The sequence below is a fragment of the Nocardia sp. NPDC050718 genome (assembly GCF_040654235.1).
Taxonomy (GTDB): domain Bacteria; phylum Actinomycetota; class Actinomycetes; order Mycobacteriales; family Mycobacteriaceae; genus Nocardia.
Genome location: NZ_JBFAHQ010000004.1, coordinates 567,843 through 625,513, shown reverse-complemented (window position 1 = coordinate 625,513; position 57,671 = coordinate 567,843). Strand labels below are relative to the sequence as shown.

The following is a 57,671-nucleotide window of genomic DNA, read 5'->3' as shown; positions in this document are numbered from 1 at the left end:
GCCGCCGCGAGCCGCGACCCGAAGATCCACGGCGCCGACACCGCCACGTTCGATCCCACCCGCGCCACCCGCGAGCAGCACCTCGCCTTCGGCCACGGGGCACACCACTGCATCGGCGCCTCGCTGGCCCGCCTGGAAGCGGCCGTCGCGCTGCCCGCGCTGTTCGACCGGTTCCCGCGGATGCGACTGGCCACGAGCCCGGCCGAACTCACACCGGTGCAGAGCTTCATCTCCAACGGGCACACCAGCGTTCCGGTGTACCTGGACGCCGAATAGGGGAGGCCGTGCCGCCTCGGCGCCGCCCGTCGAGTTCGTGAAGTCGCGCTGCGCCGACCAGCCCCGGTGACGTTCGTGTACCGCCTGGTCCGCGCAGGCGCACACCGGGGCTTCGTCGCAAGAAGCTCGCCTTCGAAGTACCATGTCGGTACATATATATGCGCAGTGATGCATGTTGTTTGAGATCGGTCCCCACCGAGAACTTCTCCCGCCGGAACACAGACCTTCTTGGGAGGAGCGGGCCCGCATGGTTGCCTGACCTGCGAAAACGATCGAGTCAATCCCGCTGAACACAATCGAAAACCTCAGTGCGCGCTTGCAAGTCGCAATCTGCGAACCTCGGGTACTATCGCCGTCGGGGGAGCGCGAGATGTCCGATGGTCTGCTTAGTATGTCGCAGGCACCGGCAGCTTCGGCTGCCTCACCAACGCCAGACACGACATCTCCAGGGGATGAAACTTGATCGACACCACACCGAACCCCACCCCCCGGAGCCGCTTCGCGCGGCGCTCCGGCATCACCTCGATCGTCGCGGCCGCCGCTCTCTGCGCCGCGCTCGTGACCGGCTGCACCAAGGACGACGCCACCACCACCGCGGCGCCGCCGACCGGTCAGCTGCCCGACGGCGCGCAGATCGTGAAGGAGTCGGCGAAGACCACGCAGACCCTGCACACCGTGCACCTGAAGATCAACGTGAAGAACCTGCCGAACCTGCCCGTGGAGACGGTCTCGGCCGACGTCACCAACGAGACCCAGGGTTCCGGCGCCGCGATGGGCGAGGCGAAGGTCAAGCTCAAGCCGGAGGCCGACTTCACCGAGTCGAAGTTCCTCGTGGTGGACAAGGTTCTCTACACCCAGGCCGGCGGCCGCTACGTGCCCGCGGGCCCGGCGGAGAAGGTCTACGATCCGGGCGTCATCCTGGACAAGGACAAGGGCATCGCGAACGTGATCGCCAACGTCCAGAACCCGAAGACCGAGGGCCGCGAGGTCATCGACGGCATCAACACCGTCAAGGTCACCGGCACCATCGACGCCGCCGTGATCGACCCGATCGTGCCCCGCGTCGGCGAGAACGCCGGCACCATGCCGATCACCCTGTGGATCCAGGACACCGCGCCGCCCGCCTCGGATTCGACCAAGCCGTCGGACGCCGCGTCCACCGGTGAGGGCCCGAATCTCGTTCGCGCCGTGGTGAAGAAGGACCAGGGCGAGGTCACCGTCGGCCTGTCCAACTGGGCCAAGCCGGTCAACATCGTCAAGCCGGCCGGCTGATCCGAGCCGACCGAACCGGATCACGACACACCGGTCCGGGGATCGCGGAGCCTGGCACGCAGTGCCGTCCGCGGCCCCGGGCCGGTGTGTCGTCTGGGTGTCGCCTGCGGTGACCAGAGCTTCGGGCCATGGACGCGGCACCAATAAGAGAATGTTCAGCGAGATGCAAGGCGCCACAAGGACTATACGTGTCGGGACGCTGGTCGGCAGGCAACACGCATCGAACGCCGATCGACACGGAGGAAGAACAAATGACGATCGATGATCGACCTGATGAAGAGGAGCGCGAGCTCCCGCCACCGCCCGGCCCTGGGGGTCGGCCTCCCGTCAACAACGTGTGGGTCTATAACGGCAGAGCCTACGACCTGAGTGACTGGATCTCCAAGCATCCAGGCGGTGAATTCTTCATCGGCCGGACAAAGAACCGCGACATCACCTCGATCATCGGTTCCTACCACCGTGATCCGGAAAAAATCGCGCGGATGATCGAGCGTTACAGCCTCGGTCGCGATGCCACTCCGGAAGACATCCACCCGAAGAACAACGCGCCCGACTTCCTGTTCAAGGAAGGCTTCAACAGCTGGGACGACACCCCGAAGTACAAGTTCGACAACAAGAACGACCTCCTGCATCAGATCAAGGCCCGGATCAAGGAGCCCGAGCTGGCGGCCCGCCTGAAGCGGATGGACCGGACCTTCGATGTCGTCGTCGCGGTGCTGATCTTCCTGTACTTCGCCGTGCAGGGCCTGCGTCTGTGGGACACCAGCTGGATGCCGTTGCCGGTCTTCGTGATCGCGATGGTGCTGCTGCGCAGCTCCCTGGCCGGGTTCGGTCACTACGCCATCCACCGGGCGCAGAAGGGGCTCAACAAGTACGCGGTGAACGCGTTCGACATGAACTATGTCGCACTGTCTTTCGTCACCGCCGACGGCCACGCCCTGCTGCACCACCCGCACACGCAGAGTGAAGTCGACATCAAGAAGAACGTCTTCACGATGATGATGCAGGTGCCGCGCCTGTACCGGGTGCCAGTACACACCGTGCACAAATTCGGACATCTGTTGACGGGCATGATCATTCGCCTGCTCGATGTCTGCCGGCTCACCCGCAAGGTGGGCATCAAGGACATGTACGGGACCTGGGGCGGTGCGCTGCCGCACTTCATCGGATCGTTCGGTGTGCGCTTCCTGCTGGTGGCCGAGGTCGTGGTCTTCACCCTGGCGGGCGACTTCTGGGCCTGGGCGCTGCAATTCGTGATCACGCTGTGGATCAGCACGTTCATGGTGGTGGCCAGCCACGACTTCGAGGTGCCGACCGAGGAACTGCACACCGAGACCGAGGACTGGGCGGTCAACCAGCTCGAGCAGGCCTACGACCTGACCGTGGTCGGCAACAAGTACGTCGACTGCTTCCTCTCCGCCGGTCTGAGCTCGCACCGGGTGCACCACGTGCTTCCGTTCCAGCGCAGCGGTTTCGCCAATATCGCCACCGAGGACGTGGTGCGTGAGGAGGCCGCGAAGTTCGGCGTGGAGTGGCTGCCCGCGAAGAGTTTCTTCGGAGATCGTTTCCCCAAGCTGTGCCGGACCTACCTGCTCGCGCCCTCGCGTGATGCCGAGGAGAACCGGTGGGGATTCGTGCGCGAACACTGCGCACCGACAGCGCTGAAGACCTGTGTGACCTACACGGTGCAGGGCTTCACCGGCATCGGAACCGTCTGAGCCGACTCCGCTGCCACGTTCATTTCTGTTTCGAAAGGATTTGTGCCCGTGTCTGTTTCCTTTGATGTGCTCCGCACGGCCGACGTCGAGCGCGGGCACGACCTGCTACCGCCCGCCCCGCCGACCACCGTCGGCGTGATCGAAGCGGTCGCCACCGGATCGCCCGGACTCGTGGTCGACCAGACCGTGAACGCGGGCCGGGTCGCGGAGCTGTTCTCCGATCCCGCGCAGCGGCAGCGTATTCCGCGGATCTACCAGAAGACCCGGATCGACACCCGGCACCTGGCGATCGACCCGCTCGACCCGGAGTTCCTCGAGTTCAGCCGTCGCCCCGGCACCATCCGGGAGCGGATGAACCTGTTCTTCGAGCACGCGGCGCCGCTCGCGGTCGATGTGGCCCGTCGCGCCGTCGCGGGTCTGGAGAACCCGGCCGACGACATCGGCCAGCTGATCTTCGTGACCAGCACCGGCTTCATCGCTCCCGGCGTCGACGTCGCGGTAGTGAAGCAGCTGGGGCTGTCGCCGACGGTGGGCCGGATGGTCGTCAACTTCATGGGCTGCGCCGCCGCCATGAACGGCATTCGCGCCGCCACCGACTACGTCCGGGCGCACCCGGACAAGAAGGCGATGGTGCTGTGCATCGAGCTGAGCTCGGTGAACGCGGTGTTCGACGACGACGTCAACGATGTCATCACCCACAGTCTCTTCGGTGACGGGTGCGGCGCGGTGGTGATCGGCGCCAACCAGGTGCACCAGCCGCTGGCCCCGGGCAGCATCGTCATCCGCGACAGCTTCAGCCACCTGTTCGACGACGCGGAGGACGGCATCGTGCTCGGCGTGAAGGACGCGGGCATCACCTGTGAGCTGGCGACCAGCCTGCCCGACTACATCTACCGCGGGGTGGATCCGGTGGTGACCGAGGTGCTCGCGCGCAACGGCCTGGGCAAGGACGACATCGAGCTGTGGGCGATCCACCCCGGTGGTCCCCGCATCATCGAGGAGTCGGCGCGCTCGCTGGGGATCCCGGCCGAGGCGGCGGCGCCGAGCTGGGCGGTGCTCGCCGAGCACGGCAACATGTTGAGTGTCTCGCTGATCTTCGTGCTGGAGCGGATGATCCGCGACGCGCGTTCGGCGGCACCGATTTCCACCGGGGTGGCGTTCTCGTTCGCGCCCGGAGTCACCCTCGAGGGCATCGTGTTCGATGTCATCCGCAGCTGAGAGCGCACGTCATGCATCTACTCCGTTTTCTCGCCGCGCTCTCGCCGGCCAGGATCGCCGCCGTGGTGGCCGCGGGCCTGATCTGCGGTGTGGCCAACACCTATCTGGTGACCCTGATCAACGCGGTCGTCTCGCCGAAGCCGCAGCCTGATCAGCTGCTGCTGCGGTTCGGGCTGACCGGTCTGGTGATCCTGGTCAGTGGGGTGGCGTCGCAGGTACTGCTGATCCGGTTGTCGCAGGACGCGATCTTCCGGTTGCGCAGCGACCTGAGCTCGGGCATCGTCTCCGCGCCGCTGGAGCATCTGGAACGGCTCGGTATGCACCGCCTGATGGCGACGCTCACCGAGGACGTGCGTTCGCTGTCGCAGGCGGTGACCGCCATCCCGTCGATCTGCGTCGACGTGGCGACCATCATCGGCTGCTTCGTGTTCCTGTTCATCGTGTCGGGTCCGATCTTCGCGGTCACCGTGGCGGGCACGCTGGTCGGCATCGCGTGTGTCGAGCTGGTGCTCAAGCGGGTGCGCGGGATCTACCGCGAGGCCAGGGAGAACGAGGACGCGCTGCTGCGTTCGTTCCAGGCCGTAACCCTCGGCATCAAGGAACTCAAGCTGCACCGTGGCCGGCGCCGGGACTTCATGGATCGGCATCTGCTCGGCTCCGCGGGCACGCTGCGCGATCAGAACACCGACGCGGGCTCGAAGTTCTCCTACGCGCAGGGTTTCGGCCAGGCGCTACAGCTGGCGACGATGGCGCTGATCCTGTTCGTCATCGCGGCGGCCCTGGATCTGCCCCGGGACACGATGGTCGGCTACGTGCTGGTCACCACGTTCCTGGCGATGCCGATGCAGAACTTCATGCACCGCATCCCGGACCTGCTGCGCGGCGACGTCGCGCTGGCCAAGATCCGGGCGATGAACCTGTCGATGGAGACCCTGCACAACGAGGAGCTCCTGCCGTACACCGAGCGTCCAGTGGCAGGGGAGGCCAAGCTGGAACTGACGAATGTCAGCTATGTGTACCGCGCCGAGGCTCCGTCGCTCGTGCCGCCGCCGCCCGGCGCGCATCCGGCCGGACCGGGTGGTCCGCCCGAGCGGGGTGGACATCCGCCGCGTCCGGGCAGGCCACCGCGCAACGGCAACGGCAGGCCGGGGCACGGGCCGCATCCCGCGCATCCCGGTGCGCATCCGGCCGGCGCGCAGCCGGATGTCAACGGTAAGAACTGGATCGACCACGGTGGCACCGATGTGCGCCCGCTGGCACCGCCGCCCGGACTCGACGAGTCCGAGGACGCCGGCTTCCGGCTCGGTCCGATCGACCTGGTTTTCGAACCGGGGCAGATCACGTTCATCGTCGGTGGCAACGGCAGCGGGAAGTCGACGCTGGCCAAGCTCATCACCGGTCTGTACGTGCCACGCTCGGGGTCGTTGTCGCTCAACGGGGAGAGGATCGACCACGACAACATCGAGTGGTACCGGCAGAATTCGTCGGCGGTGTTCACCGATTTCCACCTGTTCGAGGACTACCTGGGCTTCGACCGTCCCGGTATCGACGCCGAAGTCCAGCGGTACCTCGAGGAGTTGCAGATCGCGCACAAGGTGAGCGTGCGGGACGGGCGCCTGTCGACCGTGGATCTGTCGCAGGGACAGCGCAAGCGGCTGGCGCTGCTCACCGCGCTGCTCGAGGACCGGCAGATCTACGTCTTCGACGAATGGGCCGCCGATCAGGAGCCGCGCTTCCGCGAGGTCTTCTATCGCGAGATCCTCACCGATCTGAAGCGGCGCGGCAAGACGGTCATCGTGATCACCCACGACGACCGCTACTTCGACTGCGCCGACCAGCTGGTGAAGCTGGACTTCGGCCTGGTCGCGGTGTAATTCGAGGCGGCGGACGCCGGTTCGGTCCCTGGGACCGGGCCGGCGTTCGTCGTGTCAGGCGATCTCGCGCTGGGTCGCGATCAGCTGAGTCATCGGGGGCCGGTCGGCGAGACTGACCTCGGACGGCATTCGCTGCCAACCCGATTCGCCGGGCAGGAACTGCACGAGGCCGATCCCGGAGTCCCGGATACCGAGCCGGTCGAGCAGCGTCGCCACGACCTGCCTGCTCATCACCGCCAGTTCGTGCGTCGGCCGGTTGCGGTGCCGCCGGACGCCGAGGTCGACCTGGGCGATCGCCGACAGACCGTGCCGCTGCCAGCAGTCGATGAGGATCCCGATTTCCGCGCCGTAGCCGCCGGCGACGGAGATGCCGCCGAGAAACGTTCGGGTGGCTGCGTATTCGCCGCCCAGCGGCTGCACGATCTCGGCCAGGGCGGGCGCGAGCGCGGTGAGCAGCGGGCGGGCGACGAGCTGGGTCACCCGCCCGCCGCCGTCGGCGTCCCCGCTCGGCAGCGGCCGCCGGTAGAAGCCCTTCACCAGCGCGAGCCCCGGATCGTCGAGCAGCGGGGCGACCAGCGTCGGGACGAAATCCGGGTCCGGCGCGACCAGATCGCCGTCGAGGAAGACGAGCAGATCGCCGGTGCTCACCGCCAGCGACCGCCACAGCACTTCGCCTTTGCCCGGTCGGGGCGTCACCCCCGGTAGCGCTTCCTCCCGGGTGTACACCGCGGCGCCCGCCGCGCTGGCCCGCGCGATGGTGCGATCGGTCGAGCCCGCGTCGATGACGAGCAGTTCGTCGACCAGCCCGCCGAGCCAGGGCCGGACGGCGGCGATCACCCCGGCGACGGTGTCCTCGTCGTCGAGCGCGGGCACCACCACCGAGACCCGGCGACCCAGCTTGCGGTCGATCAGTGCACGGACGTCCATGGCGACCAGTGAACGACACCGGTCCCCGCGCGCGCCACCGATCCGGGTGAATCCTGTGAACGACGCCAACGGTCCGGGTGGCCCGCTATCGGCACCGACAGTCCGGGCACCCGCTGCGCGGGCTCGCGCGATGCCCGGCCCGCGCGGCCGTGACCCGGGTACCGTGGGCTGATCGCGGGTAGCGACGAGGGCAACGACCGTGGAGGGCGGCGTCATGACGGGAAGCGCGACGGTGGTCGAGGTGGCCAAGGGGTCCAAGACCGATCTGGTCGACGGGCGCTACACGGTGCGCATCGATCTGGACGGTCCGGCCGGCGCGGTCGACGTGTCGGCGGTGCTGGTGACCGCGGTGGGCCGGGTCCGCTCCGACGCCGATTTCGTGTTCTTCAACAATCCGTCGGCGCCCGGTGTGCGGCTGGAATCCGATGCCGTGGTGTCGGTGGATCTCGCGGCCGTCCCGCCCGAGATCGAGCGGGTGGTGATCGCCGCGAGCACCGAGGCCCAGGGCCTGCGGTTCGGGGAGGTCAGTGGGCTGCGGGTGGCGGTCGCCGGAACCGGACAGGCGCTGAATTTCGTTCCGCCGGGACTGGATTCGGAGACGGTGCTGCAAGCGGTGGCGTTGTATCGACGGGGGAGCGGGTGGCGCCTCGACGCGATCGGGCAGGGGTACAGCGCCGGGCTGGCGGCGTTCGCGACGGAGCACGGGATCGTGGTGGACGACGAGGAACCGGCCGAGGCCGTCGCGCCCGCCGTCGCCCCGGCCCAGCTCGCTGGTGCACCGAAGCCCGCTGCGCCGCAACCGCGTCCGGCGCCGCCGAGCCCTCCGGCGATCGACCTTCGCAAGGTCGACGTCGTGCTCACCAAGGACTCGCCCGACCGGCGCGCCAGCATCGATCTGCGCAAGGGCGACCCGGGCTACATCCTCACGGTCGGCCTCGAATGGGACGGCCGCGGTGCGCAGTACGACCCGAGCGGCCGCGTGACGAAGTTCGGCAAAGGCGACCTGGACGTGTACTTCTTCTGCCGCAACGAGATCACCGGCGACTACGTCGTGATCAGCGGCGAGAAGGGCCACCAGGGCGACCTGGCCGTGTGGCCGTTCATCCACCATCAGGGCGACAGCCGCGGTCCCGGCGCGAAGAACCTGCCCGCCACCGAGCAGGTGATCGTGCGGCCCACCGAGAACGGCGACCTGCTGCTCAACGTGTACCAATCCGTCGACAACGGCGCCGGCGCGATCGACACCTTCGGCAAGCCACGCGTGCGCGTCCGCTACGGCCGTGCCGGTCGCGACGGGCTACCCGGCCCCGACGCCGATCAGATCACCGTCGTCATCGGCAACGGCAAGAACTCCTTCTGGGCCACCGTCGCCCACATCGATGTCCGCGACGGCATCCTCACCGTCGACGGCACCACCCGCTACAGCCGCGCGTTCAGCGAACGGATGCCCGTCCTCGACACCAGGGGCACCTGGCTGCGGTCGGCCAAGAACGGCCCGGTCGGGCGCAGCAAGAGCAGCAACGGCCTCGGCCTCACCCACTACGCGGGCCGCTGCCCCGACCCACGCTGAGCACCGAGGAGTTCCGCGCGCCGTTCCTCGACGGTGGCGCGCAGCGCGTCGACGACGGCGGCCACCTCGGGCCGCCGCAGCGTTTCGGAGCGGATGACGAGCCAGTAGGTGAGCTGCACCCGCACCTGCGCTCCGAGCACCCGGACGAGATCGTCGTGCCGGTCGGCCATGAAACACGGCAGCAGGCCGATCCCGGCCGCGGCCCTGGTGGCCTCGACGTGCACGAAAACGTTGGTGGACGAGACGGATCGGCGCATGTCGGGCGCGAAATCGGTGGCCAGGTCGAGATCGTCGACCTGCAGGATCGACTCGATGAAGTACACCAGCGGATAGTGGCGCAGGTCCGCGACGGCTGCCGGGGTGCCGTGTTCGGCGAGGTAGTCGCGCGCGGCGTAGAGACCGAGGCTGTAGTCGCCCAGCCGGATCGCCTCGGCGCGATGGACCTGGGGCTGCCCGACCACCACTTCGATGTCGAGTCCGCTGCGCTGGGTGGACGCGCGCCGGGTGGTGGCGACGATGTCGACCGCCACCCTCGGATGCGTGCGCTGCACCCGCGCGGCGGCGGGGGCGGCGAGATAGGCGCTGAATCCGTCGGTGGCCGAGAGCCGCACCACCCCTTCGAGTTCCCGCTCCCCGTCCGCCGTGCCCAGTGAGCGCACCGCGGTCTCGATGGTCTCCGCGGCGGCCAGCGCCGAGCGCCCGAGCTCGGTCAGCTCCCACCCGCCGGTGACCCGGGTCAGCACCCGGCCGCCGACCGCGCGCTCGAGCGCCGCGATCCGCCGCGAGATCGTCGTATGGTTGATGCCGAGTTCCTCGGCGGCGGTGACATAGCGACCCGATCGGCCGACCGCCAGCAGAACCAGCAGGTCATCGGCGCTCGGACGCCGACCCGGATCAGACGAGGTCGCGCTCATTTCTGCATCTTCGCAGATTACGGGTGCGAACTTGGCCATTGCGACCGGATTCGATCTGCACGAATACTCTTCGCATTGCTAGTGGGCCACATCACATTCCTGGCGTGAGGTGGTCTCGATCACCAAGGAGCAGTGATGAGCGTCCGCAATGCGACCCCGGCGGCCGGTGAGGACCGCGCCCCGAGCGGTCTGCGCCGAGTGGTAGCCGCCTCGATGGCAGGCACCGTCGTCGAATGGTACGAATTCTTCCTCTACGGCACCGCCGCCACCCTCGTCTTCAGCAAGGTGTTCTTCGCCAAGGGCACCAGCGATCTGGACGCGATCCTGGCCGCCTTCGTCACCTACGCGGTCGGCTTCGCCGCGCGCCCGCTCGGCGGCATCGTCTTCGGCTACTTCGGTGACCGCTACGGCCGCAAGCAGCTGCTGCAGCTGAGCCTGGTCCTGGTCGGCGGCGCGACCTTCCTGATGGGCTGTCTGCCCACCTTCACCCAGATCGGCTACTGGGCACCGGCGCTGCTGGTGACCCTGCGCTTCATCCAGGGCTTCGCGATCGGCGGGGAATGGGGTGGCGCGGTCCTGCTGGTGGCCGAACACAGCCCCAGCCGCAGCCGGGCGTTCTGGTCGAGCTGGCCGCAGGCCGGTGTGCCCGCGGGCAATCTGCTCGCCACGGTCGTGCTCCTCGTGCTGACCTCGACGCTGTCCGATGCCGCCTTCCTGAGCTGGGGCTGGCGCGTGGCCTTCTGGCTGTCGGCGGTGGTCGTGCTGGTCGGCTACTACGTGCGCACCAAGGTCACCGACGCCCCGATCTTCGTCGAGGCGCAGCGGCAGATGGAGCACGCCAAGGCCACCTCGTTCAGTGTGTTCGAGGTGCTGCGGCGGTACCCGCGCGGCGTCTTCACGGCCATGGGTCTGCGGTTCGGCGAGAACATCATGTACTACCTGGTCGTCACCTTCTCGATCACCTACCTGAAGGTGCACGTGCACGCCGACACGACGACGATCCTGTGGTGGTTGCTGGCCGCGCACGCCGTGCACATGATGGTGATCCCGCTGGCGGGCCACCTCGGTGACCGGTTCGGCCGTCGGCCCGTGTATCTGGTCGGCGCCCTCGCCGCCGCGACGTGGGGCTTCTTCGCCTTCCCGCTGATGGACTCCGGTCACAGCCTGCTGATCCTGGCCGCGATCATCATCGGACTGGTCTTCCACGGCCTCATGTACGCCGGTCAGCCCGCCATCATGGCGGAGATGTTCCCGACCCGGATGCGCTATTCCGGTGTGTCCCTGGGCTATCAGGTCACCTCGATCGTGGCGGGTTCGCTCGCGCCGATCATCGCGGTCAAGCTGCTCGACTCCTACGGCTCGTCGGTCCCGATCGCGGTGTACCTGGCGGTGGCGGCGGCGATCACGGTGATCGCGGTGCTGTGCGCCAGGGAGACCAAGGGCATCGACCTCGAGTCCCTCGACGTCGCGGATGCCGCCGAGACGGTGACCGCGCCGGCGCCGGTGCCGACCAAGGTCGTCCCCGCATGAGCGACCTGATCGGACGCAAAGCCCTGGTCACCGGCGCGGCGGGCGGGATCGGCGCGGCGTGCGCGCACGAGCTGGCCGCGCGCGGCGCCGAGGTGACCGTCGCCGACATGAACGAGCTGGGCGCCAAGACCGTGGCCGCCGAGATCGGTGGCCACGCCTGGGCCGTCGACCTGCTCGACGTCGACGCGCTCGCGGAACTGTCGCTGTCGGTGGACATCCTGGTCAACAACGCCGGTGTGCAGACCGTCAGCCCGCTCGAGGACTTCCCGCCCGCCCGGTTCCGGCTGATCCAGACACTCATGGTGGAGGCGCCGTTCCTGCTGATCCGGGCCGCGCTGCCGCACATGTACGCCCAGGGTTTCGGCCGCGTGATCAATGTGTCCTCGGTGCACGGCCTGCGGGCCTCGCCGTTCAAGGTGGCCTATGTGACGGCCAAGCACGCGCTGGAAGGACTGTCGAAGGTGACCGCCCTCGAGGGCGGCCCGCACGGCGTCACCAGCAATTGCGTGAACCCCGGCTATGTGCGAACACCGCTGGTGGACAAGCAGATCGCAGAACAGGCCGTGGCGCACGGCATTCCCGAGCAGGAGGTGGTGGAGAAGGTGCTGCTCACCGAGAGCGCGATCAAGCGGCTGATCGAGCCCGAGGAGGTGGCGGCGCTGGTCGGCTGGCTGGCCTCCGACCACGCGGGCATGGTCACCGGCTCGTCGTATGTGATGGACGGCGGGTGGAGCGCGCGATGACGAGTGTGACGGTGGCGCCGCAGTGGGTGCCGGGCGATCCGGATATCGAACGGGCGCGGATCACCGACTTCGCGCGCTTCGTGGCCGCCCGGCACGGGGTCGAGGTCGCGGACTATCGGTCCCTGTGGCAGTGGTCGGTCGACGACCTGGCGGGGTTCTGGGGCGCGATCTGGGACTACTTCGACCTGGGGGAGCGGGCGACGGAGATCCTGGCCGACACCGGAATGCCCGGGGCGCAGTGGTTTCCGGGTACCCGGGTGAACTACGTCGATCAGGTGGTCCGGCAGGCGCGCACGGATCGGCCCGCGATCGTCTCGGTCGACGAGACCGGTGCGGTGACCGAGCTGTCGTGGGCCGAGATGCTCGGCCGGACAGCCGGATTCGCGGCTACTCTACGCGAACTCGGCGTGGGGCCCGGCGATCGAGTAGTCGGCTACCTGCCGAACATCGCCGAGGCGGTGATCGCGTTCCTGGCGACCGCGAGCATCGGCGCCATCTGGAGTGCGTGCGGACAGGACTACACGGCGACGGCGGCCCTGGACCGGCTGGGGCAGCTCGACCCGGCAGTGCTGGTGACCTGCGACGGATACCGCTTCGGCGGCAAGGAACATCGCAAACGCGCGGAGATCTCGGCACTGCGTGCCGCCCTGCCGGGCCTGCGGGCGACCGTGCTGGTGTCCCGGCTCGGTGACACGGTCGACGGTGCGCTCGACTGGGACGTGGTGACCGCGGCGGCGGACAGGGTGCCTGCCACCGAGCAGGTCGCCTTCGACCACCCCCTGTGGGTGCTGTACTCCTCCGGTACCACGGGGCTGCCCAAAGGCATCGTGCACGGCCACGGCGGGGTGCTTCTCGAACATCTCAAAGCGCTGGCGCTGCAGTCCGATCTCGGCCGCGACGACACCTTCTTCTGGTACACCAGCCCGAGCTGGATGATGTGGAACTACCAGGTCGCCGGTCTGCTGGTCGGCGCGACCATCGTCTGCTATCCGGGCAGCCCGACCGCGCCCGCGCCGGATGCGCTGTGGGCCATCGCCGCTCGGGTCCGGGCCACCGTGCTCGGAACCAGTCCCGGGTATGTCCTGGCGTGCGCCAAGGCGGAGTCGGTGCCGCGGCGCGACCACGACCTGTCCGCGTTGCGGCTCGTCGGCGTCACCGGTTCGGCACTGCCCGCGTCGTCGTCGCTCTGGTTGCGGGACAACGTGGGCGACCACGTTCCGGTGTCCTCGATCAGCGGGGGCACCGACATCGTGTCGGCCTTCGCCGGTGGTGCCCGCACGGTGCCGGTGTGGCCGGGTGAGCTGTCCGCCCCCTACCTCGGTGTCGCGCTGGCGGCGTGGGACGGGGCGGGCCGATCCGTGCGCGACGCTGTCGGTGAGCTCGTCGTCACCGCGCCGATGCCGTCGATGCCGATCCGGTTCTGGAACGATCCCGACGGATCCCGGTACCGCGCCGCGTATTTCGACACCTATCCCGGTGTCTGGCGGCACGGTGACTGGATCACCGTCACCGGGCGCGACAGCGTCGTCGTGCACGGCCGCTCGGATTCCACCCTGAACCGGCACGGTATCCGGATGGGCAGTGCCGACGTCTACCAGGCCGTCGAGCGGCTGCCCGAGATCGTCGACTCGCTGGTCATCGGTGCCGAACAACCCGACGGCGGCTACTGGATGCCCCTGTTCGTCGTGCTCCCGCACGGTGCGGTCCTCTCCGAGGCGTTGCGGACCCGCATCGTCGGCATCATCCGGACCGAGGTCTCGCCCCGGCACGTCCCCGACGACATCATCGCCGCCCCGGGCGTCCCGCGCACCAGAACCGGCAAGAAGCTGGAGGTCCCCGTCAAACGCATCCTGCAGGGGGCTGATCCCGCGCAGGTCCTCGACCCGAGCACCGTCGACCACCCGGCCCTCCTCGACTGGTACGCCCAGATCCGCCGCTGAGCCCGGTGGCGGGCTCGCTGCCGATCCGTGCGACGATCGGCGGGAGCCCGGCGCGAAATACCGGCGCGTCGGATCAGGCCTGGTCCGAGGGTGCGCACCGTGGCCTTCCGGGGCACGGTGGCGAGGCGGGACGTAACGTGCGGGTAGCTGGCGCCGACCGCAATGGTGTGGGGTTGGACCAGCGAGGACAGGACGGCAGGCGCGTGACGGTCGGTCGGATGAGACGAACAGTCGTGGTGGCGGGGACCGCGGGAGTCCTCGGCCTGCTCGGATACGGCGGGGTCGCGGGCGCTGAACCGGCCCTCGCCACCCGCGGTGGGATCAGCATCGCGGGGGTTCCCGGCGCGGAGCGTCCCGCGCGAAGCGACGGTGCCTGGCTGGTTGCCGGTCCGGGCGACCACGGCAACGGCGGTGGCAACAAAGGCGGCAACGGGAATTCCAACCCGGGTAGTGGGAACGGTAATCAGGGCAACGGGGGCGGCAACCAGGGCAACAACGGCAATCAGAACCCCGGCAGCGGCAACGGTAATCAGGGCAACGGGAACGGCAACCAAGGCAACAACGGGAACCAGGGCAACAACGGCAATCAGAACCCGGGTAGCGGCAACGGCAACCAGGGCAACGGTGGCGGTAACCAAGGCAACACCCCGAACCCGGGCAACGAACCCGTGCCGGAAGCACCGGCACCCGCCGAGGCGGCTCCCGAAGTGCCACCTGCACCGGTTCCGGCTGCACCGGACGCCTCCAACCCGGGGCCTGCCGAACCGGGAGGCGCGTCGGCACCGGAAAGCCCACCCGGCGGCGGCGGACCACCCGCCGGATCTGCCCCTGGCGCCGAGGCACCCGCCGGATCTGCCCCTGGCGCCGAGGCACCCGCCGGATCTGCCCCCGGCGCGGAGTCACCCGCAGCCCCGGCGCCGAGCGGACCGGGTAGCCCACCCGCCGCACAGGCACCGGGCGGCGGGCCGATTCCCGCGCACGACGTCAAACCAACCAGCGACACCGACACCCTCCCCGAGCCGGACCTGCTCTCCGTGATCGGCGGCCTCATCGCACTGGGCCTGGCCGGCGGCGGATCCGCCGCGGTGAGCTTCCAAGGCGCCGCCCAAGCCCAGGCCCGCATCGACGCCGCCCGCGCCGAGTTCTTCGGCCCCCGCGCGTAATCAGGGGAGTGCTCACCGGCTGACCAGCGGACCGGACTGGTGTCGCGAGCCGAGGCGGCCGGGCTCGACGTGACCGGGGTCGGCGGTCGCACAAGTGTGCTCGTCACGAAGGCGCCGGATTCTTCGGCCCGTGTACGTGATAGGGGGACTGGGTGACCGGCGAACGGCTCACCAGCTGAAGTTCTGGCTCCCATTTCGTGAAGGACCCAGATCGGGATCGCCTGGGGCACTGTTCAGTTGGTCGATCAGCCTTGTTCTGATCTCGGCGTGTTGACGATCTTGTTTTCGCACCTGGACGGCCTGGTGATCAGCGGGGTCCGCGCTGTCGGTTCCACGGTCCGGATCGACGCGGCTACGGCGGACAAGCAGATGGAATGCCCCGGCTGCTCGGCATCATCGAAGCGTGTTCACAGCCGCTACCCGCGGGTTTGACCATGCACTGGAACAGCGGAGCGGTCGAAGGCCACGTCAACCGGATCAAGATGCGGAAACGACAGATGTTCGGCCGAGCGAAGCCCGACTTGCTGAGGAAACGCATCCTGTTTGAGCGATTGAGCAACAGAACGATCGACATTGCGAAATATGGGCCAGAACCAGCTGTGGCTCGGCATTGACACCTTGGGTGCTCGGAGTCAGAGCTGACCCGCGGTCGGTCGGGAAAGGAACAGCCGGCGGTTTTCCTGGTCGATTTGGGTGACGACCACCGTGACCTCGTCCCCGATCTGGACGATATCCTCTGGAGCCGCCGCGGGCGTCGATGTGAGGTCTCGAAGGTGAACCAGCCCTTCGATCCCCTCTGAAACTTGGACGAAAACGCCGAACGGCACCAGCTTGGTGACGTGTCCGTGTAGTTCTTGGCCCACGGCGGTGCACGCGGCGAAGGCCTGGAAGGGGTCGGGCTGCGTTGCGCGCAGGGACAGCCTGGCTTCTGCGTTCCAGTCGTCGAATTGGAGGAACTCACCTGAAACGCGCTGCCCAACCTGAACAATATCGGAAGCCGCGTCGAATCGTCGCCAGGACAGTTCTGGGATCGAAATGAACCCGACGCCCGGGTAGAGAGGATGCTCGGGGCCATCGTCCAAGGCTACGAAGACGCCGAAGCGCTCAATCGCCACGACAATGCCGGAAAGGATCTCGCCGCCCCGCAATGATTCCAGGAACCCCCAGAGTTCTGGGCTCTCGGCCTGCCAGTCCATGCTGTCCAGCCTGTCATGACGCGCTCCGAACTCTCAACTGCCCTGAGGTACTCCACGCCCCGGGCAGTCGAGCAGCACCGAACGTAACTCTTCTGCCGCTGGGCGCTCGTTGGTCGACCGTCCGAAACCTGGCTCGGATTGATTGGGTGGCAAGGATCTTCGCTGAAGCAATGGGGCTCCGGAGAGTACGCGCACGGGGCCGCGGCTCCAGACCTGATCACGAAAAGGGGGCCAGATCCTGAGCGGGAACCCGGGTGCCGACCCCATGCTCCTGGTGCTCGCGAAGCATGGACACGTCGTGTGGCACAGGCGAAGTCGAGTTCGACTGCAACATTTCCGAACTCGGCTACGATGCGATGCTCATGCAGGGGATGACACAGGTCGGTGCGCACCAGCAGGCAGCGGGATTCGGCGAGTTCACCGTGGTCGACGTCGAGACCTCGGGCCTGCAACCGAGCAGGCACCGGGTCCTGTCCGTCGCCGCGCTGACCTTGGACAGCGCCGGACAGGTGACGCGCGAGTTCCACACGCTGCTCGATCCCGAGTGCGACCCCGGTCCGGTGCACGTGCACGGGCTCACCGCCGAAGTCCTGCGTGGCTCACCGCGGTTCGCGCATGTGCGCGAGCAACTGTCGTCGCTGATGGCCGGACGGGTCCTGGTGGCGCACAACGCGCTGTTCGACTTCGGATTCCTGGCGAGTGAGTTCGACCGGGCGGGCGGAGTGCTTCCAGTCCGCCGTCGGTTGTGCACCCTGGCACTCGCGCGCCGCGTCGCGGTCCCGACACCGGACTACAAGTTGGCGACCTTGGCCGGCTATTACGGTGTACCGCAACAGAAAGCGCACGACGCGCTCGACGACACCCGGGTTCTGGTGAACGTTCTGCGAGCCTTGGTCGCCGACGCGGCCCGCCTCGGCATCGCGCCGCCCCTGCTGTCCTGCGAGCCGACCGCAGGTGATCGCGCCGCGACGACCTGGCCGCTCGGGCGGAGCGGCCCGAAGCCGCCGTGTGCCTACGCCTACCCGGGACGGTGGGAGCCCGGCGCGCCGCTGCGGCAGGGCATGAAGGTCGCGTTCACCGGCGACACCTGGATCGACCGGGAAGAACTGGTGACGCGCGCCGAGGCGGCCGGGCTCGACGTGACCGGTGCGGTGAGTGGTCGCACGAGCGTGCTCGTCACCAACGCGCCGGATTCCGGGACGGGCAAGGCGCGCAAAGCGATCCAGCACGCGACCCCGATCATGGACGAGCCGCGCTTCGTCGCGCTGCTGGCGACGATCGAACCCGGGCAACCCAGGACCACCACAGCAGATCAGCCCCCGTCGCGGCGACAAATGTCAAGGCTGCACATACGACAATCAATATCGATCGGATCTTGGGCAAACGGAGGTAGGAAGCCCAAACCTACCCGGCGGCGGCATTCCGTCCCCGAGATCCCGCCTCCGGCTGTAGGTTGCACCGCCATGGGACAACGGAAGAAGCCGCCGCAGTATCTTGTCTCGACCTCCTATCACCTCCACTGGCAAGGAACAGGGGGGATCGCGGTAGAGGGCCGAACCTTCGCGTCGGAGCCTGAGGCCATGGCGCTGGCCAGGGAGAAGATCAAGGAGATGCGTGATGGTGGCGCGGCGACCGCCGTGCGCTCCGTGACGGTCAAGCTCTGGAACACAGAGATTCGAAACCCACCGCTGTTCGAAGCGTCGTACTACGACGACGAGCAAGAGCTGACCACAGCAGAGACATACGCCGCCCGAGTGCATGAGGAGCACTGGATGTTTGACCGAGGAGGCGGCCACGTTCATCTAGGTCGACCGCTGACCTACTCGTACCCCGAGTGGGAGGAAAGTATCGGTCCGAAGGTGGAAGTCTGCCCGCACTGCGGAAGGGGTCTATCCCAAGACCTGCAATGGAAATCAGTAGAGCGCCAGTTGAGGCGTCGAGCGAACTTCTAAACCCGTACAGAACCTGACACCCGCACAACCCACCGATCCGGACCCCAGGGGCAGGGATATACCCCCTGGGGTATGCCAAGCTCCCGCAGCGGACACCCAAGACGACACGCCCATACCCGGTAGAGATCGCACCGCCGGCCGTGATCCGGAAGCTGTTGGAAGCGCTCGAACGATGGGATCCGAGGCGGTAGGTGTCATGAGCAGCGCGATACAGGCAAAGCTTGATGCACTGAACGAACGCGCGGCACAGCGCTCGATGTGCGTCCGTCGGGCGGACCAACCTCTGTACGGATCGCAGCTCGCGAACCCGTTCCGCGTGGTACGCCATGGGTCCCTGGAGAACATCGACGCGTGGCTTACGGCAGCGGAGAACCATGACCGATGATCCTAGGATGGGTTGTTGCATTCGCGGTTCCGGCCGTGGTCCTAGACGGTGCGATTGTCTGGCCCGAATAGGCCGCACCCGAGTGCAATCGACTCACCAGGCCCCCCACGTGTGTGGACGCTATGGACAGCTGAGTCGTTGTCTGGCGACACGGCGTTGCTGTTCGTAGTCCACGATGTCTGGGACCTCGATCACCTGGGCGAGGGGTGTCAGCGCGATGGTCCTCGACCGCCCCCATGGGACGCCCTGTTCGGCCGATAGGCCCTGATCCTGGATACTTCCTGTGTGCGCAACTTCTCAGTCCTGAGCGACCTCGACTTCGAGTCGGTCGTCGCAGACCTGATAGCCGCAGAATCCAGCGCCTACGTCGAGCGATTCGCCCGTGGCGCAGACGGGGGGATCGACCTGAGATGGCATCTGCCTAATGGTGAACGAGCAATAGCGCAGTGCAAGCACTACTTTCGCTCAACGTTCTCTCAATTATTGAAGTCGGCCAAGGACGAAGTTCTGAACGTAAAAGCTCTTGATCCTGCTGAGTATCGATTTTATACAAGCTTCGACCTGTCGGTAACCCAGAAGCAGCAGGTGTATGAAGTATTCTCTACGTGGATGTCTGGGCCTGGACTTGTGTTTGGAGGTCGCGATATAGATGGCGCACTCACTCTAAACTCCAACGTCGAGCGTCGGCATATCAACTTGTGGCTGTCCACGGGAACGGAGTTATTCTGGGCTACAAATTCTGAGATTGCTTCCCGCTCAGGTGTTCTTAGAACACGTATCGAGCGCACCCTGAGCACGTATGTGCGAGGCGAGTCTTACGAAGAAGCGATTAAGATCCTTGACGAGCATCGTGTGTGCCTGATTGCGGGAGTTCCCGGAATAGGGAAGTCTGCCTTGGCTCAAATGTTGGTTGCAAGCTACATCACCCTCGGCTATCAGCCGATCGAGGTCTCCGAAGATATAAAAGAAGCCTTTTCGGTGCTGGACCCCGGGGCTAAGCAAATCTTTTTGTACGATGACTTCTTGGGTCAGATATCGTTCACTGAGCGCATGGGAAAGAATGAGGACTCTCGACTGGTAAACTTCATTGATGCTATTGGGCGGATGTCCAATAAAAAGCTTGTCATGACTACCAGAGAGTATATTCTCAGGGATGCCCGTCTCGACTATCATCGACTGACGGAACTCAGCGAACATCTTCACTTCATTCTGGCGCTCGATAAATATTCGCGTCTCGATCGTGTCCAAATCTTGTACAGCCACTTGTGGCGCGCAAATGTTCCTAAGAGCTGCCTAAATGAGCTGTCTAGTGGTGGATGGAAAGAGATTGTTGATCATACGGGCTACAATCCAAGGTTGATAGAGTATTGCACAGGCCCCAACTTTGATGCCTCATCTGCGGGGTACCTGACTCGATTTTCTGAGATGTTGACTCACCCCGAAGCGCTCTGGCGAAATGCGTATGACCGCCACCTCGCTGAGAATCAAAGAGCGCTTCTGCTGTGCATGGCTTCCATGCCGGTACAAGCGCCGTATGGGAACCTGCTAGACGCTTACCTCTCTTACAATTCGAAGTCGCACATTCATGCGAATGTCGCCTCATTTCGTTCTTCACTTGAAGTATTGGAAGGAACGTTCATCTCCATCGCTAAGAGAGGAGACCATACCGTACTATCTTTTCATAGCCCGTCTGTGGCCGAATTTGTGCTTGATCAGATACGAGAAGATCCCGCCGTGCTTGCATCACTTATATCAAGTGCGGTGTCCTTTGAGCAGCTTACTATTCTGAGAAACGCAAGTGGAGAAGGCTCTTCTTATGTGACTGGCGTTAGCGGTGGTGTTACACGCCGAATGCCAGTGGAGCTGTTTGGTGACAAATACACGGAAGCGCTAATTAGAACGTTTGGAGGGCCGAGTCCGGTTAAGCAGCTGAAATCAGGCACGTTGGCCAGCTACGAAGATCCTGATGGGCTGTTCGAAGACCGCCTGGGAGACGTGCTCGACTTGCCAAGTGACCTTCGACCACCAGACACGTGGATAGAGTCACGACTGACCTACTTGTCGGAACGCTGGAAAAAGGCTATCGGAGGGAAGTCTGAGGCGATCCGGGTGCTGCGTAAAGCCTCAAGGCTTCAGGTGAGCGGAATTATCTCAATTCCTGAAGCAACTCTTGCTGATTGTCGCGTGGCCCTTGAGGGCTGGCTTGGCTCGTCTCTTGCGGAGACAGCCGATTGGCGAGCTTTTGTGGATTTTAACATCATCGATTCCGGCGACGAGATCGATGAGGAAATTAGGGACCAGTTTCTCGATCATGCGTTGAATGAGTTGATGGCATGGGATCCCTCACCCCCAGACCTCGATGCCCTGGTCGACATGGCAGAACTTTTCGGCGTATTTTCAAGTATCGAGGAAGATGTTAACGAGGCGGAAAGGCGTGCATACGAGCAGGATGACATAGATGACGGTTCTCGCGCAATGGCGCATCGTCACACTCCGGGGTTCGAGGATGAAAAGGAAATAGAAAAAATGTTCAACCGCTTCACGAGCTAGGATCCCGCACTAATCCTTCATTCAAATTCGGCACTACGCGGATGCTTGGTGACGTCCTAAGGGAGTGTGCGCCCTCCTTTTTCCCAGAGTTGGTCACTGCCAATTCCCGGAAATCTTGTCTATGCCAGTGTAAGGACGGTGGCTAGCCGCGTGTCCGGGAGGCGACGTGGATCGCCGGGTGCGGAAGGCCACCGACCTCGGGCTGGCCCTGCACGGACCGGAATTGCTCACGCGGACGCCGACGGCGGAATCCGAACCTCCGCCCGAAGTCCCGACAGCACCCGAGCCGACCGTCCTGGCCCGGGGCCAGGTGATCGATCTGCCGATCGAATCGGACTCCTGGACGTTGCGTGCCACCTGGAACCAGCTCGGCACCGCCGCCGTGGACCTGGTGGCCTTTCTCGTGGACGCCGAGGAGAAGGTCGGTAGTTCCGACGATTTCGTGTTCTACAACCAGCCTGTCGCCGAGGGCGCCAGACTCGCGCAGGAAGGCCCGACCGAGCAGTCGATCGCCGTTTCGCTGGACGACCTCGCCGAGCATTGCGTCCGCGTCGTCTTCGCGGCCGCCCTCGACGCACCCGGCGTGACCTTCGGCGATGTCGGCGCCATCGAGATCGAACTCGCCGCAGGCCTCGAAGCGAGCGCGGTGATCCGTTCGACCCTGGACGCGGCCACGGTCGAACGGACCCTGCTGCTCGCCGAACTGTATCTACGGGGCGAGACCTGGCGGTTTCGCGCCGTCGGGCAGGGCTATGAGTCCGACCTCGCCACGGTGGCCCGGGGGTACGGGGTCGAGGTCGGGTAGCTCATCGGTGATCTCGCTCAGCTGCCGAAGCGTTCGGCGACCATGTCCTCGGTGAGGCCGTAGTCGGCGAGGGAGTAGTGGTGGGTGGGTTTGCGGTCGCCGGTGCGGCTCTCGTTGTCGAGGGCGGTGATGGCGGTGCGGGCCTCCTCGGTGAAATCGGTGCCGATCCGGGTGTAGATGCGGTCGACGACGCCGAACGGGTCGGCGCGCAGATCGTCGAAGTCGACGTCGATGAAGGTGGCGTCGGTGTGCCGGGCACGGGCGGCGGTGAACTCGGCGAGGCCGCGCGCCCACAGATCGAGCTGGGTGCGCCCGATGGTCTCCCCGGTGAAGACGGTCGACCAGCCGCGGGTGGCGTGTTCGTTGAGGCTGCACACCGACGGGATGATGGTGGCCGGGTCGCGGTGGGTCTGGATGACGATCGCGTCCGGGTAAACGGCAAGCAGCGCGTCCAGACAGAACAGGTGACTGGGGTTCTTGAGCACCCAGCGCCTGCTGTCGTTCATGCCGATCAGCTGCAGATTACGGCGATGCCGCGCGTAGGCGGGGGTCCAGTCCTGCCCCGCCAGCCACTGCGCGTAGCTCGGCACATAGGCCAGGCACTCGTAGGAATGCGAGGTGCCCGACTGCCGCAGCAGCTGCCAGCATTCCTCCACATCCGAGGCACTCATGTAGTGCAGACCCATGAACTCCGGGTTCTGCACCTGATGCTGACGCAAGCCCGCGTCGATCTGCTGGTAGGCCGGATTCTGCGACCACGTCTCCCGCGGCGGACGCGGCTGCGGGAAGTCGGTCAGCCACATCTCCAGCCCCTGGTTGGCCGGATCGGCCGCCAGCAGCCGGTGCAGCGCGGTGGTGCCGGTGCGGGGCAGGCCGGTGACGAAGATCGGCCGGGTGACCGGAGTGTCGACATAGCCGGGGTTGGCCGCCCAGGCGGCCTCGCTCAGCGCGCGGGCGACCAGGGTGCCGCGCAGGAAGAACCGCGACATCTTGCTGCCGAGTTCGGTGAGCCCGGCCTCGTCACGGTACGAGTCGAGCAGCACCTGCAACGCCTCGGTGTAGTCGTCGGCCCCGAAATCGGTGAGCCCGGTGAGTTTGGTGGCTGAGGCGTGCAGGTCGGCCACGGTGCCGACATCGGTGCGCACGGTCATCGAAGGGAGCTCCTTGCTCAGTTGTGGTATTCGCCGCAGTTGACGTCGAGGGTCTGGCCGGTGATCGCCGAGGACCAGTCGGACGCGAGAAACACCACGGCGCGGGCGATCTCCTCGGGTTCGGGCAGTCGCTTCAGGTCGGACTTCGACGCTGTCTGCTCGTACACCTGCTCGACGGTGATGCCGTACTTCTCGGCGACCTGCCCGAAGTACCACTTCAGCTGGTCGGTCCAGATGTAGCCGGGCAGCACGCTGTTGACCCGCACGCCCTTGCCGCCGAGCTCGGTGGCCAGGGTCTGCGACATGGCCAGCAGCGCCGCCTTGGTCAGCTTGTAGCTGCCGTATCGGGGTTCGGAATGCCGCACGACCATCGAATTGATCATCACCACAGCGCCTTTGGCCTCGGCGAGGGCGGGCGCGAACGCCTGCGTCATCCGCAGGCCGCCCAGCACCGTCATGTCGAGACTGGAGCGGATGTGATCGAAATCGGTGCGGTCCAGCGGTTTCATCGACGGCACCGAGAACGCGTTGTTCACCAGCGCGTCCACCCGGCCGAACGTCTCGACGGTGCGCGCGACCAGGTTCGCGACCGCGGCCTCGTCGGTGATGTCGGTCGGCACGCTGAGCGTGGCGCCGCCCGCGGCCTCGATCTCCGCGGCCACCTCCAGCAGCCGCGATTCGGTGCGCGCCGCCAGCACCACCGTGGCGCCCGCGGCCGCCGCCTCCAGGCAGATCGAGCGTCCGAGTCCGGGGCCGACCCCGGAGACGACGACGACCTTTCCATCCAACAGTGCCCCGCTCATCCGAGCATCCTCTCTGCGAACGCCCGCTGCCGGGCGGCGATCCGGTCGCGCCGGCCCGCGGCGTCGATCGTGTTGTGGTCGAAATGGGGAAGGTGCTCGGCGATCTCGGCGACCGGGACGACGGTGACCGTCGGGCCGTCGGCCTCGGTCATCGGCCGATCGGTGCGCTGCCAGCGGAACTGCAGAATGCCCCTGGTGCGGCCGGTGGTCTCGATCCAGTTGGTGATGCCGGGATCCCGCTTGCTCACCACCATCCGGATCATGCCGTCCGGATCCACCTGGGCCTGGGCGTGATTGAGGCTGGTCTGGTGGTTGACGTAGTCGAGCGAGATGTACCAGAGGCTGCCCAGCTGGAAACCCTGATACGGCGCATCGGATTTCGGCACGGTGATCACCAGCGCCTGATCGTCGGCCAGATCGAAATGGCCGACCGAGGAGTACTGGGTGCTCAGACCGCCCGGGGTGAGCCGGGGCGCGGTGAGCGTGTTCACCGGCAGGTCGAGGTAGAACCACTTCGGGAAGTTGAACCAGGTGTGCACCCGGGTCAGCAGCATCTTGGCCGCGGCGCCGTAGCGCTTGCGCATCCGGGCCAGATCCGGCTCGACGGGCGCGGTGCCGATGGTGTCGACGCGCTCGATCCGGATCGAGCCCTTGCGCTCGGTCCAGTCGCTGTAGACCTCGCGCACCGCCAGCATCGACGCGCCGTCACCGAGCGCGAAGTAGCCCGGTCCGGCGTCCGGCTTGGCGGGGCCGAAGCGGATCGAGAAGCTGCCGTCGTCGGCGATCGGGATCCGGCGGTCGTCGAAGGCGTCCTCGCCGCCGGGCACCTCGGTCGCGGTGTAATCGCCCTTGAGCACTTGGAAACTGAGGTCGACGGTGCTGCCGCGCACACCGCTCACCACATACTCGGCGTCCGGCTCGATGTTCGCGTGGTAGTAGAGGGTGTCCGGATTGTCCAGGCCCATCTTGGCGTAGGGCCCGGTCGAGGACACGAAGTACGGATGGCTGGTGCCGTGCGCCCCGGACAGGCGCAGGCAGGCGGCGACGCTCGCCGCGAGATAGTCGTAGCCCTCGGCCAGATCGGCGTCACTGCGCACGAATTCGGCGCCGGCGATGAGCTTCTCGGCCTGGGCGACCGCGGCGGTGAACGGCGCGGTCAACGGCTCCGGTGGCGCGGTGCTCCCGGCTTCGGTGGCGGTGCTGGAATGGGTCAACGGTCTGCGATTCCTAGCTCTCGGAGGATATGGGCGGCGATCTCGGCGGGGGTGCCGAGATCGGGGGTGATGACGAGATCGGCGTCGGTGGGTCGCTCGTAGGGGGAGCTGATGCCGGTGAAACCGGGCAGCTCACCCGCGCGGGCCTTCGCATAGAGGCCCTTGGGGTCGCGGCGCTCGCATTCCGGCAGCGGGGTGTCGACGAACACCTCGTGGAACGGCAGCTCGCGCTCGTCGTGGGTGGTGCGGGCCCTGGCCCGCTGCGCGGCGAACGGGCTGATCACCGACACGATCGCGATCGCGCCGGAGTCGGCGAACAGTGCGGCGACCTCGGCGACCCGGCGGACGTTCTCGTCCCGGTCGGCCGCGGAGAAGCCGAGGCCCGCGTTGAGTCCGTGCCGCAGATTGTCGCCGTCGAGCAGATAGGCGGCCCGCCCGGCGTCGACCAGCTGACGCTCCACCTCGACGGCGATGGTCGACTTCCCGGAACCGGACAGGCCGGTCAGCCAGACCGTGGCACCGGCGTGCGCGCGATCGTCTCGGCCGACCGCCGAGCGATGCCAGACCACCGTCGCAGGCGCGGCGTGCGCACCGGTGTCGCGTCCGGTGACCATGCCCGCGGCCACCGTCTGATCGGTGACGGGATCGATCAGGATGAAGCTGCCGGTGCGGCGGTTCTCCCGGTACGGATCGAACAGCAGCGGCTGACGGCTGCGCAGTCGCACCCGGGCGATGTCGTTGAGCGACAACGCGTCCACGTCCTCGAGCCGGTGCAAGGTGTTGACATCGAGTTGGTAGTCGATGGCGGTCACCTCGGCGGGGGAGGTCTGCGCGGCGGTGCGCACCAGATACCGGCCACCCGCGCGCAGCTGCGTGGTCTCGGAGAACCAGCACACCATCGCGTCCAGGTCGGCGCCCTGCTGCGGGCGATTGCCCGGTCTGGCCAGGAGATCGCCACGGCCGATGTCGATCTCGTCGTCGAGGGTCAGCGAGATCGCCATGCCGGTGAACGCCTCGTCGACCTTGCTGCCGCCGGGGCCCCAGATCTCGCGTACCCGGGAGGTGTGCCCGGCGGGCAGCACCACGACTTCGTCGCCCGGCTTGAAAATGCCGCCCGCGACGGTGCCCGCGTAGCTGCGGTGATCGAGACCCTGCTGGGCCCGGATGACGTACTGGATCGGCAACCGCGCGTCGATGAGATTGCGGTCCGAGGCGATGTGCACGTCCTCGAGGTGGCGCAGCAGCGGCGGACCCGGGTACCAGTCCATGTGCTCGGAACCGTCGACGACATTGTCCCCGAGCAGCGCCGAGACCGGCACGAAGCTGAGGTCGCCGACCGTCAATTTCGCGGCGAACGCGGCGAATTCGGCCCGGATCTCCTCGAACCGTTCCTGCGACCAGTCGACCAGATCCATCTTGTTCACACACACCACCAGGTGCGGAACCCCGAGCAGGGTGGCCAGGAACGCATGCCTGCGGGTCTGCTCGGACACCCCGGCGCGGGCGTCGACCAGGATCAGCGCCAGATCGGCGGTGGACGCGCCGGTCACCATGTTGCGGGTGTACTGGACGTGGCCGGGGGTGTCGGCGATGACGAACTTGCGCCGCGGCGTCGTCACGTAGCGGTAGGCGACGTCGATGGTGATGCCCTGCTCACGCTCGGCGCGCAGCCCGTCGGTCACCAGGGCGAGATCGGCCGCGTCGCCGCCACGTTCGGTGCTGACCCGTTCGATCGCGGCGAGCTGGTCGTCGAACAGCGACTTGGAGTCGTAGAGCAGCCTGCCGATGAGGGTCGACTTGCCGTCGTCGACGCTGCCCGCGGTCGCCAGGCGTAACAGGTTGCGGCTCATCAGAAGTAGCCCTCTCGCTTGCGGTCTTCCATGCCGGTCTCGGAGATCCGGTCGTCGGCGCGGGTGGCGCCGCGCTCGGTGAGCCGGGTGGCGGCGGTCTCGGCGATCACCTTCGCCGCGGTGTCGGCCTCGCTCTCGACGCAGCCGGTGCAGGTGGCGTCGCCCACGGTCCGGAAGCGGACGGTGGCGTCGAAGGTGCGCTCACCCGGTTGCGGGGTGATGAATCGGCCCGCCGACAGCAGCATTCCGTCGCGCTCGACGACACGGCGCCGGTGCGCGTAATACAGCGTGGGCAGCTCGACCTCCTCGCGATCGATGTACTCCCAGATATCGAGCTCGGTCCAGTTCGACAGTGGGAAGACCCGGATGTGTTCGCCCTGCTGGTGCCGCCCGTTGTAGAGGTTCCACACCTCGGGCCGCTGTGCGCGCGGATCCCATTCCCCGAACCGGTTGCGGAAGCTGAACACTCGCTCCTTGGCCCGCGCCTTCTCCTCGTCGCGGCGCGCCCCGCCGAACACGGCGTCGAAGCGGTGTTCGCCGATCGCCCGCAGCAGGGTGGTGGTCTGGAGCGGATTGCGGGTGCCGCCGGGGCGCTCGACCGCGCGGCCCGCGTCGATGTCGTCCTGGACCGACGCCACCAGCAGGCGCGCCCCGGTGCGCTCGGCGGTCCGGTCGCGGAACTCGATGACCTCGTCGAAATTGTGCCCGGTGTCGACATGCAACAGCGGGAACGGCAGCGGCGCCGGCCAGAAGGCACGACGCGCCAGATGCAACAGCACCGCCGAGTCCTTGCCACCGGAGAACAGCAGCCCCGGTCGCTCGAAGGTCGCCGCCACCTCCCGGAAGATATGCACCGACTCGGCCTCCAAGGCCGCCAGATGCGACAGCTCGTACCCCGTCTGCACTCGTTCACCCACTTCGTTGTGTGCTCCGCCGGGGGAATCTCCCCGCCGGGTTGCGTTGTCGAATACTCGACGCTATTGTTCGATATTGTGACACCGACGATAAGCCGGGCCGAGCGCGCCGGTCAAGAGGTGACCCCGGAATCCGTGCGTGAGGTGGCGGAGCCAGGCGTGGCCTCGCCTCCGACGCAACGCGTCGTGAAGGTGCTCGAGCTGCTGTCCCGGCATCCGGCGGACCGGTTGTCGCTCGCGCGCATCGTCCGGGAGGCCGGGCTGTCCAGGGCCACCGCGCACGCCGTGCTCACCCAGCTCACCGCCGACGGCTGGACCGTCCGCGACGACGACGGGTGCTACGGCATCGGCCTGCGTCTGCTCACCGTCGCCCGGCGCGCCGAAGCGGCGTTTCCCCTACGCCGGACCGCCGCGCCGCACCTGCGCGCGCTGTGCGAACACACCGGCGACCCGGTGTTCCTGGCCGAACGCGACGGCGAGAGCATCGTGGTCACCGAGGTGGTGGGCGAACCGTCCGCCGGGTGGATCCGCGCGGGCCGCAGGCTCCCGCTCGCGCCGCCGGTCTGCCGGGAGTTCGTCGCCTGGGCGCCCGAACCCGTCCGGCGGGCGTGGCTCGCGGCCGCCGACCCGGCCCATCGCGACCGCCTGACGCGCGTGCTCGCCGAGATCCGGCAGCGCGGCTACTCCGTCGAACGCCTCGTCGACGACTCGACGCCGATGCTCGAGGTGCTCGCCGGCCTGCGCGATACGCCGATCACCGCCGCGCTGCGCGCCCAGCTCGGCTCGGTCATCACCGAACTGATCACCATCGACTACCTGCCCGACGAACTCGGCCGGGAGAACGCGGTCGTCACCCTTGCCGCGCCCGTGCGCGACGCGAGCGGCGCGGTGGTGGCGGCGGTGGTCAGCTGTCCCGACGCCCGCCTGTCGGCCGCTGCTGTGAGCGCGCTCGGCGCGGCCACTGTCGCTGCGGCGGAACAGATCAGCGCGCACGCGATCCACCCCGCCTGACCCGCCGTCCGGACCACCGCGGCCGACCGTTCGCCATTAGGCTGGCGGGGAGAACCCGGCCGTACCTGCGGGATGGTCGCGGCAGGTGTGAGAGAGGACTCGACGTGGCGGACGACAGCGATCGCTGGTGGGAAGCACCGGGACTGGGGCAGCCGCCACAGACCGGTCCGGAACCGTACGCGCAGCCCGCGCCACCGCAGCCCTACGGCTACCCGCAACCGCAGCAGGGCGCGTATCCGCCGCCCCAGTACGGCGCGCCGCAGCCGGGGTACGGGCAGGCGCCGTACGGTCAGCAGCCGTACGGCTATGCGCCACAGCCCGCTCCGGGCCCGCCGCGGCGCGGTGGCGGTGGTGGCGCGGGCGTGATCATCGCCGTGGTGGTCGTGGCGGTGCTCATCGTGGCCGTCGGCATCGTGGCCGTCGTGCTCGGCACCCGTTCCTCCGACGACACCACCACCGCGTCCTCGTCGTCGGTCACCTCGGCGCCGGTGCCCACCGGATCGCTGTCGGGCACGACCACCGCCCCGGTGACACCGGGGGCGAAGGGCGTGCTCATCCCCACCTATCGCGTCGCTTACGACGTGCCGTCGGCCTGGGCGGTCGCCCCCTCCTACGACACGATGAGCTTCAGCACGGCGAACGGCTCCATCGACGGTCGTGGCCAGTCGACCGAGGGCGAGAAGTACTGCCCCGGCTCGGCGTATCGCGCCATGGCCGCCGTCACCGCGACCACGGAATCCGATCCGGCCGCCGCCGCCAAGACGGTCGCGAAAATCGCTGCGGCGGGCGGCTATTCGGATCCCAGCGGCGGCAAGCTCACCACGCCGACCTCGCTGACCACCCAGAGTGGAGTCGCGGGCCAGTTCGTGGAGAGCACCGGGCCGTGGAAGCCCCAGCTGTCCGGTTGTACGGCCAACGCCTACTCGGTCTACACCTTCGCCTTCCGCAACGCGGCGGGCACCCTGCTCGTGCTGACCATCCTCGTCGACCGCAATACCAGCGGGGAGATGAGCGCCGAGGAGGCCAAGAAGCTGATCACCAGCCTGCGCCTGGTCTAGCGGCCGGGGCCGCCCCGCCGCGGTGTTCGTAGACTCGACCTATGACGGCAGCGGCATCCGATTCGACTGTGCTACCGGCGAGTCTGGTGGAGATGACGGCGCGGCACGTGCGGGCCGAGGTGCTCAGTGGCGCGCTGGCCCCGGGCGTGCGGGTGGGGGAGGAGGCGCTGTGCGCGCGGCTGGGCATCAGCCGCGCGCCGGTCCGCGAGGCCCTGCGGCGCCTGGCCGAGCAGGGCTTGATCGAGCACCTGCCGCGGCGGGGCTACCGGGTGATGGTGTGGTCGGCGGCCGACATCGTCCAATTGTTCGAGGTGCGACGGGCATTGGAGCGCCACGCGCTGTCCACCGCGCTGCCGCACCCCGATCTGGACCGCGGGCTCGGGGGCGTGCGCTCCGCACTCGACGAGCTGACCGCCGCCGACCGGCGCGGCGACTGGGTCGCCCGCGACGACGCGCATCGCCGCTTCCACGCCGAGATCGTGGCGCTGGCGGGCAATCGGCAGCTCGATCTGGTGTACGGCCAGATCCTGGTGAAACTGCAACTGGCGATGGCGCGCAACCTGCGCGAGGAGACCGAGGTCGCCGCCCGCCGCGACGGTGTGCGCAGACACCGCGAGCTCTTGGCCGCGGTCGCCTCGAACGACCCGGCCGTCGCCGAGGCCGCCCTGCGGCAGCACGGCGAGCAAACATACCTGAAACTCGGTATCTGCTAACACATCCGATACAGACGGCGCCTCCGGCCGTCACACATTTTGTCGACAATCGACAACATGATCGGTTCGGCAGGCCCCACGGTCGCGGAAATCCTCGCCCAGCACCAGGACGGCAACGGTTCGCCGGCCAGAACCGCCGCGCGGGTCGCCGACGCGATCACGGCCCGCGGCGACGACGGCACCTGGATCACCCCGGTGCCGCGGGCCGCGTTGCTCGCCGCCGCGGCGGAGATCGAGCGTAGGCCGGGGGCGCGGGCGCTGCCGTTGTACGGCGTCCCGTTCGGGGTGAAGGACAGCATCGATGTCGCCGGGTACCCGACCACGCTGGCCTGCCCGGACTACGCCTACACCGCGACCAGGACCGCCCCCGCCGTGCAGCGGCTGCTCGACGCGGGCGCGCTGTTCGTCGGCAAGACCAATCTCGACCAATTCGCGACCGGCCTCAACGGCACCAGGACGCCGTATCCGATGCCGCGCAGCGTCTTCGGCGGCGACCTGATCTCCGGCGGCTCGAGCTCCGGGTCGGCGCTCGCGGTCGCGCTCGGGCAGGTGCCGTTCTGTGTCGCCACCGACACCGCGGGCTCGGGCCGGGTGCCCGCCGCCCTCAACGGGATCGTCGGCTGGAAGCCGTCGCGCGGGCTGATCAGCACCGTGGGGCTGGTGCCCGCCTGCAAGTCGCTGGACTGCCTGACCCTGATGGGCACCACGATCGAGGACCTCGACCTGGTCTTCGACATCATCGCCGGGGTCGACCACGACGACCCGTGGACACGGTCCCGTGGACCGCGCTATCGCAGCACGCCGATCCGGGTCGGCCTGCCCGCCGAGACCGACCTCGACTTCTTCGGCGACGACGCCATGCGCGTCGCTCACCTCGCGGCCCGGGATCGCCTGCCGCGCTCCGGTTTCGACTGCGTGGCGACCACGCTCACGCCGTTCCTGGACGCCGGGTCCCTGCTCTACCAGGGCCCCTGGGTCGCCGAACGGCTCGTCGAGTTCGAGAGCTTCCTCGCCGAGCGGCCCGACTCGCTGCTGCCGGTGATCCGCGAGATCCTCACCGGCGGACAGCGCTTCACCGCGGTCGACGTGTTCCGCGCCCAGCAGCGGTTGCAGGAACTGCGCGCCCGGGTCGGCCTGCTGTGGGCGGACTTCGACGTGATGGTCGTGCCCACCATCGGCACCACCTTCACCGTCGACCAGGTCCTGGCCGACCCGATCGCGACCAACACCGTCCTCGGGCACTACACCCACTTCGGCAACCTGCTCGACCTCACCGCGGTCGCCGTGCCCGCGGGCACCACCCGCGACGGCAGGCCCGTCTCGCTCATGGTGTTCGGGCCCGCCCTCGCCGACGACACCGTCCTCGCGGCCGCCGCCCGCCTGCTCGACGAACCGCGCGCCGTCACCCCGTCCCGCTCCACCGTTCTCGAGGACCACCGATGACCGAGATCCCCGCCACCCCGGCACCGTTCCCCTTCGACCCGGCCACGACCGCGCTGCTCGTGATCGATATGCAGCGCGACTTCCTGCTCCCCGGCGGCTTCGGCGAGAGCCTGGGCAACGATGTCTCGCTGTTACGAGCGGTCATCGATCCGCTGGCCGGGCTGATCGCCGCCGCGCGTGCGTCGGGCGTGCCGGTGATCCACACCAGGGAAGGTCATCTGCCGGATCTCTCGGACTGTCCACCCGCGAAACTGCGGCGCGGCGATCCCACCCAGCGCATCGGCGATCCCGGCGCGTTCGGCCGCATCCTGATCCGCGGCGAATACGGGCACGACATCGTCGACGAGCTCGCGCCCCTCGAGGGGGAGGTGGTGATCGACAAGCCGGGCAAGGGCGCGTTCTACGCGACCGAGCTCGGCGCGGTGCTGGAACGGCTCGCGATCACCTCGCTGCTGGTCACCGGGGTCACCACGGAGGTGTGCGTGCACACCACCGTCCGCGAGGCCAACGACCGCGGCTACGAGTGCCTGGTCGTCGCCGACTGTGTCGGCTCCTATTTCCCCGAGTTCCAGCGCGTCGGGCTGGCGATGATCGCCGCCCAGGGCGGGATCTTCGGATGGGTCGCCGACTCGGCCGACGTCGTCGGCGCGCTGACAACCACCACCGCTTCCCCCGTCACGGCCTAGCGAACAGGAACACCCATGTCCGTCGACACGACCACCACCAGCAAAGCTCCCGAACCCCCTGCGCCCCTGGTCCTTCCGTGGTGGACGCGCGGTGACACCAACGCCTTCTTCGGCCTGGCGTTCAACATCCTCGTCAATGTCTTGACCCTCACCACGCTCACCATCGCCGTGGTGCGGATCCCGAGTGGCGACGTGCTCGGCACCGTGTTGCCGGCGCTCGGGGTCGCGCTGGTCCTCGGCAACCTCTACTACATGGTCCTCGCGCGGCGGCTGGCCCGGCGGGAGAATCGCGGCGATGTCACCGCGCTGCCGTACGGGCCGAGCGTGCCGCACATGTTCATCGTCGTGTTCGTGGTGATGCTGCCGATCTATCTGAAGACCGGAGATCCCTTGCAGGCGTGGGCCGCCGGGCTGGCCTGGGCCTTCATGATCGGCGTCATCGTGATGATCGGCGCCTTCGTCGGGCCCTACATCCGCCGCGTCACCCCGCGCGCCGCCATGCTCGGCACGCTGGCCGGTATCTCGATCACCTTCATCGCCATGCGGCCCGCCGCGCAGATGTGGGAGGCGGCCTGGATCGGCCTGCCGGTGCTGGCCATCATCCTGATCGGCTTCTTCACCGATGTGAAGCTGCCGGGCAATATCCCGGTCGGACTGGTGGCGCTGCTGGTGGGTACGGCGATCGGCTGGATCGGCGGCTATCTGTCCGCACCGGACGTGGCGCAGGCGGCGAGCGATATCGCGCTGGGCCTGCCGGATCTGCGCCTGGATCTGCTGTTCGACGGACTCGGCAATCTGGCACCGCTGCTGGCCACCGCCATTCCCCTCGGCATCTACAACTTCACCGAGGCGATGAGCAATGTCGAGAGTGCCGCGGCCGCAGGGGACAACTACAACCTGCGCAGCGTCCTGCTCGCCGACGGGTTCGGCGCGGTCATCGGGGCCGGTTTCGGCTCACCGTTCCCGCCCGCGGTCTACATCGGCCATCCCGGCTGGAAAGACGCCGGTGGGCGCACCGGGTACTCGCTGGCCAGTGGGCTGACCATCGGCGTCATGTGCCTGCTCGGCCTGTTCGGCGTGCTGGCGACGGTGCTGCCGATTCCGGCGATCGTGCCGATCCTGCTCTACATCGGCCTGCTGATCGGCGCCCAAGCGTTCCAGGCCGTCCCACGGTTGCATGCGGTGGCGGTGGTCGCGGCCCTGCTGCCCAACCTCGCGGAGTGGGCGGTGACCCAGATCGACAACGCGCTGTCGGCGGCGGGCACCTCGGCCGACAAGGTCGGGTCGGCGGCGCTGGGCCAGGCCGGCGTGGTGTACGACGGGCTGAAGACGTTCGGCTCCGGCGCGGTGCTGGCCGGTCTCGTCCTCGGCGCGATCGTCACGTTCATCCTCGACAAACGGTTCCGCGCTGCGGGACTCGCCGCGCTCATCGGCGCGGCACTGAGCTGGATCGGGCTCATCCACGCGCACGCGGTCGAGTGGGCGGCCGCGCCGCAGGTGGCTCTCGGGTACGCCTTCTTCGCGATCGTCTGCCTGGCCTATTCGGTACTGCCCTCGACCTCGACGGCGGCGGCCGAGCCGACGGCCGACGAGACCTGATCGACGTGTCTACGGTGCCGGTCTATCCGGGTTCGGGCAGGTCGGCGTAGAACTCGCGCAGGGCGGCCGTCACCCCGACCAGCACCCGGTGGGCGGCCGCCAGATCGCTGTCGGGCAGGTCCGCGAGCGCCGACCGGGTCCGGGCGCTGAGCGGTCCGAAGAAGCCGGCCGCCACGGCCATGCCGTCCTCGGTGTAGCCGAGGTGCACGCGCCGCCGGTCCGTGGCATCGGGCACCCGCTCGAGGTGGCCGGACTCGATCATCCGCTCCACCAGATAGGTGACCGCGGGCGCGGAGACGCCCATCAGCTTGCTCAGCTGACCCGCGGTCACCGGCGCGCCCTCGGCCTCGGCGGTCGCCACATGCATCAGGGCGCGGAAATCATTCGGGCGCAAGTTGTTCGAGCGTGCGAAGACGTGCCCGATCTGCTCGGAGATCGCGGTCAGCGCGCGCAGATCGCGGGCGATCTCGGTCTGGAGCCCCGCCCGGTCGACGGCCGGATCCGTGTTCACGCTGTCCTCGCCCACGCGTTGTCTCCTCTCGCTACCCGGCTGCGAGCTTAGCGCCCGGCCGGCCCACCATTGCCCATTAGTTAAGTTTCTGAAATAGTCTCCCCGTGATGCGAGGGAGCGACGGACAGGGCTGGGACCGGTTCGCCGGGTTGGTGACCGGTCGGCGATCGTGGGCGGTGCTGCTGGCCGTGCTCGTGGCCGCGATAGCGGTGATGGGCTGGGCAGGCGGCAACGACAGCGCGGGGCAGGCGCCGGTGTCGCTGCCCGCGTCGGCGGAATCGGCACGGGCGGCCGAGGCGGCTGCGCAGTTCCCCGACGCGGGCAACGCCGCCGCGATCATGGTGGCGACGCGGGTCGACGACGGAGTGCTGACCCCGCCGGATCTCGCGGCGCTGGAGGCCGCCCTCACCCGGGCGGGCGTGCCCGCGTCCGAGGGACCGCGCGTCGTGCCCGCACCGGACGGCCGGGCCGTCCTCGCGCAGATCCCGGTGTCCGCCGAGCTCAACGGATTCGCGCTCACCGACCGGATCGAGGAGCTGCGCGGCGCGCTCGCCACCGACCTGCCCGAATCGCTGCGCGTTCAGGTGACCGGCGGACCGGCTTTCGGCGCTGACATCGCCGACTCGTTCTCCGGGGCGAACGCGCTGTTGCTGCTCGTCACCGCGCTCGTGGTGATGGTCCTGCTGATCGTCACCTACCGGTCACCGGTTCTCTGGCTGGTCCCGTTGACGGTCGTCGGACTGGCGGATCGGGTCGCCACCAGCGTCGGCACCGCGCTGGCCCAGCTCACCGGACTCACCTTCGACGGGTCGACCTCGGGCATCACCAGCGTGCTGGTCTTCGGCGCGGGCACCAACTACGCCCTGCTGCTGGTGTCGCGCTACCGCGACGAACTGCACCGGCACACCGACCATCGGGTGGCCCTGCGCGCGGCGGTGCGGCACGCCGCGCCCGCCATCGTCGCCAGCAACATCACCGTCGTGCTCGCCCTGCTGACCCTGCTGCTCGCCCTGCTGCCCAACACGCGCAGCCTGGGCGCGTTCGCCGCGGCGGGACTCGTCGTCGCGCTGGTCTTCGTCCTCGCCGCGCTGCCCCCGGCCCTCGCGCTGTGCGGGCGACGGGTGTTCTGGCCGTTCGTGCCGCGCGCGGACGGCCGCGACACGGCCGCGCACGGCGTCTGGTCGGCCGTGGCGAACCGCGTCGTACGCCGGCCCGCGCTGGTGGCCGGTGTCGCGTCGGCGGTTCTGGTGGTGCTCGCCACCGGGCTGGCGACCACGGATATCGGACTCGCGCGCACCGAGCAGTTCCGGGTCGAGGCGGAATCGGTCGACGGGCTCGAGACCCTGGCACGGCATCTCCCGTCCGGCTCCTCGGATCCGGCCGTGGTGATCGCCCGCACCACCGCGGACGCGGACGTGCGACGGGAGATCGAAGGCGTGCACGGTGTTTCGCGTGCCACGGCCACCGGCGTCACCGACGCGGGCAGCACCCGCTGGTCGGTCGTGCTCGATGCCGCGCCCGGCTCGGCAGAGGCCTTCACCACCATCGCCGCGATCCGGTCGGCGGTCGGCGCGGTACCCGGCGCCGAGGCGCTCGTCGGCGGGTCCGATGCCGAGGCGCTCGATATCCGCGACGCCGCCCGCCGGGATCAGGCGCTGGTCATCCCGCTGATCCTCGCGGTCGTCCTACTGGTCCTGCTCGTGCTGTTGCGGGCCGTCCCGGCGGCCCTGCTGCTCGTCGGGGTGACGGTGCTCAGCGCGCTCGCGGCGCTCGGCGCCGGGAGCTGGATCAGCGACACAGTGTTCGGGTTCCCCGCCCTGGACACCAATGTTCCGCTGTTCGGCTTTCTGTTCCTCGTCGCCCTGGGGGTGGACTACACGATCTTCCTGGTGACCAGGGCCCGCGAGGAGGCCGCGGCGCACGGCACCACGCGCGGCATGGTGCGGGCCGTCGCGTCGACGGGGGCGGTCATCACCAGCGCGGGTGTTGTTCTGGCCGCGGTGTTCTGCGTGCTCGGCGTGCTGCCGCTGATCACGCTGACCCAGCTGGGCATCGTCGTCGGTATCGGCATCCTGCTCGACACCTTCGTGGTGCGGACCCTGGTCGTGCCCGCGCTGTTCGCGTTGCTCGGCGACCGCGTGTGGTGGCCGACGTCGCCCACGACAACCGCGGCGGCGCAGGCCGAGCCGATCCACGCGACATGACCCGCGTCGCCGCGATCAGGGCGTGTGCGGCAAGGTGGCCAGGTAGTCGCGGAAGTCGGTGGCCTGGCGACCGGTGAGGGTGGCCACCGCGTCGGAGACCTGGGCGAGATCGCCCTGCGCGATGGCGGTGTAGGTGCTCACCCACCCGTCGACCTCCCACCGCGGCGCGTCGTAGCTGGCTCGCGTGGCATACGCCTCGTCGACGGTCTGATCAACGAAACGGTAAGGGCGACCGAGGATTTCGGTCATCTCGGCGGCGGCCTCCGGCAGCGTGAAGGCGCGCGGACCGGTGAGGTCGAAGGTCTCGCCGGTATAGGCGGTCGTGGTGAGCACGGCGGCGGCGCAGTCGGCCACGTCGGCGCGGGTCACCGCGGCCACGGTGCCGTCACCGGCGGGCCCCGCGATCACGCCGTCGGCGTCGGCGAAGTGCGGGATGATGTCCTGATACTGGTTGTCGCGCAGGAATGTGAAGTCCAGGCCCGACTGCCGGATGGCCTGCTCGGTGAACCAGTGATCGCGGCCGAAGGTGAAGGTGCAGTCCGGCGCGGCACCGACGAACGACAGGTACACGATGCGCCGCACACCCGCGCCGCGGGCGGCGTTGACCACCGTCGACTGCTGCGCGGCCCGATCGGCGCTCTCGGTGGCCGAGACGAAGAAGAAGGTCTGCACGCCCGCCAGCGCGGCGGCCACCGTGTCCGGCTCGGCGTAGTCGATGACCGCCGTACTCGCCCCCGCGATCGACGGCAGGCGGTCGAGACGCCGGCCGAGCAACCGCAAGGGCGCGCTCGAGTCCGCGAGCAGCCGGGCGACCCGCCCGCCGATCTGTCCACTGGCCCCTGAAATCGCAATGGTTTCCGGCATCCGCCCAGGCTATTGCACCCGGGGTGCCCGGAGGGACGCGCCGGTCGCCGTGTCGCGTTCTGCGGTTCGGCCGCGCGGATGGTGGAATCTGCGGGTGCGTGTATCGAGCGGGATCGCCGCTGTCACTGCGGCCGTGATCATGACCCTGCCCGCGCTCGTCGCGGCACCGGCGAGCGGCGCGGTCCGCGACACGGCCTGCGGGTCGACACTGTCGGGCGGGGACATCGCCGAGATCGCGCGGCTCTCGGACACCTCGACGATCTCCGGCGCCGATGCGCTGGCCCGGCTCGAGGACGCCGTCGCCCGCCATCACCGGATCACCGAGATCCTCGTCGAGCACCGAGACCTGCGCGGCCTGTTCGCAATCGGGCTCGACGCTGTCGAATACGCCGCCGTCATGCCGCTGCAGCGCGATCCCGGCGCCTTCGTGAATCGCGAGTACGCGCACGCGATCAGCACCGAACTGCTGCGCCGCTTCCTCGACAATCTGCACGCCGAGTTCACCGGCGGCGTCACCGAGCCGCAGTGGGCGCACTATTTCGCCCTCGCGCAGGACTGCGGCGCCTCCCGCGCGCGCACCGCGATGGCGGGCTACAACGCCCACCTGACCGTGGATCTGACGTATTCGGTGGCGGCCGTGGGCAGCCGACCGGAGAACGCGCAGGACTACTTCGAGATCGTCGCCACCATCGCCGCCGCGGGCGACCTCATCGTCGACCGCACCAAGGCGGCCTACGGCGCCGACCTCGGCCCGCTGTGGCGCTTCTACTTCGTCGGTGAAGGACTCGACCAGCTCTTCGGCGCGGGCGTGGCCACCGAACAGCTGCTCATCGCCGCCGATCTCGGCGCCAACACCGTCATCTTCACCAATGGTCTGGCCCTCCAGGACCCCGCCCTCGCCCCGACGGTCCGCGCGGAGGTCACCGTGCTATGGCAGGCAGCCGACCTCGCCTTCGAAGCCCTCGCCCGGATCAACGCCCTCTGAGTCTCCTGGCACCTGGGCACCGGACGGCATCGAGGTCACGCGATTCGCGGAAGGCCCGAGAACGGGAACGGCCCCGGACAGCGGTGTGAACCGTTGTCCGGGGCCGGATTTCGCGGCGGGGGTCAGCCCGCGGTCTGCTCCTTGCTGCGGATCTCCACGATCGGCAGCACCAGGGCGGCGGGCGCGCCCGCGGGGACGGCGGGCTGCTGCGGAGCGACGGGGGCGATCCGGGTGTAGCCGGCGCTCTGCTCGGGGCGGGTGTCGACCTCGCCCTTGTTCGGCCAGTAGGCGGCGGCGCGCTCGGCCTGGGCGGTGATGGTCAGCGACGGGTTCACGCCCAGGTTGGCCGAGACGGCGGCGCCGTCGACCACGCTGAGGGTGGGGTAGCCGAAGACGCGGTGGTAGGCGTCGATCACGCCGTGCTCGCGGTCGGCGCCGATCGCGGCACCACCCAGGAAGTGCGCGGTGAGCGGGACATTGAACACCTCACCCCAGGTGCCGCCCGCGACACCACCGATCTTCTCCGCGACCCGGCGGGTGACATCGTTGCCCGCCGGAATCCAGGTCGGATTCGGTTCGCCGTGGCCCTGCTTGGAGGTGAGCTTGCGCCCGCCGAACAGGCCACGCTTGGTATAGGTGGTGATCGAGTTGTCCAGGTGCTGCATCACCAGCGAGATGATGGTGCGCTCGCTCCAGTTCTTCACGCTCAGGAAGCGCAGCAGCAACAGCGGATGCAGCAGCGCGATACCGAGGAAGCGCAGCCAGCGCGGGACCTTGCCACCACCGTCGACCATGAGGGTCTGCAGCAGGCCCATCGAGTTCGAGCCCTTGCCGTAGCGGACGGGCTCGACGTGGGTGTCGGGCGTCGGATGGATCGAGGAGGTGATCGCGACGCCCTTGGTGAAGTCCTGGCCGGGCGCGAGGGTCTTGGTCGCGGCGCCGACGATGGACTCGGAGTTGGTGCGGGTCAGCAGGCCCAGCTTGTCCGAGAGGTTCGGCAGCACACCCTGATCGCGCATCGAGTGCAGCAGCTTCTGCGTGCCGAGCGTGCCCGCGGCCAGCACGACCTGTCCGGCCGTGAAAGTCTTGGGGTCCTTGCGCACCCACGCGCCGGTGCGCTCGGTCGCGACGTCCCAGGTGCCGTCGGGCAGCGGGCGCAAGGCGGTGACCGTCGTCATCGGAATGATCTGCGCCCCGGCCTTTTCCGCCAGGTAGAGGTAGTTCTTGACGAGGGTGTTCTTGGCGCCGAACTTGCAGCCGACCATGCAGTCGCCGCACTCCACACAGCCGGTGCGCTCGGGCCCGGCACCACCGAAGTACGGGTCGGCCACGGTCTGGCCCGGCTCACCGAAGAAGACGCCGACCGGGGTCTGCACGAAGGTGTCGCCGACGCCCATGTCCTCGGCGACCGCCTTGAAGATCTCGTCGGCGGGGGTCATGTGCGGGTTGCGCACCACACCGAGCATCTTCTGGGCCCGCTCGTAGTACGGGGTGAGCTCGGAGCGCCAGTCGGTGATGTCGCGCCACTGGGCGTCCTGGAAGAACGGCTCCGGCGGCACGTAGAGGGTGTTGGCGTAGTTCAGCGAACCGCCGCCGACACCGGCGCCACCGAGGATCAGGACATCGCGCAGGGGGTGGATGCGCTGGATGCCGAAGCAGCCGAGCTTGGGCGCCCACAGGAATTTGCGCAGGTCCCAGCTGGTCTTGGGCAGTTCGTCGTCGGCGAACCGGCGACCCGCCTCGAGAATGCCGACCTTGTAGCCCTTCTCGACCAGGCGCAGCGCGGTGACACTGCCACCGAAGCCGGAGCCGACGATCAAGACGTCGAAGTCGGTGGTGCGATCGGACATACGAGGGCTCCTCGATCGGTGTCGACAGTGACGTCGGTAACGCTAACGTCGACAGCCAGAGCTGTCAAAGTCCGGCGCGGGCGGCCCTATGCTGGTCGGGTGCCCCGATACACCCGAGCGGAACTCGCCGACGTCAGCGGCGTCGCGGCGCGCACCATCCGCTACTACCACTCGCTCGGCGTGCTGCCGAAACCCGGCCGCGCGGGCAAGGAGGTCGTCTACTCCGACGCGCACCTGGACCGGCTCCGCGACATCGTCGCCATGCAGGCCCGCGGCCTGCGCCTGGACGCCATCCGCGAGGTGTTCGACGCCGAGCCGTCGCCCGGTGCGGGCGACTGGCGCACGCTGTTCGATCCGCGCGCCGTGCAGGCGGGGGAGCGGACGGTGATCGTCGACGACGCCGAGCTGACCGAACTGCTCGGCGATCGCGGCACCGATGTCCTCGCCGAGCTCATCGCGGCGGGCTACCTCGAGCGTCGTGACGACACCTGGTTCGTGCCCGACCGCCCGATGCTGAAGGGCGCGCTCGTGCTCTACGACGTCGGCACCGACATCACCCTCAGCGGCGTCCTGCGCACCCTGATCCGGGAACGGATCGCCGAGCTGGCCGACGACGTGGTGCGCACGATCCGCGCGGCCGCGGGCACCGGGTACGGCGGCGAGGACGTCGGTGTCGACCTGAGCCGGTTCCACGAGCAGTTCCTGGCCATGGCGTGGGAGGTCGGCGGCGCGACCTTCGCCGCCGAGATCGAACGCGCGGCGGGCGTCGTCGAGCCGGTCGCCGACACAGCCGAGCGGCGGCGGCTGGACCGTGCCGCGGGTGCGCGATGATCGGGAGATGAGTACCGACCGACCGGGGCCGCGGGCACTGGCGCGCGCCCAGACCCTCGCCGACATCAAACGGATCGGCCGCGAGCACCTCGCCTCGCAGGGCGCGGCCGCGTTGTCGCTGCGTGCCGTCGCCCGCGACCTGGGCGTGGTGTCGTCGGCGGTGTACCGGTACGTGCGCAGCCGCGACGAGTTGCTGACCCTGCTCGTGGTGGACGGCTACAACGCTCTCGGCGACGCCGTCGACGCGGCCCTGGCCGATGCGCCCGACGACCCGGCGACGCGCTTCCGTGTGGTCGCCCGGACCGTGCGCACCTGGGCACTGGCCGAGCCGGCCTGGTACGGCCTGCTGTTCGGCACCCCCGTGCCCGGCTACGCCGCCCCCGCCGAGGACACCGAGACGCCCGGAATCCGGGTGATCGCGACCCTGCTCGGCATCATCGACAGTGCCTTCCGGGCGGGACAGCTCAGCGCTCCCGCCGTCGAACCGGTGGTGTCACCGGCGGCGGCGGCCGATTTCACCGCAATTCGCGGGCAATTCGGCATGGCCGCCCCGGACTGGCTGATCGTGGCCGGCCTCACCACCTGGACGACCCTGTTCGGCGCGGTGAACTTCGACGTCTTCGACATGTACGGCCGCGATACCTTCGCCGACCGGGCCGAAGTGTTCGAACTCCAGATCGACCAGATGCTGCGGATGCTCGGGTTCGCGAACGTTGCCGTGAACTAGCTGTTCGGTTCGGTGTGGCGGACCGCCTAGTGTGGACCGGTCGGTACCGTAGCGATCGAGCTGATTCCCACGGTATGTGGAAAGAGAGATGTGTATCCGGCGACGCCCACGGGTGTCGCCAACGAACGGGAGTGCCCGAGTGAATTCACGCGAGGAGATGTTGCGCCGCGTCCGTGACGGGCTGCTGGACCTTCCCGACGACGAGCGTCGGGTGCCCATGCGGCGGTCGTCGCGGAACGGCGAGGACGTCGATCCCGCCGAACGGGCCGCCGTCCTCGCCGAGTTCGCCGCGCGGTTGCGCGAACACGGTTCGCTCGTCCGCTCCGTCGACCTCGCCGGCCTGCCCGCAGCGGTCGCCGATGTCCTCTACGGCATGAGCGTGCGCTCGGTCCTGGCCGCGGTCGAACCGGGCCCCGCCTGGCTCGACCACTGGGCCAGCGCTCCCGGCCACGAGGTCGTGCATCGCGGCTCGGGTGCCTCGGAGTCCGGCGACGCCGTGGTCCGCGACGCGGTGGCCGGCGACGCCTCCACCGGCTCCCTCGCCCTCGATATCGACGGCGGCCCCGACGTCTCCGAAGTGGTCCCACAGGTCTGCGTCGTCCGCGCCGACCGCGTCTTCGGCTCCCTACCCGACGCCCTCGACCGCCTGGACCCCCGGCGCCCCCTGGTCTGGCTGGGCGGCCCGGGCGACGCCGACCTGGCCCGCCAACTGATCGTCCTCCTCGTCGAATAGCCTGGCCGAGCAGTTCTGAACGTCCCCGAGATTCTTCAGGTGAGTGCGTTCAGGATTCCCGACACCACCCGGCCGATCAGCCGCGCGACAGTGGTCGCGCCTTCGATGAGCACCTCGCCGACCACGCCGCCGTCTTCGATGGTGTCGTCCGATCTGTTGCGCCGCTTGGACTTTCGGCGCCTTCTGCTGAACATCCCCATGTCTACTCAGACGAACGAGCGCCCGTCGCGGTTCCCGTGTTCCGCGACGGGATGCCCGGTGGGTTCGACCGGCGGTCACAAGTCGGTGTGGCGGGTTGTGTGGGACCGTAAGTCTCAGTTATTCTCGGATCAACCGGTGTGACGGCGCTTACAGTGCCGCCGACCGGACGCGAACCGAGGAGGCACCGATGACGCTGACCGAATCGAGCCGTGGCGGACTCATCGCCGAGGAGTACCGAGATGCGCTGGCGACCCTTTCGCAGGGGTCCGTCGACCGGCATTTCGATCCCTACCTCGATATCGACTGGGATTCGCCGGAGCTCGCCCTTGACCCGAACGACGTGCGCTGGGTTCTCTCACCCGACGTCGACCCGCTGGGCGCCACGCAGTGGTACCGCGATCAGCCGCTGGACCGGCAGATCGCCATCGGGAAGTGGCGGATCTCGAACACCATCAAGGTCGGCGCGGCCTTCGAGAGCATCCTGATCCGCGGAATGATGCAGTACATCATGAAGCTGCCGAACGGCTCGCCCGAGTTCCGGTACTGCCTGCACGAGATGACCGAAGAGTGCAACCACATCCAGATGTTCCAGGAACTGGTGAACCGCATCGGGGTGGACGTGCCGGGGATGCGGCCCATGTTCAAGGTGCTCTCACCGCTGATCGGGGTCGCGGGCGGCTACGCCCACACGATCCTGTTCATCGGCATCCTCGGTGGCGAGGAACCGATCGACCACTATCAGAAGGCGGTCATCCGCGAGGGCGCGTCCATGCCGCCGATGGTGTTGCGCACCATGGAGATCCACATCGCCGAGGAAGCGCGCCACATCTCCTTCGCCGGCGAGTTCCTGGCCGCGCACGTCGGCCGGATGGGCAAGTTCAATCGCGGCGCGTGTTCGGTCGCGTTCCCGATCGCCATGCGCTGGCTGGCCGGGGAGATCATGGCGCCGCCGCGCTCGTTCGAGCGCGAGTTCGACATTCCCCGCGAGGTGATCGAGCAGGCGTTCTGGAAGTCGGAGCACTCGCAGAAGATTCTGTCGGGCTACTTCGGTGACATGCGCAAGCTGGCCGACGACCTCGGTCTGATGAACCCGATCGCCCGGCGGTTGTGGCGCACGCTCGGTGTGGACGGTCCGGCCTCGCGCTATCGCAGCGAGCCCGAACGCGGACATCGCCGGGTCGCCTGAGCGGCGTTCAGCCCGTGGCGAGCTGGGTGATGATCTCGACCAGCTGCTGGTCGGGGTCCAGGGTCAGGCCGTGGCGGCGGGCGACACCGTCGACCACGTGCCAGGCGTAGGAGGCGACCTCCTCGATCAGCTGGTCCCTGGTCAGTACCGGGTTCGGGTCGTTGGCCCAGCGCGTGACGGTGGCCTCGGTCATGGACACGATGGCGAAGGTCATCGTGTCGGCCGAGCCGTCGTCGCTCACGCCGACCACACCGGCGAGACCGGTGACCAAGGCTCTGGTCGACGCCGCGATGGTCCCGATCAGCGCGCTCATCGCGTCGATCTCGGAATCGTCGTCCGAGGGGCCGGTGCGCAGGAAGTCGTGCAGCCGGGGATGGTCCTCGATCCAGGTCACCACGGCGCCGACCGTGCGCACGAGAATGCTGTTGATGGACCCGTCGGCGATATCGAGCGCGTCCTCGATATCGGCGACGAAACGGTCGGCGATATCGCTGCGGATCCGCCGATCGAGCTCGTCCCGCCCCGCGAACTGCCGGTACACCACGGATTTCGCCAGGCCGGCGTTCTCGGCGATCTGGACGATCGGCACCTCGACGCCGGCGGGCGCCTGCTCGATCAACTCGACCGCCGACAGCACGATCCGCTCCCGGCGGCTGTCGTTGTGCGGCTGCCATCGGGCTTGTCTGCCGCTCACGGCGCTGGAGGGGCGTGACGTTGCGCTCGACACCCGCCCGAGTGTAGAGCACCCGGCACGCGCGGAAACCGCTACCGAGGGACCGACACGGGATCGGTGCAGCTCGTCGCCGCGTCGACCAGCGAGCACGGGACCGGCGCCCTGGTCGGGCGGTAGTCGGCCGGGACCCCGCCGCCCGCGGTGATCGCGCGGTAGGCCGCGACGGCATCGGTCGGGGTCCGGGTCAGTGTCGGGTCGGTCAGCACGTCGACCGTGTACAGGCCGAATCGTGGTGTGTAGGAACCCCATTCGTAGTTGTCGGTCAGGCTCCAGTAGTTGTAGCCGATGAGCGGAATGCCGTCGGCGACCGCGCGCTGTAGCCAGTAGACGGTGTCGCGCAGCGAGTCGGCGCGGGTGTAGCCGTCGGCGCGCGGGCGGCCGTTCTCCGTGGGGATGCCGTTCTCGACGATGTAGAGCGGCTTGCCGGGGAAGCGGCGGGCGTAGTGGTCGAGTGCGTAGTAGATGCCCTCGGATTGCAGTGGCAGCGTCCAGAGCCGGTCGAAGTCGGGAACGGTGAGCTGCGTGGGGGAGACGCCGTAGTAGTAGTCGATGCCGATGTAGTCGAGGCGGGCGGCGATCCGGTCGAGCAAAGGCCCGCTGACCGCGTCGTCGACGCCGGGGATGAAGGCGATATTGCTGGTGACCTGGGCGCCGGGCTGCACCGAGTGGATGTAGTCGTAGATGCTGTTGTGCGCCTGGGCGATCCGGTCACCCATGGCCGGGACGTCGGCCACGCCGATCCCGCCCTTGCGTACCTCGTTGACGAGGTAGAACGTGGGCTCGTTGAAGGTCACCCACAGTGGGTCCGCGCCGGCGAAACGGTCGACCACCACTCGCGCGCTCGCCAGCCAGTTCGACACGATCTCGGGATCGCGCCAGCCACCACGATCGGCGGCCCAGCCCGGATACACCCAGTGGTCGAGGGTGAGCATCGGGCGCATGCCCGCGTCGGTGATCGTGCGGACCACGTCGTCGTAGAAGGCGAGGGCGCTGTCGTCCCAGACCCCGGGCCCTGGTTGCACCCGCGCCCACTCGATGCCGATGCGGTACACGCGCACACCGAGATCCGCGGCGAGTGCGATGTCGGAGCGGTACCTGGTGTGGAAGTCCACCGAGTTCAGGTAGGGGTCCTGGGTGGCACCGGACGCGGCGTAGCGACGCCAATTGCTGTCCGGCGCATCGCCTTCGGCCTGGAATCCGGAAGCGGCCACGCCCCAGAGGAATTCGGGCCCGAGGGGTGCGAGGTGGGCCGGTGCCTGCGGGCGGGCGAGAGCGGGGGAGGGGCTGGTCGTCAGGAGTGTCGCGGCGGCCAAGGCGACCGTGGCGAGGAATCGGCGACCGCTGGGGGAGGGCATGGCACTCACTCCTGAAGGGAAGGTGGGGGAGTTGTCCAGTGTGCGTCATCCAGACGGCGGATTCCGGGAATCCCGCCGGTGCGGCGTCGCACCAACCCGAACCTCGACTACAACATATGGTTACGTAGATATGCGCATCTAAATATGTAACCTCACCTCGATATCCCAGCCGCCCACAGGTTCTCTACATGTCCGAACGTCAACACCGCTCCACTGCATAGACGGGGAAGGGCCCTCTCGCCCGCATGTCGCGGCGGCGCTCCGGGTGGGCGAGTGAGTTGTCTCTCAGCAGGCCGTTCCGAGTCGAGGTATCCGTTTCGCTCGAGACAGGATTTCAAGATGCCGCGGAACCCCTTACCTGCCCTCGCACGTGAATTCGCCGCACAGCCCTGGGTCATGCGCGGTGCGGGCATCGTGCTGCCGACCGAACGACTGCTGCGCAGGCTCAGCGGTGGCCGGTGGGGAGTTCTGGATCTGGCCGGCCTGCCGTCGATCGAGGTCACCGTGGTCGGCCGCAAGTCCGGCCAGCCGCGGACGACTTCGCTGCTGTGCGTCCCCGACGGCGACGGCTTCTATCTCGTCGGCTCGAACTGGGGCAAGCCGGAACATCCCGCGTGGTCGGCGAATCTGCGCGCGGCCCGGACCGCCTCGGTGCGCTACAACAGCAGTTCCGCCTTCCCGGTGACGGTCGCCGAGATCACCGGCGTCGAGCGCAAGCGCGTCTGGGATCTGGCCGTCGAATTCTGGCCCGGTTACGAGATGGAGTTCGAACGCTCCGGCGGCCGCGAGTTCCGCATCTTCCGGCTGGACCGCATCGCCGACTGACCCGAGGTCGTACCGGGTTCCCTTCCACTGCCGGTCCCGGTTCGGGCCGCGCTCGGCACCGTTGCGCTGTCCGAGCTGGTGCGCGCTACGGTGTCCGGAAGCCGCCGATCCTCTGTTCGAGCAGTTCGGCCAGCCGCAACGGGGTGCGGTCCTCGAACATGGGACCGATGAGCTGTACGCCCACTGGCAGGCCCTCGGGTGAGCGGCCCGCCGGTATGGCGGTGGCGGGGAGGCCGGGCGTGGTCGCCACACCGGCCCAGACGAGCTGGTCGAAGTACGGGTACGTGGTGCCGTCGATATCGACCCGGCGTTCCAGGGGATGGGGGTGATGGTCGTGCGGGAACGCGGGCGTGGGCGTGATCGGGCACACCACGGCGTCGTACTCGGTGAAGAGCTGCCGCCAGCGGTGCCGATGGAGTTCGCGAAGGTTGTTCGCCGCCAGCCAGTCACGGTGGCTGAACACCATCGCGCGGAGCCGGGTCGCGTCCAGGCTCTGGTCGTCCGCGTCCAGTTCGGCGGCGCGGCGGCGGAGCTGTTCGTACTCGTCGACGGGGAAGTAGGCGACGGAGCCCGAGAACAGCAACTGCATGTACAGCGTCGCGGCTTCGGTGGGATCGGGCAGCAGCGGACTGTGCCGGTCGACGTGGGCGCCGCCGTCGACGAGCGCGTCGGCCACCCGGTTCACCCCCGCTCGCACCGCGGACCCGGTGGGAATGAGTGGATGGTCGTCGAGGACCAGGACGCGGAAGTCGCCGAGCTGTCGGTGACGGGCGGGCGGGAGGGCGAGATCGAACCCGACGCCGAGGGTCAGGGGATCGGGCCCGGCCATGACGTCGAGGAGCAGCGTGAGGTCGCGGGCAGTGCGCGCCATCGGGCCGACGACGGCGAGGTCGAGGTCGACCGGCCAGGCGGGCGTGGTCGGAGGAACCATTCCGCGCGGTGCCGCCAGCCCGCGGGATGGCTTGTGCGCGTAGATGCCGCAGAAATGCGCGGGGGTACGCAGCGAACCGGCCTGGTCTGAGCCGATCGACAGCGCGCCGAATCCGGACGCCAGAGCCGCCGCCGATCCACCGGAGGAGCCGCCCGACGTGCGTGTGTGATCCCACGGGTTGTTGGTGGTGCCGTAGATCGCGTTGAAACTCTGGATGTCCTGCAGTCCGAGCGGCACATTGGTCTTGCCGAGCACGATCGCGCCCGCGGCCTCGAGGCGGGTCACCTGGACCGCGTCCTCGGCGGGTACATGATTCGCGTGCTGCGGCATTCCCCAGGTCGTGGGCAGCCCGGCGATGTTGTAGCTCTCTTTGACCGTCACCGGGATACCGAGCAGGGGGCGGTCTTCGCCGCGGGCGCGTGCTCGGTCGGCCCGCTGCGCGGCGGCTCGGGCGCGGTCGAAGGTCCGCACGCAGATCGCGTTGATCGAGGTGTCGTCGCGTTCGATACCGGCGATCGCTGCTTCGGTCAGTTCCGCTGAGGTCACCTCACCGGCACGCAGGGCGGTGGCGAGTTCTTCGGCTGATCGGAAATTCCACTCCATGCAGCGGACGGTATCGGCGTGCTTCTGCAGCCATAAAGAATCTCTCGGCGCAACGGGACAGTCGAATTCGGGCCTCGATTTCACCGATCGACGCAGCGATTTCGTCATTTCGCAGGTCACGGTGTCGACTCGGGTTGATCCGACTTTTTCGGGCCATGAAATGCTTTTTCGGACAACGGGATAGATGTCACAGCGACTACGGTGTTCGGCGGCGGGCACTCGCGTGGATCTCGCCGGAGTTACCCCATCAGAGCCCGAGTTTGGTGACGGCGTTGTCTTCGAGCGGATTCGCGGTACGGATGTAGCCGTGCACCGTGCGGGGGTTCGCCCAGCGTCCCTGGCGCATGATCTCGCGGTCGCTGGCGCCGCCGAGGGCGGCCTGGGTGGCGAAGCCCGCGCGCAGTGAGTGGCCGGAGAACAGGTCGGGGTCCAGGCCGGCGCGGGCGGCATAGCGTTTGACGAGTGCGGCGACCGCGCGCCCGGACAGCGGGGCCGCGCCGACGGAGCCGTGCCGGTTGATCGTGGGGAACAGCGGGCGGTCGATGTCTGCGGCAAGCGGGGTGCCGGTGAAGCCGTGGCAGCGATGGATCGTCGTGTCGGCCACAGGATGGTCGGCCGTCCAGGTGCGGGTGCCGAGGTCACCCGCCGCCGCGTGCACCTCCAGGAGCCGGATCCAGTCGGCGAAGGCGCAGATGGGGCAGGTGCGAGGATGTTTGCCGCGCGGTAGGGCGATGCGCTGCTCGGCGACGCCGGTGGGGTCGGTCTTGGTGGTCGGCAGATGCACGACGAGCAGCGGTTCGCCGGTGGTGTGATCGGTCCGCACGTGGACGTCGCTGACGCGCAGGCCCGCGAGTTCGCTGCGGCGCAGGGCGCCGGCGAAGCCGACCAGCAGGGCGAGCGCGTCGCGGCGCCGGGCGGGCTCGGTGGGCCACCCGGGGTCGGGGAGTTCGGCGAGCAGCTGGTCGAGGGTGTGCAGCAGGACGGGACGTTTGCGGGTCGGCGGGGTGCGGCGGGTGCGCCGGATACCGCGCAGTGTCAGCCGGACGACGTCGGAGCGGGTCGGCGAGGGTAGTCCGTTGGCCGCGTGCACGGCGGCGATCGCGGCCGACTTGCGGTCGAGGGTGGCGGGGCTGAACGCCCAGGTGCCGTTGTCGCGGCGGGCATCGGCGGCCGCGGCGAGGTACACGGCGACGTCGAGCGGGTCGGCGGGCAGGGCCTGCCGGTGCTCGGCGGCGCACCAGCCCGCCCAGGCGATCCAGTCGGTGCGGTAGGCGCGCAGGGTGTTCGCCGACTGGGAGGCTTCGAGGTAGCGGCGCAGGGCGTCGGCCTGGCCGTCGTCGAATCGTTCGCGGACCAGGCGCAGCGCGGCGGTGTCGACGAGGACGCTGCGCACGCCGCGGCGCAGTTCGGTCCGTACCTGTTCGGGAAGGACGACCGCTGCGTCGCTGCCGCTCACGTCGCCGCTCCTCGCGTGAATCAGTCTGTCGCCGATGACTCCTGGCGTTCGAGCCTAGGTCATCGGCGGACCGTCATGGCATCTCGGCCAGTTCGGCGAGCTTGGTGTGGATGTAGGCGGCGAGCCGATGCCGGGCCGCGGTGGTGAGGAAGCTGGTGTCGCCGAGTCGCGGGAAATGGTCGTCGACGTGGTCCGATGCGGTTTCGGGGGTGCCGGCGGGTTCGTCGACGGGTGCGAGACGTGCCGGATGTTGCTGGGGGAGAGGAACATTCGGCACATCCGGGTCGGTGTGCGCTGCTCCGTGACGAACCATGCCTGAAACCTTAACGTTTTGATTACGGCCGCCGCCAACAAGGCGGGCCGGTAGTGATAACCGACACGTTTTCACAGTGGGTGGATGATCGGGGCGTGGGTAGCCGGCCGTACCGTCGGGGCATGGTTTCGTTGCGTGGCTGGGCCTCCTTTCCCGCCGAGCTCCCGGCGTTCGACCCGGACTCGGCTCCGCCGACACCACACGAGCTGTTCCTGGACTGGCTGACCGAGGCCGGGGAGCACGTGCTGGCACCGCACGCGGTGACGCTGTCGACCGTGGACGCCGACGGCACTCCCGACGCGCGCGTGGTGATCCTGAAGGATGTCGGTCCGTCGGGGTGGGCGATCGCCACCAGTTCGGAGAGCCCGAAGGGCCGGCAGTTGGCGAAGACTCCGCACGCGGCGCTGACGTTCTTCTGGCCGGGGCGCGGTCGGCAGGTCCGCCTGCGCGGCCCGGTGACTCCCGCCGCGCCGGACGTCTCCGCCGCGGACTTCCTCGCCCGGCCACCGGCCTCGCGGGTCGAGGCGTTTATCGGACGGCAGTCCCAGGTGCTCGACGATCCGGCGGAGCTGACCGCGGCGGCACGAGAGGCCGAACGCTGGGTCGACGAGAACCCCGGCACGGCACCGGACACCTGGACGCGCTACCTGATCGCGCCGGTCGAGGTCGAGTTCTGGCAGGCGAGCCACGACCGACGGCATCTCCGGCTGCGGTACCGCGGCGTGGACGACACCTGGGTCCGCGAACGCCTGTGGCCGTGAGGCTCGTCGTCAGGACGCGCGCGCGGTGGGGTTCTCGGCGAGGGCGGCTTCGCTGACGTAGCCGGCGACCGGGCTCAGCTGGAGGACACCGGGCATGCGGCGGGTCAGCGCGGCCGGACCGGCGAAGGTCACCCGTCCGGTGCGCTGGGCGTGGGTCAGCGGCATGCGGCCGAGCCAGACCTCGTAGAGGGCGGCCACGTCGGCGACGATGGCGACATCGACCGGGTAGCCGGGGTCGGCCTCGCACACCGAGGGGGTGCCCGCCTCGACGACGATCCAGAATCGGCGGACGTCGTCGGTGAACCGGACCTGCAGGACGTGGCGCCTGCCTGGGAATCCGGAGGTGTCGACGCGGGTGTGCATCCACCACACGAGCAGGGCGGGGTCGAGTTCCTCGTGCTGGGGTGCGCTGAAGGTCCAGCGGGCACCCCATTCGCCCAGGCCGAACAGGATCGGCTGGAGCTGGGTGCCCGCTTCGGTGAGCAGGTGGTCGGCACCGATCTTGTCGAGCAGCCCGGCGCGTTCGAACTGGCGCAGCCGTTTGGCGAGCAGGCTGCGGGACAGGCCGGGCAGACCGCGCGCGAGGTCGTTGAAGCGGGTGGTGCCCAGGTAGAGGTCGCGCAGGATGAGCAGCGACCAGCGTTCGCCGAGCACGTCGAGCGCGCGGGAGATCGGGCAGTACTGGCCGTAGCCTGCGGTCGTATCAGTCATGGTCACCTCGCCGACGGGGTCCATTTCCTGGACCGGGGGAGTCCACTTTCTGGACTATCTGGTTATCGCGGCGCTTCCTACCTTCGAAACATGACTTCCACATTTTCCGACACCACGTCCCGTACCGACCGCGTCGCCCTGGCCCGCGCGATCGGTGAATCCCTGCGTTCGGAGGTCCCCGAGCGGGACCGCACCGGCGAGATCTCCGTCGCCGCGTTCGACCGGCTCCGCGCCGACGGACTCTCGGCCGCGCTCGTGCCGGTCGAGTTCGGCGGCGGTGGCGCCACCCATCGGGAGATGGGGGAGATCCTGCGGGAGCTCGGTCGCCATGATCCGTCGACCGCCGTCGCCTTCGCCATGCATTCGCATCTGGTGGCCGCGCAGGTCTGGCGGCACAAGCACGGCGTCGACGCGTCCGCAGTATTCGCCAAGGTGGCGGCGGGCGCGATCCTGGTCAGCACCGGGGCGTCGGACTGGGTCGATTCCAACGGCGCGGCCGCGCGCGTCGACGGCGGCTACTCGGTCAGTGCCAGGAAGGCGCCCGCGAGCGGCTGCGAGGTCGGCGACGTCCTGGTGACCAGCGTCCGCTTCGAGGATCAGGTCCTGCACTTCGCCGTGCCGATGACGGCGCCCGGTGTGAGCATCGACAAGACCTGGGATTCGTTCGGCTTGCGTGCGAGCGGATCGCACACCGTCGTGCTCGACGAGGTGTTCGTCCCGGACGCCGCGATCTCGCTGATCCGTCCGGCCGGTCCGTGGCCGCCGGTGCTGAACGTGGTGATCGGCGCGGCGCTGCCGTTGGTGCTGGCGGCCTATCTCGGTGTCGCCGACACCGCTGTCGACCTGACCGCCCACATGCTCGAAGGTCGCACCGAAGCGCACACGGTGCAGTCGGCGGGCGAGATGCTCAACGCCTACACGACCGCCTCGGACCTGATCACCGCCATGTTCGCCGACTCCGAGGACCTGACCTTCGCCAATACCGATGCCTACGCGGCCCGCACCCTCAGCCGCAAGACCGTCGCGGCGGATTCGCTCATCACCACGGTCCGCCTGGCCATCGAAACCACCGGCGGCGCAGGCTATTCCCGCGCCTGCGAGCTCGAGCGCCTCTACCGCGACATCCACGGCTGTCAGTTCCATCCCCTGCCCCGCGCCAAGCAGACCCGCTTCAGCGGTCGGGTGCTGCTGGGTCACAGCCCGATCGACTGATCGCGCCGTGCCCGCCGGTGGTTCTCAGTGTTGGATCAACCCGCTGACCGGCACGGGATCGACATGCCCGGAGGCGGGAAGGGTCCGGGCCAGGCGGAGTCCGATGTCGACGAGGGATGACCGGCGAAGGCCCGCGACGTCGGTCATCGGAGTCCAGACCGACTCGGCGGTGTCGCCGTCGGGTTCGGGCCGGAGGTGACCGCCGGTGATGCGGACTCGATAGAAGATCCCGACATTCTGATGTTCGGTTCCGGCTCGTGCCACGGCAGCGGGAATGACCCGCGAGTCCACCCCGAGCAAGCGTTCGACGACCCCGTGGCAGCCGGTTTCCTCGGTGAGTTCCCTGGTCACCGCATCGAACGGATCCTCCGCATGCTCGACCCCGCCGCCCGGCAGGGTCCAGGTGGATTCGCCGGTCCGCGATACATGGCGGGCCAGCAGCACCCGACCGTCCTCGATGCACACGGCGTAGGCGGCCAGCCGGAAACTCATTCCCGCAAACCTAGGGGTAGCCGTAGCATCCGCCGAAAATCGGGCGGATATGGCGTAGCCGCCTGCTGGGCACCGGTTCTCGTGCTCGGTGTGCGTGTGGGGCGCGTTGGTGCTTGGCTGCCGGGGATGATGTTGGTCGGCTCTGGTGGAGGCTGGGTTTCGTGGCGACGCGGATGTTCGCGGACGAGGAACTGGAACGTCTGCGGGGGTTTCCCGAGATCAGTCGCGAGGAACTGTTCCGGTACTTCACTTTGACGCCGTCGGATCTGGCGTTCGTCGATCCGGGCCGCGGGCGTGGCCCGGCGGACCGGTTGGGGTTGGCGATCGCATTGTGCACGCTGCCGTGGCTGGGATTCGTGCCGGACCGCCTGGTCACGGCCCCGCCGGTGGCGGTGGCGCGTCTGGCCGAGCAGCTCGGGGTGGATCCGGTAGAGATCGGTGGCTACGGCCGGCGCGCCAAGACCCGCACCGAGCACGTGCGCCTGGCCGCGCAGTACCTGGGCTGGCGGGCGGCCGGTGCGCTCGAACTCAAGGAACTCGACGAGTTCCTGCTCGCGCGGGCGATGGAACACGATTCCCCGACCCTGCTGTTCCGGCTGGGATGTGAGTACCTGATCTCGGCGCGGGTGATCCGGCCCGGCCCGGTCACCGTGGTCGAGCGCGTCGCGCACGCCCGCCACCAGGCTCAGACCGAGACCTATGACCGGCTGGCCCACGAACTCACCCCGGCTCGCTGCGCGGAGCTGGACGGACTGCTGGCCACCGACGCCTCGCTGGGGATCTCGCGGTTGCGGTGGCTGTCGACCGGGCCGGTGGAGGCCTCGGCGGCCGGGGTGCGCGCCGAGGTCGACAAGCTGGCGTTCCTGCGAGGGCTGGGTGCTGATCGCCTGGACCTGTCGGCGCTACCGGCCGAGCGGCGCCGGTTCCTGGCCGCGGTGGGTCGCCGGTTGACCCCGCAAGCCCTGGAACGCCGGGATCCGCAGCGGCGGTACCCGATCCTGCTCACCGTGCTGGCCCAGTCGGGCACCGACGTGCTCGACGAGGTGGTCGCGTTGTTCGATCAGGCGATCTCGGCGAAGTTCGGGGCCGCCGAACGCCGGATGCAGCAGGAACTGGCCGAACGCGGCAAGACAGGAGAGGACCGCCAAGGGTTGCTCGACGAGCTGCTGGCGATCGTCACCGACCCGGCTGTCGCGGATGAGGAGATCGGTGGGCTGATCCGCGGAGAGAAGATCGGATGGGAACGCCTGCGCGCGGCGATCGCGCAGGCCAAACCGCGCCTTCCCCGTGATCACGGGCATCTGGCCGCGCTGGATTCCTCCTACAACTATCTGCGCCAGTTCACCCCGGCGGTGCTGGCTTCGGTGCGCTTCGCCGGCGGGACCGCCGCGACCGAGCTGCTGGTCGCGGTGGCGATGCTGCGCGAGCTGAACGCGACCGGGCGGCGCAAGGTCTTCGACGACGCCCCGACCGGGTTCGTGCCGACCAAGTGGCGCGGCTACCTCGACCAAGCCCGGAAAACCGGTAGCGCCACGGCGTATCGGCACTACTGGGAGTTGTGCGTGCTGCTCGGGCTGCGCGACGGGTTGCGCAGCGGGGACGTGTTCGTGCCCGGCTCACGCCGCTACGCTGACCCCGCGGCCTACCTGCTCACCGACGAGGCGTGGGCCCCACAGCGCGAGGAATTCTGTCGCCTGGTCGGCCGGTCCGCCGATCCCGGCGCCGCGTTGGCCGGCGTCGTCGACGAACTACACACCGCCCTCGGTGAGCTGGAGACGGTGCTCGCCGAGGGTGAGGGCCCGGTGCGGGTCGACGAGGACGGGGACCTGGTGATCTCGCCGTTGACCGCGGAAGACGTTCCGGCCGAGGCGATCGCGCTCAAGGCCGAGCTGACCGAGATGCTGCCGTTCGCGCCGATCGTGTCGTTGCTGATCGAGCTGGACAAACGCACCGGTTACCTGGACTGCTTCACCCACGCCGGCGGCCAGGCCACCCGCACGCCGGAGTTGAAACGCAACCTGATCGCGGTGCTGCTCGCGCACTCGACCAACCTCGGGTTGACCAGGATGGCCGAGGCCTGCGGCATCAGCTACGACATCCTGTCCTGGACCGACGAATGGTATGTGCGTGAGGAGACCCTGCGCGCGGCGAATCTGGTGCTCATCGACTATCACCAGCGGCTTCCGCTGACCACGGTGTTCGGGACCGGCACTGTGTCCTCGAGCGACGGGCAGCGCTTCCCGACGCGCGGCAAGTCGACGACCGCGCGGCCGATGAGCCGCTACTTCGCCGATCAGGGCCTGTCGACCTACACCCATGTCACCGACACCCACGCCACCTACGGCACCAAGGTGATCGTGGCGACCAGACGCGAAGCCCACTACGTGCTCGACGAGATCCTGGGCAACGCCACCGATCTGCCGATCACCGAGCACGCCACCGACACCCACGGGGTCACGCTCGTGAATTTCGGGCTGTTCGACCTGCTCGGGATGCAGCTGTCCCCACGGATCCGGGACCTGGGCCGGATCACTCTCTACCGGCCGGGCCCGCGCGCCGAGGCCGAGGCTCGGTTCCCGCACGCGGGACCGTTGATGACCCGCAAGGCGAACCTGGAGCTGATCGCCGAGCACTGGGACGACCTGCTGCGCCTGGCGGGGTCGCTGAAGTTCGGGCACGCCACCGCCTCCCTGCTGGTCGGCAAGCTCTCGGCCTCGGGGCGTCAGAACACCCTGGCCGCAGCGCTCAAGGAGTACGGGGCACTGCGACGCACCATCTACGCCGCGAAATACCTCTCCGACCCCGACTACCGGCGCAAGATCTCCCGCCAGCTCAACAAGGGCGAATCGTTGCACGCGCTGCGCCGCGACCTGCTCTACGCCCACGAGGGCATGATCCGAGCGCGCCACCTCGAACAGCAGACCGAACAAGCGTGGTGCCTGACGTTGGCGACCAACGCCGTGATCGCCTGGACCACCGAGTATTACGGGCTCGCCGCGCAGCAGATGCGCCGGGCCGGGCAACGCATCGACGACGAGGTCCTGGCCCACATCTCCCCGGCGCACAGCGCCAACATCAACTTCTTCGGCGCGATCGAAGTCGACATCGACGCCGAACTCGCCGCGCTCGGGCCGACCGGGTATCGGCCATTGCGGGTCCGCGACACCCTGTTCTGACTCAGGCGACGGCCTGCGGGATGAATCGGCCGCGGCCCTACCCCGGACGGGCCCGGTCAGCCCTGCTCGGCGGTCGGCGGGTGTTGCGGTGGCTGCTGAGCGGTGCGGAGCTGTTCGCGTAGCCGTGCCACGGTGTCTTCGAGTTCGAGGATGCGCGCGACCGCGGCCAAGTTGGCACCCTCCCCGGTCAGGGTGGTGATCCGCGCCAGCCGCGACAGGTCGGCGCCGCTGTAGCGGCGGGTGCCCCCGGCACTGCGAGCCGGGATCAGCAGGCCGTGCTGCTCGTAGAGGCGCAGGGTCTGCACCCCGATCCCGGCCAGCTCGGCGGCCACCGAGATCGCATACACCCCCCGCCCGGCGCCCGGCATTGTGTCGCGTTGTGGGTCCATCACCTGTCCTCACCTCGTCTTCTGTACTCGAATCCAGATTATCTCATGTAGACACTTGCACTCTCCTGAGTCGAGTGCTAAATAATATCTATGCCGGATGGCAGAGGTTATCTGGCCGAGAATCTACCGAGAATGGAGTGAGTTGGA

The 57,671-nt window shown here is 68.4% G+C and carries 50 protein-coding genes (1 of these 50 only partly in view); 30 read left to right on the top strand and 20 right to left on the bottom strand.

The genetic code is table 11. The annotated features are described in order from the left end of the window. From AB0H54_RS21870 to AB0H54_RS21850, 5 genes are all read left to right on the top strand, one after another. Positions 1-276, top strand: the 3' portion of a protein-coding gene (locus AB0H54_RS21870; protein ID WP_357347288.1) for a cytochrome P450. 951 nt of this gene lie to the left of the window's left edge; 276 of the gene's 1,227 nt are visible here — the last part of the coding sequence; its start codon lies beyond the left edge, outside the window; it ends in the stop codon at positions 274-276. Positions 277-735: 459 nt separating this feature from the next. Continuing rightward, complete coding sequence (locus tag AB0H54_RS21865; protein WP_355271900.1) at positions 736-1,548, top strand: LppX_LprAFG lipoprotein; 813 nt, start codon at positions 736-738, stop codon at positions 1,546-1,548. Between the two features lie 251 nt (positions 1,549-1,799). Beyond that, entirely contained in the window at positions 1,800-3,266 is a 1,467-nt protein-coding gene (locus tag AB0H54_RS21860) for a fatty acid desaturase (protein WP_355271901.1), read from the top strand. A 48-nt stretch (positions 3,267-3,314) separates the two neighbouring features. Next, on the top strand, positions 3,315-4,484 hold the full coding sequence (locus AB0H54_RS21855) for a 3-oxoacyl-[acyl-carrier-protein] synthase III C-terminal domain-containing protein (protein ID WP_357347285.1): 1,170 nt from the start codon (positions 3,315-3,317) through the stop codon (positions 4,482-4,484). 11 nt (positions 4,485-4,495) lie between these two features. Beyond that, complete coding sequence (locus AB0H54_RS21850) at positions 4,496-6,358, top strand: ATP-binding cassette domain-containing protein (RefSeq protein ID WP_357347283.1); 1,863 nt, start codon at positions 4,496-4,498, stop codon at positions 6,356-6,358. A gap of 54 nt (positions 6,359-6,412) precedes the next feature. Here AB0H54_RS21850 and AB0H54_RS21845 read toward each other — a convergent pair whose 3' ends face one another. Beyond that, positions 6,413-7,285 carry a glucosyl-3-phosphoglycerate synthase gene (locus AB0H54_RS21845; protein WP_357347281.1) on the bottom strand — a complete coding sequence of 291 codons (873 nt, stop codon included), beginning with the start codon at positions 7,283-7,285 and terminating at the stop codon, positions 6,413-6,415. Positions 7,286-7,499: 214 nt separating this feature from the next. On the opposite strand from AB0H54_RS21845, the gene AB0H54_RS21840 reads away from it, so the two are divergent. Then, positions 7,500-8,855 (top strand): TerD family protein, encoded by a 1,356-nt coding sequence (locus AB0H54_RS21840; protein ID WP_357347279.1) that lies wholly within the window; start codon positions 7,500-7,502, stop codon positions 8,853-8,855. On the opposite strand, the gene AB0H54_RS21835 is transcribed toward AB0H54_RS21840, so the two are convergent. Further along, positions 8,825-9,769 carry a LysR family transcriptional regulator gene (locus tag AB0H54_RS21835; RefSeq protein WP_357347277.1) on the bottom strand — a complete coding sequence of 315 codons (945 nt, stop codon included), beginning with the start codon at positions 9,767-9,769 and terminating at the stop codon, positions 8,825-8,827. The two genes, AB0H54_RS21840 and AB0H54_RS21835, sit on opposite strands and share 31 nt — an antisense overlap. A gap of 135 nt (positions 9,770-9,904) precedes the next feature. On the opposite strand from AB0H54_RS21835, the gene AB0H54_RS21830 reads away from it, so the two are divergent. The 5 genes from AB0H54_RS21830 (at position 9,905) to AB0H54_RS21810 (ending at position 15,759) form a co-directional block, all read left to right on the top strand. Then, positions 9,905-11,299 (top strand): MFS transporter, encoded by a 1,395-nt coding sequence (locus tag AB0H54_RS21830; RefSeq protein ID WP_357347275.1) that lies wholly within the window; start codon positions 9,905-9,907, stop codon positions 11,297-11,299. Beyond that, on the top strand, positions 11,296-12,042 hold the full coding sequence (locus tag AB0H54_RS21825) for a 3-hydroxybutyrate dehydrogenase (protein WP_357347273.1): 747 nt from the start codon (positions 11,296-11,298) through the stop codon (positions 12,040-12,042). The genes AB0H54_RS21830 and AB0H54_RS21825 overlap by 4 nt, the downstream gene beginning before the upstream one ends. After that, a complete protein-coding gene (locus tag AB0H54_RS21820) occupies positions 12,039-13,982 on the top strand; it encodes an acetoacetate--CoA ligase (protein ID WP_357347271.1) in 1,944 nt (647 codons plus the stop codon). Before AB0H54_RS21825 ends, AB0H54_RS21820 begins: the two co-directional genes overlap by 4 nt. A 218-nt stretch (positions 13,983-14,200) precedes the next feature. Further along, entirely contained in the window at positions 14,201-15,145 is a 945-nt protein-coding gene (locus tag AB0H54_RS21815; protein ID WP_357347269.1) for a hypothetical protein, read from the top strand. 374 nt (positions 15,146-15,519) lie between these two features. Beyond that, entirely contained in the window at positions 15,520-15,759 is a 240-nt protein-coding gene (locus tag AB0H54_RS21810; protein ID WP_357347574.1) for a hypothetical protein, read from the top strand. An 18-nt stretch (positions 15,760-15,777) separates the two neighbouring features. Here the strand turns inward: AB0H54_RS21810 and AB0H54_RS21805 are convergent, their stop codons facing one another. Continuing rightward, positions 15,778-16,341, bottom strand: a complete 564-nt coding sequence (locus AB0H54_RS21805; RefSeq protein WP_357347267.1) for a S1 RNA-binding domain-containing protein — start codon at positions 16,339-16,341, stop codon at positions 15,778-15,780. Between the two features lie 287 nt (positions 16,342-16,628). Here AB0H54_RS21805 and AB0H54_RS21800 point away from each other — a divergent pair, with 287 nt between their 5' ends. From AB0H54_RS21800 to AB0H54_RS21790, 3 genes are all read left to right on the top strand, one after another. Then, positions 16,629-18,293, top strand: a complete 1,665-nt coding sequence (locus tag AB0H54_RS21800; RefSeq protein WP_357347265.1) for an exonuclease domain-containing protein — start codon at positions 16,629-16,631, stop codon at positions 18,291-18,293. Positions 18,294-18,963: 670 nt separating this feature from the next. After that, positions 18,964-21,228 carry a restriction endonuclease gene (locus AB0H54_RS21795; RefSeq protein ID WP_357347263.1) on the top strand — a complete coding sequence of 755 codons (2,265 nt, stop codon included), beginning with the start codon at positions 18,964-18,966 and terminating at the stop codon, positions 21,226-21,228. A gap of 178 nt (positions 21,229-21,406) precedes the next feature. Then, complete coding sequence (locus tag AB0H54_RS21790; RefSeq protein ID WP_357347261.1) at positions 21,407-22,033, top strand: TerD family protein; 627 nt, start codon at positions 21,407-21,409, stop codon at positions 22,031-22,033. A gap of 17 nt (positions 22,034-22,050) precedes the next feature. Here the strand turns inward: AB0H54_RS21790 and AB0H54_RS21785 are convergent, their stop codons facing one another. Genes AB0H54_RS21785 through cysD form a run of 5 tightly spaced genes read right to left on the bottom strand, consistent with a single transcriptional unit; the run spans position 22,051 to position 27,956 of the window. Then, the gene (locus tag AB0H54_RS21785) at positions 22,051-23,184 is read right to left on the bottom strand and encodes a sulfotransferase (RefSeq protein ID WP_357347259.1); all 1,134 of its coding nucleotides are present in this window, start codon (positions 23,182-23,184) and stop codon (positions 22,051-22,053) included. Between the two features lie 17 nt (positions 23,185-23,201). Beyond that, positions 23,202-23,987, bottom strand: a complete 786-nt coding sequence (locus AB0H54_RS21780) for an SDR family oxidoreductase (protein ID WP_357347257.1) — start codon at positions 23,985-23,987, stop codon at positions 23,202-23,204. Then, a complete protein-coding gene (locus AB0H54_RS21775) occupies positions 23,984-25,201 on the bottom strand; it encodes a hypothetical protein (protein WP_357347255.1) in 1,218 nt (405 codons plus the stop codon). The genes AB0H54_RS21780 and AB0H54_RS21775 overlap by 4 nt, the downstream gene beginning before the upstream one ends. Continuing rightward, the gene (cysC, locus tag AB0H54_RS21770) at positions 25,198-27,051 is read right to left on the bottom strand and encodes an adenylyl-sulfate kinase (protein ID WP_355271925.1); all 1,854 of its coding nucleotides are present in this window, start codon (positions 27,049-27,051) and stop codon (positions 25,198-25,200) included. Before cysC ends, AB0H54_RS21775 begins: the two co-directional genes overlap by 4 nt. Further along, positions 27,051-27,956, bottom strand: a complete 906-nt coding sequence (gene cysD, locus AB0H54_RS21765; protein ID WP_357347253.1) for a sulfate adenylyltransferase subunit CysD — start codon at positions 27,954-27,956, stop codon at positions 27,051-27,053. The genes cysC and cysD overlap by 1 nt, the downstream gene beginning before the upstream one ends. Before the next feature lie 87 nt (positions 27,957-28,043). Between cysD and AB0H54_RS21760 the strand changes: the two genes are divergently transcribed. From AB0H54_RS21760 to AB0H54_RS21735, 6 genes are all read left to right on the top strand, one after another. Then, on the top strand, positions 28,044-28,976 hold the full coding sequence (locus AB0H54_RS21760; RefSeq protein ID WP_357347251.1) for a helix-turn-helix domain-containing protein: 933 nt from the start codon (positions 28,044-28,046) through the stop codon (positions 28,974-28,976). A gap of 104 nt (positions 28,977-29,080) precedes the next feature. Next, the gene (locus AB0H54_RS21755; protein ID WP_357347249.1) at positions 29,081-30,034 is read left to right on the top strand and encodes a hypothetical protein; all 954 of its coding nucleotides are present in this window, start codon (positions 29,081-29,083) and stop codon (positions 30,032-30,034) included. A 41-nt stretch (positions 30,035-30,075) separates the two neighbouring features. Continuing rightward, positions 30,076-30,747: a GntR family transcriptional regulator gene (locus tag AB0H54_RS21750; protein WP_357347247.1), complete on the top strand. Its 672-nt coding sequence runs from the start codon at positions 30,076-30,078 to the stop codon at positions 30,745-30,747. A 57-nt stretch (positions 30,748-30,804) separates the two neighbouring features. Then, positions 30,805-32,190, top strand: a complete 1,386-nt coding sequence (locus tag AB0H54_RS21745; protein ID WP_357347245.1) for an allophanate hydrolase — start codon at positions 30,805-30,807, stop codon at positions 32,188-32,190. Then, positions 32,187-32,876, top strand: a complete 690-nt coding sequence (locus AB0H54_RS21740; RefSeq protein WP_357347243.1) for a cysteine hydrolase — start codon at positions 32,187-32,189, stop codon at positions 32,874-32,876. Before AB0H54_RS21745 ends, AB0H54_RS21740 begins: the two co-directional genes overlap by 4 nt. A 15-nt stretch (positions 32,877-32,891) precedes the next feature. Next, positions 32,892-34,475, top strand: coding sequence for a regulator (locus AB0H54_RS21735; protein WP_357347241.1), 1,584 nt, complete (start codon positions 32,892-32,894; stop codon positions 34,473-34,475). A gap of 22 nt (positions 34,476-34,497) precedes the next feature. On the opposite strand, the gene AB0H54_RS21730 is transcribed toward AB0H54_RS21735, so the two are convergent. After that, entirely contained in the window at positions 34,498-35,001 is a 504-nt protein-coding gene (locus tag AB0H54_RS21730; protein ID WP_357347239.1) for a MarR family winged helix-turn-helix transcriptional regulator, read from the bottom strand. A 92-nt stretch (positions 35,002-35,093) separates the two neighbouring features. Between AB0H54_RS21730 and AB0H54_RS21725 the strand changes: the two genes are divergently transcribed. Further along, the gene (locus tag AB0H54_RS21725) at positions 35,094-37,190 is read left to right on the top strand and encodes an MMPL family transporter (protein WP_357347237.1); all 2,097 of its coding nucleotides are present in this window, start codon (positions 35,094-35,096) and stop codon (positions 37,188-37,190) included. A 15-nt stretch (positions 37,191-37,205) separates the two neighbouring features. Here AB0H54_RS21725 and AB0H54_RS21720 read toward each other — a convergent pair whose 3' ends face one another. Continuing rightward, positions 37,206-38,054, bottom strand: coding sequence for an SDR family oxidoreductase (locus tag AB0H54_RS21720; protein WP_357347235.1), 849 nt, complete (start codon positions 38,052-38,054; stop codon positions 37,206-37,208). Between the two features lie 94 nt (positions 38,055-38,148). On the opposite strand from AB0H54_RS21720, the gene AB0H54_RS21715 reads away from it, so the two are divergent. Next, positions 38,149-39,039: a DUF5995 family protein gene (locus AB0H54_RS21715; protein ID WP_357347233.1), complete on the top strand. Its 891-nt coding sequence runs from the start codon at positions 38,149-38,151 to the stop codon at positions 39,037-39,039. A 122-nt stretch (positions 39,040-39,161) separates the two neighbouring features. Here AB0H54_RS21715 and AB0H54_RS21710 read toward each other — a convergent pair whose 3' ends face one another. After that, positions 39,162-40,889 carry a GMC family oxidoreductase gene (locus AB0H54_RS21710; RefSeq protein ID WP_357347229.1) on the bottom strand — a complete coding sequence of 576 codons (1,728 nt, stop codon included), beginning with the start codon at positions 40,887-40,889 and terminating at the stop codon, positions 39,162-39,164. Positions 40,890-40,988: 99 nt separating this feature from the next. On the opposite strand from AB0H54_RS21710, the gene AB0H54_RS21705 reads away from it, so the two are divergent. From AB0H54_RS21705 to AB0H54_RS21695, 3 genes are all read left to right on the top strand, one after another. Then, positions 40,989-41,720, top strand: a complete 732-nt coding sequence (locus AB0H54_RS21705; RefSeq protein WP_357347227.1) for a MerR family transcriptional regulator — start codon at positions 40,989-40,991, stop codon at positions 41,718-41,720. Between the two features lie 7 nt (positions 41,721-41,727). Next, positions 41,728-42,447, top strand: a complete 720-nt coding sequence (locus tag AB0H54_RS21700; protein WP_357347225.1) for a WHG domain-containing protein — start codon at positions 41,728-41,730, stop codon at positions 42,445-42,447. A gap of 139 nt (positions 42,448-42,586) precedes the next feature. Further along, on the top strand, positions 42,587-43,180 hold the full coding sequence (locus tag AB0H54_RS21695) for a hypothetical protein (RefSeq protein ID WP_357347223.1): 594 nt from the start codon (positions 42,587-42,589) through the stop codon (positions 43,178-43,180). A 35-nt stretch (positions 43,181-43,215) separates the two neighbouring features. Here AB0H54_RS21695 and AB0H54_RS21690 read toward each other — a convergent pair whose 3' ends face one another. Beyond that, positions 43,216-43,374, bottom strand: a complete 159-nt coding sequence (locus AB0H54_RS21690) for a hypothetical protein (RefSeq protein ID WP_357347222.1) — start codon at positions 43,372-43,374, stop codon at positions 43,216-43,218. Between the two features lie 194 nt (positions 43,375-43,568). Here AB0H54_RS21690 and AB0H54_RS21685 point away from each other — a divergent pair, with 194 nt between their 5' ends. Continuing rightward, positions 43,569-44,567 carry a diiron oxygenase gene (locus tag AB0H54_RS21685; RefSeq protein ID WP_357347220.1) on the top strand — a complete coding sequence of 333 codons (999 nt, stop codon included), beginning with the start codon at positions 43,569-43,571 and terminating at the stop codon, positions 44,565-44,567. A 7-nt stretch (positions 44,568-44,574) separates the two neighbouring features. Here AB0H54_RS21685 and AB0H54_RS21680 read toward each other — a convergent pair whose 3' ends face one another. Both AB0H54_RS21680 and AB0H54_RS21675 read right to left on the bottom strand, forming a co-directional pair. Then, positions 44,575-45,294, bottom strand: a complete 720-nt coding sequence (locus tag AB0H54_RS21680; protein ID WP_357347218.1) for a TetR/AcrR family transcriptional regulator — start codon at positions 45,292-45,294, stop codon at positions 44,575-44,577. A gap of 38 nt (positions 45,295-45,332) precedes the next feature. After that, positions 45,333-46,655 carry a family 1 glycosylhydrolase gene (locus tag AB0H54_RS21675; RefSeq protein WP_357347216.1) on the bottom strand — a complete coding sequence of 441 codons (1,323 nt, stop codon included), beginning with the start codon at positions 46,653-46,655 and terminating at the stop codon, positions 45,333-45,335. A 339-nt stretch (positions 46,656-46,994) separates the two neighbouring features. Between AB0H54_RS21675 and AB0H54_RS21670 the strand changes: the two genes are divergently transcribed. Further along, positions 46,995-47,480: a nitroreductase family deazaflavin-dependent oxidoreductase gene (locus AB0H54_RS21670; protein WP_357347214.1), complete on the top strand. Its 486-nt coding sequence runs from the start codon at positions 46,995-46,997 to the stop codon at positions 47,478-47,480. An 85-nt stretch (positions 47,481-47,565) separates the two neighbouring features. On the opposite strand, the gene AB0H54_RS21665 is transcribed toward AB0H54_RS21670, so the two are convergent. The 3 genes from AB0H54_RS21665 to AB0H54_RS21655 form a co-directional block, all read right to left on the bottom strand. Then, the gene (locus AB0H54_RS21665) at positions 47,566-49,122 is read right to left on the bottom strand and encodes an amidase (protein WP_357347212.1); all 1,557 of its coding nucleotides are present in this window, start codon (positions 49,120-49,122) and stop codon (positions 47,566-47,568) included. A 139-nt stretch (positions 49,123-49,261) separates the two neighbouring features. Continuing rightward, a complete protein-coding gene (locus AB0H54_RS21660; protein WP_357347210.1) occupies positions 49,262-50,470 on the bottom strand; it encodes a site-specific integrase in 1,209 nt (402 codons plus the stop codon). Positions 50,471-50,543: 73 nt separating this feature from the next. Then, a complete protein-coding gene (locus AB0H54_RS21655; protein ID WP_357347208.1) occupies positions 50,544-50,783 on the bottom strand; it encodes a hypothetical protein in 240 nt (79 codons plus the stop codon). A gap of 122 nt (positions 50,784-50,905) precedes the next feature. Here AB0H54_RS21655 and AB0H54_RS21650 point away from each other — a divergent pair, with 122 nt between their 5' ends. Continuing rightward, positions 50,906-51,544 carry a pyridoxal 5'-phosphate synthase gene (locus AB0H54_RS21650; RefSeq protein ID WP_357347206.1) on the top strand — a complete coding sequence of 213 codons (639 nt, stop codon included), beginning with the start codon at positions 50,906-50,908 and terminating at the stop codon, positions 51,542-51,544. A 9-nt stretch (positions 51,545-51,553) separates the two neighbouring features. On the opposite strand, the gene AB0H54_RS21645 is transcribed toward AB0H54_RS21650, so the two are convergent. Further along, a complete protein-coding gene (locus AB0H54_RS21645; protein ID WP_357347204.1) occupies positions 51,554-52,255 on the bottom strand; it encodes a winged helix-turn-helix transcriptional regulator in 702 nt (233 codons plus the stop codon). A gap of 90 nt (positions 52,256-52,345) precedes the next feature. Between AB0H54_RS21645 and AB0H54_RS21640 the strand changes: the two genes are divergently transcribed. Further along, positions 52,346-53,467, top strand: coding sequence for an acyl-CoA dehydrogenase family protein (locus tag AB0H54_RS21640; RefSeq protein WP_357347202.1), 1,122 nt, complete (start codon positions 52,346-52,348; stop codon positions 53,465-53,467). Positions 53,468-53,491: 24 nt separating this feature from the next. Here AB0H54_RS21640 and AB0H54_RS21635 read toward each other — a convergent pair whose 3' ends face one another. Continuing rightward, on the bottom strand, positions 53,492-53,959 hold the full coding sequence (locus AB0H54_RS21635) for an NUDIX domain-containing protein (protein ID WP_357347200.1): 468 nt from the start codon (positions 53,957-53,959) through the stop codon (positions 53,492-53,494). A gap of 161 nt (positions 53,960-54,120) precedes the next feature. Between AB0H54_RS21635 and AB0H54_RS21630 the strand changes: the two genes are divergently transcribed. After that, a complete protein-coding gene (locus AB0H54_RS21630; RefSeq protein WP_357347198.1) occupies positions 54,121-57,135 on the top strand; it encodes a Tn3 family transposase in 3,015 nt (1,004 codons plus the stop codon). Between the two features lie 56 nt (positions 57,136-57,191). On the opposite strand, the gene AB0H54_RS21625 is transcribed toward AB0H54_RS21630, so the two are convergent. Then, on the bottom strand, positions 57,192-57,524 hold the full coding sequence (locus tag AB0H54_RS21625) for a MerR family transcriptional regulator (protein ID WP_357347196.1): 333 nt from the start codon (positions 57,522-57,524) through the stop codon (positions 57,192-57,194). Positions 57,525-57,671 lie beyond the last annotated feature (147 nt).

Bases quoted from the DNA above. Each gene is read 5' to 3' on its own strand.
- AB0H54_RS21625 (WP_357347196.1), bottom strand. From the start codon at position 57,524: ATGGACCCACAACGCGACACAATGCCGGGCGCCGGGCGGGGGGTGTAT.
- AB0H54_RS21780 (WP_357347257.1), bottom strand. From the start codon at position 23,987: ATGAGCGGGGCACTGTTGGATGGAAAGGTCGTCGTCGTCTCCGGGGTC.
- AB0H54_RS21835 (WP_357347277.1), bottom strand. From the start codon at position 9,769: ATGAGCGCGACCTCGTCTGATCCGGGTCGGCGTCCGAGCGCCGATGAC.
- AB0H54_RS21720 (WP_357347235.1), bottom strand. From the start codon at position 38,054: ATGCCGGAAACCATTGCGATTTCAGGGGCCAGTGGACAGATCGGCGGG.
- AB0H54_RS21685 (WP_357347220.1), top strand. From the start codon at position 43,569: ATGACGCTGACCGAATCGAGCCGTGGCGGACTCATCGCCGAGGAGTAC.
- AB0H54_RS21675 (WP_357347216.1), bottom strand. From the start codon at position 46,655: ATGCCCTCCCCCAGCGGTCGCCGATTCCTCGCCACGGTCGCCTTGGCC.
- AB0H54_RS21800 (WP_357347265.1), top strand. From the start codon at position 16,629: ATGGACACGTCGTGTGGCACAGGCGAAGTCGAGTTCGACTGCAACATT.
- AB0H54_RS21690 (WP_357347222.1), bottom strand. From the start codon at position 43,374: ATGTTCAGCAGAAGGCGCCGAAAGTCCAAGCGGCGCAACAGATCGGAC.
- AB0H54_RS21785 (WP_357347259.1), bottom strand. From the start codon at position 23,184: ATGACCGTGCGCACCGATGTCGGCACCGTGGCCGACCTGCACGCCTCA.
- AB0H54_RS21700 (WP_357347225.1), top strand. From the start codon at position 41,728: ATGAGTACCGACCGACCGGGGCCGCGGGCACTGGCGCGCGCCCAGACC.
- AB0H54_RS21645 (WP_357347204.1), bottom strand. From the start codon at position 52,255: ATGACTGATACGACCGCAGGCTACGGCCAGTACTGCCCGATCTCCCGC.
- AB0H54_RS21745 (WP_357347245.1), top strand. From the start codon at position 30,805: ATGATCGGTTCGGCAGGCCCCACGGTCGCGGAAATCCTCGCCCAGCAC.
- AB0H54_RS21820 (WP_357347271.1), top strand. From the start codon at position 12,039: ATGACGAGTGTGACGGTGGCGCCGCAGTGGGTGCCGGGCGATCCGGAT.
- AB0H54_RS21810 (WP_357347574.1), top strand. From the start codon at position 15,520: ATGCCCCGGCTGCTCGGCATCATCGAAGCGTGTTCACAGCCGCTACCC.
- AB0H54_RS21815 (WP_357347269.1), top strand. From the start codon at position 14,201: ATGAGACGAACAGTCGTGGTGGCGGGGACCGCGGGAGTCCTCGGCCTG.
- AB0H54_RS21840 (WP_357347279.1), top strand. From the start codon at position 7,500: ATGACGGGAAGCGCGACGGTGGTCGAGGTGGCCAAGGGGTCCAAGACC.
- AB0H54_RS21650 (WP_357347206.1), top strand. From the start codon at position 50,906: ATGGTTTCGTTGCGTGGCTGGGCCTCCTTTCCCGCCGAGCTCCCGGCG.
- AB0H54_RS21725 (WP_357347237.1), top strand. From the start codon at position 35,094: ATGCGAGGGAGCGACGGACAGGGCTGGGACCGGTTCGCCGGGTTGGTG.
- AB0H54_RS21635 (WP_357347200.1), bottom strand. From the start codon at position 53,959: ATGAGTTTCCGGCTGGCCGCCTACGCCGTGTGCATCGAGGACGGTCGG.
- AB0H54_RS21735 (WP_357347241.1), top strand. From the start codon at position 32,892: ATGTCCGTCGACACGACCACCACCAGCAAAGCTCCCGAACCCCCTGCG.
- AB0H54_RS21750 (WP_357347247.1), top strand. From the start codon at position 30,076: ATGACGGCAGCGGCATCCGATTCGACTGTGCTACCGGCGAGTCTGGTG.
- AB0H54_RS21640 (WP_357347202.1), top strand. From the start codon at position 52,346: ATGACTTCCACATTTTCCGACACCACGTCCCGTACCGACCGCGTCGCC.
- AB0H54_RS21825 (WP_357347273.1), top strand. From the start codon at position 11,296: ATGAGCGACCTGATCGGACGCAAAGCCCTGGTCACCGGCGCGGCGGGC.
- AB0H54_RS21665 (WP_357347212.1), bottom strand. From the start codon at position 49,122: ATGACGAAATCGCTGCGTCGATCGGTGAAATCGAGGCCCGAATTCGAC.
- AB0H54_RS21805 (WP_357347267.1), bottom strand. From the start codon at position 16,341: ATGGACTGGCAGGCCGAGAGCCCAGAACTCTGGGGGTTCCTGGAATCA.
- cysC (WP_355271925.1), bottom strand. From the start codon at position 27,051: ATGAGCCGCAACCTGTTACGCCTGGCGACCGCGGGCAGCGTCGACGAC.
- AB0H54_RS21740 (WP_357347243.1), top strand. From the start codon at position 32,187: ATGACCGAGATCCCCGCCACCCCGGCACCGTTCCCCTTCGACCCGGCC.
- AB0H54_RS21710 (WP_357347229.1), bottom strand. From the start codon at position 40,889: ATGTCCGATCGCACCACCGACTTCGACGTCTTGATCGTCGGCTCCGGC.
- AB0H54_RS21845 (WP_357347281.1), bottom strand. From the start codon at position 7,285: ATGGACGTCCGTGCACTGATCGACCGCAAGCTGGGTCGCCGGGTCTCG.
- AB0H54_RS21830 (WP_357347275.1), top strand. From the start codon at position 9,905: ATGAGCGTCCGCAATGCGACCCCGGCGGCCGGTGAGGACCGCGCCCCG.
- AB0H54_RS21850 (WP_357347283.1), top strand. From the start codon at position 4,496: ATGCATCTACTCCGTTTTCTCGCCGCGCTCTCGCCGGCCAGGATCGCC.
- AB0H54_RS21655 (WP_357347208.1), bottom strand. From the start codon at position 50,783: ATGGTTCGTCACGGAGCAGCGCACACCGACCCGGATGTGCCGAATGTT.
- AB0H54_RS21670 (WP_357347214.1), top strand. From the start codon at position 46,995: ATGCCGCGGAACCCCTTACCTGCCCTCGCACGTGAATTCGCCGCACAG.
- AB0H54_RS21860 (WP_355271901.1), top strand. From the start codon at position 1,800: ATGACGATCGATGATCGACCTGATGAAGAGGAGCGCGAGCTCCCGCCA.